Annotated in this window: 61 protein-coding genes, 2 pseudogenes and 1 riboswitch (1 of these 64 only partly in view); of the genes and pseudogenes, 44 read left to right on the top strand and 19 right to left on the bottom strand. The window is 36.8% G+C overall.

The genetic code is table 11. The features are described 5' to 3' along the window. From C9J35_RS06040 to C9J35_RS06025, 4 genes and pseudogenes are all read left to right on the top strand, one after another. On the top strand, positions 1-639 hold the 3' portion of the coding sequence (locus C9J35_RS06040; protein ID WP_054768159.1) for a serine hydrolase. The gene continues 147 nt to the left of window position 1, outside the view; only the last 639 of its 786 coding nucleotides appear in the window; the start codon falls outside the window, past its left edge; it ends in the stop codon at positions 637-639. Then, positions 636-1,454: a C40 family peptidase gene (locus C9J35_RS06035; protein ID WP_107923803.1), complete on the top strand. Its 819-nt coding sequence runs from the start codon at positions 636-638 to the stop codon at positions 1,452-1,454. Before C9J35_RS06040 ends, C9J35_RS06035 begins: the two co-directional genes overlap by 4 nt. 680 nt (positions 1,455-2,134) lie before the next feature. Continuing rightward, positions 2,135-2,539 (top strand): annotated as a pseudogene (locus C9J35_RS06030) (DinB family protein); the annotation flags it as partial. Between the two features lie 212 nt (positions 2,540-2,751). Continuing rightward, the gene (locus tag C9J35_RS06025) at positions 2,752-3,279 is read left to right on the top strand and encodes a hypothetical protein (protein ID WP_107923802.1); all 528 of its coding nucleotides are present in this window, start codon (positions 2,752-2,754) and stop codon (positions 3,277-3,279) included. A 203-nt stretch (positions 3,280-3,482) separates the two neighbouring features. Here C9J35_RS06025 and C9J35_RS06020 read toward each other — a convergent pair whose 3' ends face one another. Continuing rightward, positions 3,483-4,250 carry a glucosaminidase domain-containing protein gene (locus tag C9J35_RS06020; RefSeq protein WP_107923801.1) on the bottom strand — a complete coding sequence of 256 codons (768 nt, stop codon included), beginning with the start codon at positions 4,248-4,250 and terminating at the stop codon, positions 3,483-3,485. A gap of 816 nt (positions 4,251-5,066) precedes the next feature. On the opposite strand from C9J35_RS06020, the gene C9J35_RS06015 reads away from it, so the two are divergent. From C9J35_RS06015 to C9J35_RS06000, 4 genes are all read left to right on the top strand, one after another. Further along, positions 5,067-5,369, top strand: coding sequence for a hypothetical protein (locus tag C9J35_RS06015; RefSeq protein ID WP_054768451.1), 303 nt, complete (start codon positions 5,067-5,069; stop codon positions 5,367-5,369). A 1,253-nt stretch (positions 5,370-6,622) separates the two neighbouring features. Further along, positions 6,623-7,000 carry a GntR family transcriptional regulator gene (locus tag C9J35_RS06010; RefSeq protein WP_107923800.1) on the top strand — a complete coding sequence of 126 codons (378 nt, stop codon included), beginning with the start codon at positions 6,623-6,625 and terminating at the stop codon, positions 6,998-7,000. Further along, positions 7,000-7,869 (top strand): ABC transporter ATP-binding protein, encoded by an 870-nt coding sequence (locus tag C9J35_RS06005; protein WP_107923799.1) that lies wholly within the window; start codon positions 7,000-7,002, stop codon positions 7,867-7,869. The genes C9J35_RS06010 and C9J35_RS06005 overlap by 1 nt, the downstream gene beginning before the upstream one ends. Then, positions 7,862-8,476, top strand: a complete 615-nt coding sequence (locus C9J35_RS06000; RefSeq protein ID WP_107923798.1) for an ABC-2 transporter permease — start codon at positions 7,862-7,864, stop codon at positions 8,474-8,476. The genes C9J35_RS06005 and C9J35_RS06000 overlap by 8 nt, the downstream gene beginning before the upstream one ends. A gap of 287 nt (positions 8,477-8,763) precedes the next feature. Here the strand turns inward: C9J35_RS06000 and C9J35_RS05995 are convergent, their stop codons facing one another. The 3 genes from C9J35_RS05995 to C9J35_RS05990 form a co-directional block, all read right to left on the bottom strand. Next, positions 8,764-9,339 carry a methyltransferase family protein gene (locus tag C9J35_RS05995; protein WP_438941202.1) on the bottom strand — a complete coding sequence of 192 codons (576 nt, stop codon included), beginning with the start codon at positions 9,337-9,339 and terminating at the stop codon, positions 8,764-8,766. A 91-nt stretch (positions 9,340-9,430) separates the two neighbouring features. Beyond that, on the bottom strand, positions 9,431-9,607 hold the full coding sequence (locus C9J35_RS24070; RefSeq protein ID WP_235616208.1) for a GyrI-like domain-containing protein: 177 nt from the start codon (positions 9,605-9,607) through the stop codon (positions 9,431-9,433). Continuing rightward, a complete protein-coding gene (locus C9J35_RS05990; RefSeq protein ID WP_235616207.1) occupies positions 9,595-10,227 on the bottom strand; it encodes a MerR family transcriptional regulator in 633 nt (210 codons plus the stop codon). The genes C9J35_RS24070 and C9J35_RS05990 overlap by 13 nt, the downstream gene beginning before the upstream one ends. A 510-nt stretch (positions 10,228-10,737) precedes the next feature. Between C9J35_RS05990 and C9J35_RS05985 the strand changes: the two genes are divergently transcribed. From C9J35_RS05985 to C9J35_RS05965, 5 genes are all read left to right on the top strand, one after another. Then, a complete protein-coding gene (locus tag C9J35_RS05985) occupies positions 10,738-11,691 on the top strand; it encodes an ABC transporter ATP-binding protein (protein WP_107923797.1) in 954 nt (317 codons plus the stop codon). After that, positions 11,684-13,201, top strand: coding sequence for an ABC transporter permease/substrate-binding protein (locus C9J35_RS05980; protein ID WP_107923796.1), 1,518 nt, complete (start codon positions 11,684-11,686; stop codon positions 13,199-13,201). The genes C9J35_RS05985 and C9J35_RS05980 overlap by 8 nt, the downstream gene beginning before the upstream one ends. Before the next feature lie 326 nt (positions 13,202-13,527). Further along, entirely contained in the window at positions 13,528-14,412 is an 885-nt protein-coding gene (locus tag C9J35_RS05975; RefSeq protein ID WP_107923795.1) for an ABC transporter ATP-binding protein, read from the top strand. A 6-nt stretch (positions 14,413-14,418) separates the two neighbouring features. Then, positions 14,419-15,207, top strand: coding sequence for an ABC transporter permease subunit (locus C9J35_RS05970; RefSeq protein WP_107923794.1), 789 nt, complete (start codon positions 14,419-14,421; stop codon positions 15,205-15,207). 29 nt (positions 15,208-15,236) lie between these two features. After that, positions 15,237-16,034: an ABC transporter permease subunit gene (locus C9J35_RS05965; RefSeq protein WP_107923793.1), complete on the top strand. Its 798-nt coding sequence runs from the start codon at positions 15,237-15,239 to the stop codon at positions 16,032-16,034. A gap of 76 nt (positions 16,035-16,110) precedes the next feature. Here the strand turns inward: C9J35_RS05965 and C9J35_RS23375 are convergent, their stop codons facing one another. Continuing rightward, entirely contained in the window at positions 16,111-16,290 is a 180-nt protein-coding gene (locus tag C9J35_RS23375) for a histone protein (RefSeq protein ID WP_153062943.1), read from the bottom strand. A gap of 364 nt (positions 16,291-16,654) precedes the next feature. Here C9J35_RS23375 and C9J35_RS05955 point away from each other — a divergent pair, with 364 nt between their 5' ends. From C9J35_RS05955 to C9J35_RS05930, 6 genes and pseudogenes are all read left to right on the top strand, one after another. Then, a complete protein-coding gene (locus C9J35_RS05955) occupies positions 16,655-17,074 on the top strand; it encodes an Rrf2 family transcriptional regulator (RefSeq protein ID WP_107923791.1) in 420 nt (139 codons plus the stop codon). A gap of 124 nt (positions 17,075-17,198) precedes the next feature. Continuing rightward, positions 17,199-17,897 carry a class I SAM-dependent methyltransferase gene (locus C9J35_RS05950; protein WP_107923790.1) on the top strand — a complete coding sequence of 233 codons (699 nt, stop codon included), beginning with the start codon at positions 17,199-17,201 and terminating at the stop codon, positions 17,895-17,897. 228 nt (positions 17,898-18,125) lie between these two features. Further along, entirely contained in the window at positions 18,126-18,452 is a 327-nt protein-coding gene (locus tag C9J35_RS05945) for a DMT family transporter (RefSeq protein ID WP_107923789.1), read from the top strand. A gap of 13 nt (positions 18,453-18,465) precedes the next feature. Further along, positions 18,466-18,809: pseudogene (locus C9J35_RS05940) on the top strand (DMT family transporter). A 258-nt stretch (positions 18,810-19,067) separates the two neighbouring features. Then, positions 19,068-19,499: a CotY/CotZ family spore coat protein gene (locus C9J35_RS05935; protein ID WP_107923788.1), complete on the top strand. Its 432-nt coding sequence runs from the start codon at positions 19,068-19,070 to the stop codon at positions 19,497-19,499. 108 nt (positions 19,500-19,607) lie between these two features. After that, positions 19,608-21,776, top strand: a complete 2,169-nt coding sequence (locus C9J35_RS05930; protein WP_107923787.1) for a YheC/YheD family protein — start codon at positions 19,608-19,610, stop codon at positions 21,774-21,776. 189 nt (positions 21,777-21,965) lie between these two features. Here C9J35_RS05930 and C9J35_RS05925 read toward each other — a convergent pair whose 3' ends face one another. After that, positions 21,966-23,171, bottom strand: a complete 1,206-nt coding sequence (locus tag C9J35_RS05925) for an ATP-grasp domain-containing protein (protein ID WP_107923786.1) — start codon at positions 23,169-23,171, stop codon at positions 21,966-21,968. A gap of 145 nt (positions 23,172-23,316) precedes the next feature. On the opposite strand from C9J35_RS05925, the gene C9J35_RS05920 reads away from it, so the two are divergent. Continuing rightward, a complete protein-coding gene (locus C9J35_RS05920; protein ID WP_235616206.1) occupies positions 23,317-24,717 on the top strand; it encodes a Mur ligase family protein in 1,401 nt (466 codons plus the stop codon). A gap of 217 nt (positions 24,718-24,934) precedes the next feature. Then, a complete protein-coding gene (locus C9J35_RS05915; protein WP_107923785.1) occupies positions 24,935-26,320 on the top strand; it encodes a UDP-N-acetylmuramoyl-tripeptide--D-alanyl-D-alanine ligase in 1,386 nt (461 codons plus the stop codon). Positions 26,321-26,472: 152 nt separating this feature from the next. Here the strand turns inward: C9J35_RS05915 and C9J35_RS05910 are convergent, their stop codons facing one another. Beyond that, entirely contained in the window at positions 26,473-27,816 is a 1,344-nt protein-coding gene (locus tag C9J35_RS05910; protein ID WP_107923784.1) for a C40 family peptidase, read from the bottom strand. A gap of 1,004 nt (positions 27,817-28,820) precedes the next feature. Here C9J35_RS05910 and C9J35_RS05905 point away from each other — a divergent pair. Further along, positions 28,821-30,515: a methyl-accepting chemotaxis protein gene (locus tag C9J35_RS05905; protein ID WP_107923783.1), complete on the top strand. Its 1,695-nt coding sequence runs from the start codon at positions 28,821-28,823 to the stop codon at positions 30,513-30,515. A 77-nt stretch (positions 30,516-30,592) separates the two neighbouring features. Here the strand turns inward: C9J35_RS05905 and C9J35_RS05900 are convergent, their stop codons facing one another. From C9J35_RS05900 to C9J35_RS05885, 4 genes are all read right to left on the bottom strand, one after another. Beyond that, entirely contained in the window at positions 30,593-30,958 is a 366-nt protein-coding gene (locus C9J35_RS05900; protein ID WP_054768465.1) for a VOC family protein, read from the bottom strand. Between the two features lie 304 nt (positions 30,959-31,262). Continuing rightward, positions 31,263-31,817 carry a TFIIB-type zinc ribbon-containing protein gene (locus C9J35_RS05895; protein ID WP_107923782.1) on the bottom strand — a complete coding sequence of 185 codons (555 nt, stop codon included), beginning with the start codon at positions 31,815-31,817 and terminating at the stop codon, positions 31,263-31,265. A gap of 115 nt (positions 31,818-31,932) precedes the next feature. Further along, positions 31,933-32,304: a hypothetical protein gene (locus C9J35_RS05890; protein ID WP_054768452.1), complete on the bottom strand. Its 372-nt coding sequence runs from the start codon at positions 32,302-32,304 to the stop codon at positions 31,933-31,935. Between the two features lie 671 nt (positions 32,305-32,975). Continuing rightward, on the bottom strand, positions 32,976-33,251 hold the full coding sequence (locus C9J35_RS05885) for a YesK family protein (RefSeq protein ID WP_054768453.1): 276 nt from the start codon (positions 33,249-33,251) through the stop codon (positions 32,976-32,978). A gap of 260 nt (positions 33,252-33,511) precedes the next feature. On the opposite strand from C9J35_RS05885, the gene C9J35_RS24840 reads away from it, so the two are divergent. Both C9J35_RS24840 and C9J35_RS24835 read left to right on the top strand, forming a co-directional pair. After that, positions 33,512-33,808, top strand: coding sequence for a phage integrase SAM-like domain-containing protein (locus C9J35_RS24840; protein WP_107923781.1), 297 nt, complete (start codon positions 33,512-33,514; stop codon positions 33,806-33,808). Between the two features lie 118 nt (positions 33,809-33,926). Beyond that, positions 33,927-34,205, top strand: a complete 279-nt coding sequence (locus C9J35_RS24835) for a tyrosine-type recombinase/integrase (protein ID WP_107923780.1) — start codon at positions 33,927-33,929, stop codon at positions 34,203-34,205. 153 nt (positions 34,206-34,358) lie between these two features. On the opposite strand, the gene C9J35_RS24830 is transcribed toward C9J35_RS24835, so the two are convergent. Next, positions 34,359-34,487, bottom strand: a complete 129-nt coding sequence (locus tag C9J35_RS24830; RefSeq protein WP_369122288.1) for a hypothetical protein — start codon at positions 34,485-34,487, stop codon at positions 34,359-34,361. Positions 34,488-34,529: 42 nt separating this feature from the next. On the opposite strand from C9J35_RS24830, the gene C9J35_RS05870 reads away from it, so the two are divergent. The 9 genes from C9J35_RS05870 to C9J35_RS05840 all read left to right on the top strand — a co-directional run bounded on the left by C9J35_RS05870 (position 34,530) and on the right by C9J35_RS05840 (position 41,431). Then, positions 34,530-34,769 carry a M23 family metallopeptidase gene (locus tag C9J35_RS05870; RefSeq protein ID WP_425312815.1) on the top strand — a complete coding sequence of 80 codons (240 nt, stop codon included), beginning with the start codon at positions 34,530-34,532 and terminating at the stop codon, positions 34,767-34,769. Positions 34,770-34,883: 114 nt separating this feature from the next. Then, positions 34,884-35,039 (top strand): hypothetical protein, encoded by a 156-nt coding sequence (locus tag C9J35_RS23520; protein ID WP_167395928.1) that lies wholly within the window; start codon positions 34,884-34,886, stop codon positions 35,037-35,039. A gap of 97 nt (positions 35,040-35,136) precedes the next feature. Next, on the top strand, positions 35,137-35,796 hold the full coding sequence (locus C9J35_RS05865; protein ID WP_054768454.1) for a hypothetical protein: 660 nt from the start codon (positions 35,137-35,139) through the stop codon (positions 35,794-35,796). A 133-nt stretch (positions 35,797-35,929) separates the two neighbouring features. Then, positions 35,930-36,187 (top strand): hypothetical protein, encoded by a 258-nt coding sequence (locus C9J35_RS05860; RefSeq protein WP_054768455.1) that lies wholly within the window; start codon positions 35,930-35,932, stop codon positions 36,185-36,187. A 696-nt stretch (positions 36,188-36,883) separates the two neighbouring features. After that, on the top strand, positions 36,884-37,066 hold the full coding sequence (locus C9J35_RS05855) for a hypothetical protein (protein WP_054768457.1): 183 nt from the start codon (positions 36,884-36,886) through the stop codon (positions 37,064-37,066). 239 nt (positions 37,067-37,305) lie between these two features. Then, positions 37,306-38,670 carry a PepSY-associated TM helix domain-containing protein gene (locus tag C9J35_RS05850; RefSeq protein ID WP_107923778.1) on the top strand — a complete coding sequence of 455 codons (1,365 nt, stop codon included), beginning with the start codon at positions 37,306-37,308 and terminating at the stop codon, positions 38,668-38,670. A 147-nt stretch (positions 38,671-38,817) separates the two neighbouring features. After that, positions 38,818-38,958: a hypothetical protein gene (locus tag C9J35_RS23515; RefSeq protein WP_167395927.1), complete on the top strand. Its 141-nt coding sequence runs from the start codon at positions 38,818-38,820 to the stop codon at positions 38,956-38,958. Between the two features lie 645 nt (positions 38,959-39,603). Then, a complete protein-coding gene (locus C9J35_RS05845; RefSeq protein ID WP_054768458.1) occupies positions 39,604-40,317 on the top strand; it encodes an ankyrin repeat domain-containing protein in 714 nt (237 codons plus the stop codon). 28 nt (positions 40,318-40,345) lie between these two features. Beyond that, positions 40,346-41,431: a hypothetical protein gene (locus tag C9J35_RS05840; RefSeq protein ID WP_107923777.1), complete on the top strand. Its 1,086-nt coding sequence runs from the start codon at positions 40,346-40,348 to the stop codon at positions 41,429-41,431. 157 nt (positions 41,432-41,588) lie between these two features. Here the strand turns inward: C9J35_RS05840 and C9J35_RS05835 are convergent, their stop codons facing one another. Then, a complete protein-coding gene (locus C9J35_RS05835) occupies positions 41,589-42,455 on the bottom strand; it encodes a LysR family transcriptional regulator (protein ID WP_107923776.1) in 867 nt (288 codons plus the stop codon). A gap of 150 nt (positions 42,456-42,605) precedes the next feature. On the opposite strand from C9J35_RS05835, the gene C9J35_RS05830 reads away from it, so the two are divergent. Both C9J35_RS05830 and C9J35_RS05825 read left to right on the top strand, forming a co-directional pair. Continuing rightward, positions 42,606-43,559, top strand: a complete 954-nt coding sequence (locus tag C9J35_RS05830) for a DMT family transporter (protein WP_420798417.1) — start codon at positions 42,606-42,608, stop codon at positions 43,557-43,559. Positions 43,560-43,585: 26 nt separating this feature from the next. Beyond that, a complete protein-coding gene (locus C9J35_RS05825; RefSeq protein ID WP_107923775.1) occupies positions 43,586-43,729 on the top strand; it encodes a YrzO family protein in 144 nt (47 codons plus the stop codon). A 149-nt stretch (positions 43,730-43,878) separates the two neighbouring features. Here C9J35_RS05825 and C9J35_RS05820 read toward each other — a convergent pair whose 3' ends face one another. The 3 genes from C9J35_RS05820 to C9J35_RS05810 are packed head-to-tail and all read right to left on the bottom strand — an operon-like array spanning position 43,879 to position 46,743. Then, positions 43,879-44,484 (bottom strand): response regulator transcription factor, encoded by a 606-nt coding sequence (locus tag C9J35_RS05820; protein WP_107923774.1) that lies wholly within the window; start codon positions 44,482-44,484, stop codon positions 43,879-43,881. Beyond that, on the bottom strand, positions 44,481-45,596 hold the full coding sequence (locus tag C9J35_RS05815) for a sensor histidine kinase (protein WP_327322898.1): 1,116 nt from the start codon (positions 45,594-45,596) through the stop codon (positions 44,481-44,483). Before C9J35_RS05815 ends, C9J35_RS05820 begins: the two co-directional genes overlap by 4 nt. A 13-nt stretch (positions 45,597-45,609) precedes the next feature. Further along, complete coding sequence (locus C9J35_RS05810; protein WP_438941200.1) at positions 45,610-46,743, bottom strand: DUF418 domain-containing protein; 1,134 nt, start codon at positions 46,741-46,743, stop codon at positions 45,610-45,612. Positions 46,744-47,503: 760 nt separating this feature from the next. Next, a riboswitch (PreQ1 riboswitch) is annotated at positions 47,504-47,550 on the top strand. 123 nt (positions 47,551-47,673) lie between these two features. On the opposite strand from C9J35_RS05810, the gene queF reads away from it, so the two are divergent. From queF to C9J35_RS05780, 5 genes are all read left to right on the top strand, one after another. Beyond that, positions 47,674-48,174, top strand: coding sequence for a preQ(1) synthase (queF, locus tag C9J35_RS05805; RefSeq protein WP_107923772.1), 501 nt, complete (start codon positions 47,674-47,676; stop codon positions 48,172-48,174). Positions 48,175-48,444: 270 nt separating this feature from the next. Then, positions 48,445-49,104: a 7-cyano-7-deazaguanine synthase QueC gene (queC, locus tag C9J35_RS05795; protein WP_107923770.1), complete on the top strand. Its 660-nt coding sequence runs from the start codon at positions 48,445-48,447 to the stop codon at positions 49,102-49,104. 3 nt (positions 49,105-49,107) lie between these two features. Continuing rightward, positions 49,108-49,581 carry a 6-carboxytetrahydropterin synthase QueD gene (gene queD, locus C9J35_RS05790; protein ID WP_107923769.1) on the top strand — a complete coding sequence of 158 codons (474 nt, stop codon included), beginning with the start codon at positions 49,108-49,110 and terminating at the stop codon, positions 49,579-49,581. Then, positions 49,574-50,302: a 7-carboxy-7-deazaguanine synthase QueE gene (gene queE / locus C9J35_RS05785; protein ID WP_054768460.1), complete on the top strand. Its 729-nt coding sequence runs from the start codon at positions 49,574-49,576 to the stop codon at positions 50,300-50,302. The genes queD and queE overlap by 8 nt, the downstream gene beginning before the upstream one ends. Before the next feature lie 47 nt (positions 50,303-50,349). Further along, the gene (locus C9J35_RS05780; protein WP_054768461.1) at positions 50,350-50,889 is read left to right on the top strand and encodes a VUT family protein; all 540 of its coding nucleotides are present in this window, start codon (positions 50,350-50,352) and stop codon (positions 50,887-50,889) included. A 292-nt stretch (positions 50,890-51,181) separates the two neighbouring features. On the opposite strand, the gene C9J35_RS05775 is transcribed toward C9J35_RS05780, so the two are convergent. Both C9J35_RS05775 and C9J35_RS23920 read right to left on the bottom strand, forming a co-directional pair. Continuing rightward, a complete protein-coding gene (locus tag C9J35_RS05775) occupies positions 51,182-52,789 on the bottom strand; it encodes a glycosyl hydrolase family 18 protein (RefSeq protein WP_107923768.1) in 1,608 nt (535 codons plus the stop codon). A 220-nt stretch (positions 52,790-53,009) separates the two neighbouring features. Further along, the gene (locus C9J35_RS23920; RefSeq protein ID WP_201262046.1) at positions 53,010-53,669 is read right to left on the bottom strand and encodes a hypothetical protein; all 660 of its coding nucleotides are present in this window, start codon (positions 53,667-53,669) and stop codon (positions 53,010-53,012) included. Positions 53,670-54,112: 443 nt separating this feature from the next. On the opposite strand from C9J35_RS23920, the gene C9J35_RS05765 reads away from it, so the two are divergent. From C9J35_RS05765 to C9J35_RS05755, 3 genes are all read left to right on the top strand, one after another. Continuing rightward, positions 54,113-54,730 carry an NUDIX hydrolase gene (locus C9J35_RS05765; protein ID WP_107923767.1) on the top strand — a complete coding sequence of 206 codons (618 nt, stop codon included), beginning with the start codon at positions 54,113-54,115 and terminating at the stop codon, positions 54,728-54,730. 104 nt (positions 54,731-54,834) lie between these two features. Beyond that, positions 54,835-55,152, top strand: a complete 318-nt coding sequence (locus C9J35_RS05760; RefSeq protein WP_107923766.1) for a DUF5713 family protein — start codon at positions 54,835-54,837, stop codon at positions 55,150-55,152. A 184-nt stretch (positions 55,153-55,336) separates the two neighbouring features. Then, the gene (locus C9J35_RS05755; protein WP_153062942.1) at positions 55,337-55,837 is read left to right on the top strand and encodes a hypothetical protein; all 501 of its coding nucleotides are present in this window, start codon (positions 55,337-55,339) and stop codon (positions 55,835-55,837) included. A 258-nt stretch (positions 55,838-56,095) separates the two neighbouring features. Here the strand turns inward: C9J35_RS05755 and C9J35_RS05750 are convergent, their stop codons facing one another. Then, on the bottom strand, positions 56,096-56,803 hold the full coding sequence (locus C9J35_RS05750) for a class I SAM-dependent methyltransferase (RefSeq protein ID WP_235616205.1): 708 nt from the start codon (positions 56,801-56,803) through the stop codon (positions 56,096-56,098). Between the two features lie 293 nt (positions 56,804-57,096). Between C9J35_RS05750 and C9J35_RS05745 the strand changes: the two genes are divergently transcribed. Further along, positions 57,097-57,339 carry a hypothetical protein gene (locus C9J35_RS05745; protein ID WP_107923763.1) on the top strand — a complete coding sequence of 81 codons (243 nt, stop codon included), beginning with the start codon at positions 57,097-57,099 and terminating at the stop codon, positions 57,337-57,339. Positions 57,340-57,671 lie beyond the last annotated feature (332 nt).

Below are 57,671 nucleotides of genomic sequence, written 5' to 3'. Positions count from 1 at the left end.
TTGGCGGTGTTACATCATGTACAAACCAATAAAGTAGCGTTGCATCAAGTGTTGACGATATCTCCTAAAGACTGGGTCGATTTTAGTGGTATCAGTGAACAACAATTGCAAGCGGCTAGCATCTATGAGTTATTGGTGTGGATGATTATTACGAGCGATAATACAGCAACCAATGTACTGATTGATTTTATGGGGATGAATGTGCTCAATCGTTATTTTCGTGAAATCGGGCTTACGCACACCATCTTACAGCGCAAGATGATGGACTTTGAACGCTTGGCAAATGGCGTGGATAATGTGACGACTGCTCGGGATATGACCCATATTTTTACGCATATGTATCACCAAGATTTATTAATGCCGTCGTACAGTGCACTGGCAATTGATATCTTGAGTCGCCAGCGTGTACACGAATCACTCCGTCGTTATCTAATAGATGATGTGACGATCGCCCATAAAACAGGGGGGCTTGAGACAGTCGACCATGATGTAGGCATTGTTTACAGTGACGCAAAAGATTATCTGATAGGCGTTTTTATCACAGAGGTCACGAATAATCAGGATGCAAGGCAACTAATTGGTCGCATTTCAAAGGTTGTTTATGAGTACCTGATACAACAGAAAGGGGCGCTAAAATGAATGCCATTGTCACATCGATGATAGCTAATCTGTACGCTGAACCGAATGGAACGTCTGAGCTGATTGATGAGTTGTTATATGGAATGCCTGTGCAAATCATTGAAGAGTTAGATGACTACTGGCTACATGTACAAACAACCTATCAGTATCAGGGCTACTGCAGAAAAGTGAATTTACTGCGGGATAATGTGAAAACGAGTGCTTGGCGTCTTGAAGCAACACATGTCATTAGCCAAAGCTTTGCAGATATATTACAACATCCTCGCATTCAAAGCTCGAAATTAATAACACTTGTGAAAGGTTCAATCGTGCGTGATTTACAAGACGAAGCACTAGACTCACAATGGGCTAGCATCCAATTAGCAACAGGAGAACGGGGCTATTTACGCAAAAAATGGCTGACTGAAAAGATTGCGGACAATAGTCTATCAGAGCAAGAGTTTCGGGAAAACGTAGTACAAACAGCACTTAGCTATGTAACAACACCCTATCGTTGGGGTGGGAAATCGCCGCTGGGTATTGATTGCTCGGGGCTATGTTCGATGGCATATATGCTAAATGGGGTATTGATTTTCCGAGACGCCAAAATTGTTGAGGGTTTTCCAATCAAGGAGATCGCACTTGCGCAAATGCAAAAAGGTGATTTATTGTACTTCCCAGGCCATGTCGCACTGTATATTGGAGACAGTCTATATGTGCACGCTTCCCTGGACGGTAATGAAGTCAATATAAATAGCCTAAACGCACAACATCCGCTTTATCGAGAAGACTTAGCAACGACCATCACAGCAGTGGGGAGTTTTTTTGCAGATTAAAAGGCAAACACCGTGCATCTACCAATTTTTCGAAGTGTTGTATAAGATGACAACTGATTTTTAATCGTTAGATTAAGACCTTTGAGTTTCCATAGCAGACTGAGTAGGCCATTCCTAGAGATGATTGTGTGATCAACCATAAAAAGATAGTAGCTATAAGCCGAGGGTTCATCCAAGGACAATATAAAAGGCAGCCATTTTTACTAAACAAATAAAAAGGGCAACCTCATCTAACAAAGGGATGGTTGTCCTTTTCACTGAAGTTATTCGCACGCGCGTCAATTGCCATCACGGTCAAATTCTAACGGATATGCAGGATGACCATGCTTTACGCCACTAGAATACACTTTTTGCCAGTTCAGCGTAATTTTTAACGTTTTTGGAGTAGTTGGTGGTGTAACAACAGCCGGAACTTTAAGTTGAATAACATTGCTGTTATCTTCAAAAGCTTCACATGCTCAGTAGGTCGTTAGCAGTATCCTGTTTTGTTTCAATTTTTTTACATAGAAACTATACCAGAAGCAAGAAATACTCCTGTTTTGATACATAAAAAAATGAAAAAGGAATCTATCTTTTAGTGTCGAAGATATTTTAAAACTAGAAAATAGAAAGGAGCTATATCAATGAAAGACAGACATAAGAGATTATTCAATCAATGACAGAGTTACCGGAATACTACCCTAAGTTTATTAGAGGATATAACTGAACAAGATGCTGAAATCATCCCTGCTAGGTTCAATAATAATATCCGTTGGAACATGAGTCATCTTTATCTCGATCAATATTTATGGATAGAAACACAAACGAAAGAAAAAACAAATGTACCTGCTGAATTTAATGATTGGTTTGGTTTCGGCACAGCTCCTAAGGACTTCACTACTGACACACCATCTTATGAAGAGTTGAAAATACTTTTGACCAATCAAATTGAAAACATCCGAGAGAAGTTTGGAAACATATTAGAAGTGGAATATGCTCCTACCGATTTGGGGATGAATACGATTAAACAAGTATTAATTCGAACAATTTTTCATGAAGGAACCCATTTTCAAAACATTGTAAATTTGAAAAAGTTTATTAAATAAACATAATCACAAACCGAGCGAACGAGGTAAGATAGCATCGTGAGTTTTGCGGATAGCCGCAGCAAAGGTGTTAATTTTTACCACGAAATTTTAAGAACATACAAAGAAGCAAGATGTCATCTCAATAGATTCAAAAAATAGGTAAATAATAGAGAATCAACTTCTGATTTGTTTATGCTATAATTAGGAATAAAAAATTGGGGGTAATGTATTTGGATCAAGACTTAAAAGAATTATTACGTTCAGTTTTAAAAGAAGAATTAGGGCCAGTAAATCAGCGTTTGGATGGAATGGACAAGCGATTTGATGGCATGGAACAACGTTTGGATGGAATGGACAAGCGATTTGATGGCATGGAACAGCGTTTGGATGGAATGGACAAGCGATTTGATGGCATGGAACAACGTTTGGATGGAATGGACAAGCGATTTGATGGCATGGAACAACGTTTGGATGGAATGGACAAGCGATTTGATGGCATGGAACAACGTTTGGATGGAATGGACAAGCGATTTGACGGCATAGAACATCGTTTGGATGGAATCGATCAACGATTAGACAAAATTGAGGATGAGGTTCAAGAGGTGAAACTTGGACTAGATAAGCTACAAAAAAATATTGTTGAAAATTTAGGGCAATTCACAGAAAAAATTGCAAACCAAGTAGAAGATAGAACGGGTGCTTTAAACAAGCGTGTTTTTGAAGTAGAGACAGTGATTCAACGATTGACGAGTCAATAATAGCAATCTTTTACTAGCTTTATGGAGGAAGAATCTCTTTAAAGCCTTTTTTATGTACGCTAGTGTGTTTCTTAACAGGACTCCCTTAAATGACATTATTGGATGTATGGCTTAGCTATTTTCTTCTCAGAGCCTTTAAAAAAATAAAAAATCTCCAAGCTACAAAGGGGTCTTCACAGTCCCAAGTGTGCATGGAGATTTTTTTAATATTGATAGATATTGAGTTGTTGACCTGCTTCTAATCGATCAGATCTAAGCTGATTCCATTGCTTGAGGGATGTCACCTTAACGTTATGGGCCTCTGCGATATGCATGAGTGAGTCGCCATCATCAACCGTAATCGTTTTTTTGTTTTTGACAGGACTATCATATTGTTGTAAGTCGTATTTGGCAATAAGCAAGTTTAGCTTTTCATTGTATTTTGAATCTGTCGCATAGGAGCCTGTTAAAAATTTTGTTGCGTCTGTATAGGACTTGGTCTGGCTCTTAAAGACACCTGTATAAAAATCCTTGTTCCATGACACACCATTACGCAGTAATTTTACATAATCTTTCATAGAGTCTTCATAGGAAGGGTACTTGCGGAACTCAGCCATCACGGTGGACATCTTACCAGAACCATCATCTTCAGAGGTTACAAGTGTGACAGAGTCGTTTTGAAACTGACCCTTCATACCAAATAAATTATTATTAGGAGCTGAACCTAGACCACTTTGTCCATTTTGGCTCTCTAAAATAGCCTGCGCAATCATAACAGAGGCGTATAAATCATTTTCTGCACCAAGCTTACGGGCAGTTTCTGCAATAGAGCCGATGAATTCCTCTGTACTTGGCCCTTCTTCAACATATTCGGGCTCATTTGTCTGTTTATTATACATAGAATCAAATAATTGTATAATCATGAAAATCGATATACCGATAACAGCTAGTAATATAAGTATACCTTTCATCAAGTTTTTTAATAATTTCATTGTTGATGATGTTGGTAGAAGACAACATCTCCCTCCTTCCTTTACAAATGAGTACATACTAAGATGCTATATTTCTAATTATGGCAGAGCCACAACATAAAATAAAGCCAAGTATATTTTTCGATAGAGTCCGTAATTAATAGAACGAATTTACAACCAAATAGTTCCTGAATTTGCATACTTGTATATATTATTTCCGCCGATTTTGCTAAGGGATGGACCTATTCTGATTATCACGGACGGCGAATGCGATCGCTTGTCGAATTAAAAGAGAGCATCCTTTGTGATGCCACAAGGCGCAAAGCCACCATTTGTACCAAAAGGTGAGGTATTTAGGATGAAAAAATGAAGTAGAAGACCAATTGTAAAATGGGACAGTCTAGTAAAAATAATTAGATAAATAACAAAAAGCCTCCTCGTTTTCCGCAGTTACGATAAACTGCCTCAACGCTTAGTGTCTGCGCCGCTTTGCTTGGCGTTTTCATAGATTGACGTTGCACTTTCGCTCCAAAAAATAGTTACACCTTTCGCTCCATTTTTCTCGTAAATAACATGAGCAGGAGTCTCATAGATTCTTTGCACTACTAGTAAAGCCCAGAAACGTTGTTACATCAACATTTTTGGGCTTTGCTTATGGTAATGTTTACCCGTGAATGAACAGACAACAATTAATAATTTTGTAAGAAATGAGTAAGAAAAAAGAGATGATCGATTCGTACAATTAACTTACATCGCTAAAAGGGGAATTAAATGTTTATAAAAGCACTGCCCTTTAGAGCGCTTATTACTTAAATTTAATGAACGGAGACAGAATTCATGCTAAGGCTGCTGAAGTTAAGACGGAAAAAACATCCTGTACCTAAATATTTTATCGGAGGATTCATTGGTATCGTAGCAATTTGCTTTGTTGCTGGTCTTATAGAGGGGCGTTTTAAAGTTGACAGCGTTCTGATGTTTACAGATTATTTAGGGTTCATGTCATTAATGCATATTTTTATTAAACTCATACTTATCATTTTTATAGCTGTCAGTTTATTTCGTTTAATAATGGAGGACTACAACAATCCATACGGACTGCCAATACTTAACATACTGAGTATGGCTTTTATGACCGTGTAGTAAATTGTGAATAGGGAAGAGGACAGATAAACGCTAGGGATGCGTAATCATTATGTCCGATGACAATTTGTTCACCTCTTATCGTGGTGGCAATTGCCTGTTCTTATAACCCAGAAATTGCATTGGTGACCTGCATCCCACATCAGAGTAGTAGGCGTGGCAATTGCGTCCTTAGTCATTGACACTCTTGAGAGCGAGGATGGTGAGAAACCTGTAGAAATTCCAACTTTGTGCAGAACTATAACTCAAAAATCACAAAGTATGATTGAGTCGTTTAACTTAAAATATCAAGCATAAGGAGACAAATTGAGCATGCAATTAGAAAGTATTTTTTACTTCCCATCATTAAATGAAACGTTTTTTATTATTATTAACACGGTATCCATTACGATTGGATTATGCCTGATCGTTTATGGACTTATAAAGCAAAAAAAGCATAAAAAAGTACATTAGCAACATGTTGTATGGTTTTAGGCTCGTTAACGATAATTACGCATATAATCCAAATCGTTGCAAAATTACTTTAAAAGAGGAGAGAATGACATGCGCCACTTTGTTAAAAAAATAGATAAATCAATTGATAAAGTAAATAAATTTTTTTGTTGTATCCATTCAGCGCCCTGATCCTAGTCAAAAGACAATACGAATAGGTTCAACGCTCTGCACAGTGTTAGGAATAATAGTATTGATTTTCGGTTTTATTGGTGGTGTCTTCATCGTATTGTCTAATATAGGTAATTTACTGTCGGAGAAAAAATGAAAGTCATGTTGTTGTGTTCTTCGGCTGGTAACCGCAGATGTACATGCCTCCTGTGTCAAAAAGTAAGATATATAGAATGTAATAAAAAAATACATTCAAAAGGTTTCGGGATTGCTCAGTATTCCTGAAACCTTTTGATTTTTTCTGTTGTTTTTGTTCAAAACGAGGCCCTAAGTAATCTTGTGGACTGCTTGTTAAATCATCATCATGTCAAAATGTTCGCGTTTATTTTGTAAGTTTTTCGATATCATCACACAACAATTTTTGATGCCATATAAAGAGTAAAGTTAGACTGCTATGGGAAAACGAGCTTGCCCTGCTTGAAGCGAGTGAAGAAGGAGGCTTGCTAGTTCGTCCGCAGAAAGCGAGTGGCTTTTTTCAGAACGTGCTTATTATGACGCTGTCTTCGGTAAAATTTAAGGTTGCAAAATAATTAGATTGTGTATATATTGTATATAAAGTATATACACAATATTTAAGAAGAGGTATTTGCATGCAAATTATTATTTCCAACAGTTCAAAAGAGCCAATTTATGAACAAATTTATGCTCAAATTAAAAAGTTAATCATCACGGGTGAATTACAAGAAGGTCAATCACTGCCTTCTATGCGCCAACTTGCAAAAGACCTAGAAATTAGCGTGATTACAACAAAACGTGCCTATGAAGAACTTGAGAAAAACGGCTTTATTTATTCCATTGTTGGAAAAGGTTCGTTTATCTCTGAACAAAATATGGAGATGGTGAAGGAAAGAAAAATGAAAGCAATCGAAGAAAAGCTAGTAGCGGCCATTCAAAATAGTAAAGAAATGGGTATTAGCTTGGCTGAACTAAAGGAAATGCTCACATTATTATATATGGAGGATGAATGATGGAAAATGTTATTGAATTACAGCATATTAATAAATCATTTAACGGATTTCAGGTGAAGGATCTCTCTATTGCCGTTAAAAAAGGTTATGTGACTGGATTTATCGGGGGAAATGGTGCTGGTAAATCGACAACAATCAAATTAATTATGAATTTATTACAGCAAGATAGCGGCTCTATTTCGATTTTTGGCATGAATTATATGCAACATGAGAAAGAAATAAAGCAACGTATTGGTTTTGTCTATGATGAAAACATTTTTTATGAAAATTTAACATTAAAGGAAATGAAAAAGATTATTCAGCCCGCTTATAAAAATTGGGATGATAAGGCATTTCAGTATTTTGTTGACCAGTTTGAACTGCCGCTGAATAAAAAGATGAAGACATTGTCAAAAGGCATGAAGATGAAAGCCTCGCTCACTTTTGCACTAGCACATCATGCAGAGTTAATCATTATGGATGAGCCGACATCTGGTCTGGACCCGATATTTAGACGAGAATTACTAAATATTTTACATGATTTAATGCAAAACGGTGATAAAACCATTTTCTTCTCGACGCACATTACAACGGATTTAGATCGCATCGCCGATTACATTACCTTTATTCAAAATGGCAAACATATGTTTACGAAGGAATTTTATAAAATTGAAGAGGAGTATGCCATTGTAAAAGGAACACTGGATTTATTGGATCGTGAAACGGAACAAGAGTTTATTGCTATCCGGAAAACGAACAGTGGTTTTGAAGCATTAACAGCTCATAAAAACCGTGTGGCAAACTTATTTGGAGATACTGTTATTTTGGAAAATCCAACGCTTGAAGATATTATGTATTATTCGAAAAAAGGAGGGGAACTGTATGTATAGCCTTATACGAAAGGATTTTTTATTACAAAAGCATATAGTTTTGCTGTACATAGCGATATTACTACTGTTTTCATTATTTGTGGAGGCATCTGTGTATGTAGGATTTATTTTTAGTCTATCATTTATCATGAGTGCCTGTTCTTTGGATGAAAAAGATAATATCAACATTTTGCTCAATTCGCTCCCGTACACGCGCAAGGAAATTGTCGCTTCAAAATATATCGGAGCATTATTATTTACATTGTTATTTGTTATCGTTATGTATGTTGGGGATTTCCTCGTAAATGGAAACAATGGGTTATTGTTATTGAAAGAAGTGATGCTTATTTTAGGCCTTGTGATGATTACTACATCTTTCCTACTGCCATTTTTATATAAATTTAAAATGCAATACTTACATATGGCGATGGTTGGAGTAGTGGTCATCTATTTGCTAACAATAAGTTTTTTCATTAAAAATTTACATGATGTAATCAGAGCATTGACACTAAAAATCCTGGCTTTACAAGAAATACAGCTATATTTCTTTGCAATGCTGATAATTGTTATTTTATATATTGGCTCGTGGTTACTATCCATTCGTATTTATGAGAGAAAAGTGTTTTAAAAAATATAGGCGTATGATCTTGGGTATTAGCATGCCGAAATAATCAATCTTTTTAGAGTGAAAAATAATTGCCCAGTTCATTTTAACTGGGCATCCATTGATGTCCACCTCGGTGGACGCTTCCCTCGAGCAGCCTGACTCCTTGTCGCAATCTCCACCTGGGCACGCTGTTGTCGCAGTGCCTCATTCCAATCAATACCTGTACGTTTTCAAATGATGGAGCATCCACAATATGATCAATCTGAATGCTTTTCGTCGTTGCAAAAGGATCTTATATGGAGAAAGATTCACCAGATAAACGGAATTAATTTTTTGGTTTTCTTTTTGTATGCTGTAAACTGCTCTCCATATTTGTTTTGTAAATAGTCATCGGATTTTGGAATATAGCCAAAAATAAATACAAAGATTAAACCTAATGGAATAAGCAAACTATACATATTATTAGATATGAGCGCTAAACCTAGCACCCAAATGCAATCTCCAAGATAATTAATATGAATCGCATGTTTAAATAAGCCACCTGTATACAACTTTCCTTTATTTGCAGGATTGTCTTTAAAAGGTTTTCTAAGCAATTCTGAAACAGTATTTAATATACTGCCTCCTAAAAATAATACCCAGCCTATAATAAGTAAAGTCAAGTTTGCCTTGGGGTTACCAATAATCATTAAAATAGGGAAACCTAAATAATAAATGCCAAAAGCTGCACTGTTCATGATGGCCTCTTGCCAGCTAATACCTCTAGGTAGCCAGATAAACATCATAGCTGTTAATCTTAAAGTTGTAATAAGTAATGCGATAAAAAGTCCGATTGATATGGCTGATTTTTGATTAGCAATGAATAGTAGATAATAGGCAATGATTAATTATATAATTTCGGCAAGAAAAATCATGATTTTTTCTTGTATAGTTGGTTTGTGTAAACCGTACAAATTGGTATGCTCCTTCGTGTATTTATTTTATTGGGAAAAAAATTTCTATGATATTAGTATCCTTTGGTGTTGTATGAGGGTCCGTTTGATAAACTTCAAAAGGAGCACCATTCAGTTTATAATGATTTTCTTTAATCCATGCATGTAATTTTGTATGAACAGAAGGTAATTCATCATAAGAACCAATTAGCGTAGCCATTGCACAAAGACCAGGGTTAAACACTTTTGTTGCCTTGTGTTTGCTACAATAGGAATAGCCATTTCGACGTCATAATTTTCTGGTACATATTCTGCACTATGAAAAATAGCAAGCGGTTTAGCCGCAGGTGTTAATTTTTCAAAAACTACTTTACTCAACAATTCATTAAAGTGTATTAAGAAGTTAGCGATATTAAGTTGTTTTCTCTGAGCTAAAATATTGAATGGTAAATGATCGACGAGTTTGATGTCAATCTGCTGTAAATAACTCATGATATTTTTCTCTTCTTCTAGTAGTTGAATATCAAGCTCTAATTTCTTTAATAGAGAAGAATAAAAAATTATCTGTTGTGAAAGATTTTCTTGTTTGGCTTTCATTTTAGCCAGAAAAAGACTGACATCCTGCCCATTAGTTAACATTATCTTGATTTCTTCGAGAGAAAATAAATAAGTTTTTAAGCGTGTTATCAATAAAGCTGTTTCCAGTTGTGAAATATTATAGTAACGATATCCGCTTTTAGCATCTGTGTAAGCAGGCTTTAGAAGGCCTATTTCATCATAGTAGCGAATTGTTTTCAAAGTGAGATGAGATATTTTTGAGAACTCACCAATTGAAAGCATAACAATCACCTCCTGTTGTGAAGTACTTTCAATATAATGTCTCCTGTAAGGGGAAGGTCAATCATTACAGATAAAGATTTTCTTTAATTATTTCTAAATACGTCATAGCTATTAAATTGAATTGTAAAATGTAACGAAGCTCGCATACACCTACGGGTTAAGACGAATGATGACTGTAAAATCCACTCTGACAATTAATGCTGTCAGGATGGATTTTTATTTGTCATCATGACCTATATCCGTCATAAATGTTTCAACTTCATGTCGTTTGTGAATTAATAGAAGGGGGAGTAGCGTTTTTTAAGAATTGTACATCCATGCATAAAATATGCTATTTCTTGTGCTAGAGCTGGAACACTAGACGTATATGACATTATAGTGTTGGTAAAATGGGAGGATAGTTATGAACTACTTAATAACTGTAGCAGAGCAGGCATCAAAAATGACGATTCTGAATTATGAAAAACAATATTTCTCTAATAGGAACGTCGAAAATAAGGAGCAAAGCTAGTGATAACATTTGATAATGTCTCGAAAAAATATGATAACGACCAAGTTGCGGTAAATGCGATTAATCTAGAGATCAAGAAGGGGGAATTTTTTGTCATTATAGGACCTAGTGGATGTGGAAAAACGACCTTACTCAAAATGATTAATCGTCTAATCCATTTAACTGAAGGGACTATACGTATAAATGGAAAAAGAATAAGTGACTATAACATCCTTGAGCTACGATGGAATATCGGCTATGTGTTACAACAAATCGCACTTTTTCCCCATATGACAATTGAAGACAATATAGCCGTTGTGCCAGAATTAAAGAAATGGAGTCATCCACAGATTCAAAAACGGGTGCGAGCGTTATTGGAAATGGTTGGACTTGAACCAGACAAGTATAGCCAACGAAAACCTAATGAACTCTCCGGTGGAGAACAGCAAAGAGTGGGTGTTGTGCGTGCATTAGCAGCCGACCCCGAAATTATTTTAATGGATGAGCCATTCAGTGCGCTTGACCCTATTAGTCGTACAAAATTACAAGATGACCTCCTTGAGCTTCAACGTGCTATTCAAAAAACCATTGTTTTTGTGTCACATGATATGCAAGAAGCCTTGAAATTAGGGGATAGAATTTGTGTGATGAAGGATGGACAGATTGTGCAAATCGGTTCCCCACAAGAAATTTTACAACAGCCAAGCAATGATTTTGTCAAAGAATTTATTGGGGTGAAAGAGCACGCGTTCAATGTTTTTGATATCCATCAAATCATCGAACCAATTGCTAATGATGATGTTGCCCATACAGTTTCATCTAAAGATTCGTTACAAAGCTTACTTCATCAGTTAGCTCAACATGAATGGTTAGCGGTTGAAGAAGATGGTGACATAATAGGTGGTATAACAAGACAAGCAATGCTTCAATTTTTAGCTAAAGATGCTTCACAAAGAGGTGAGGTAAATGGCTAATTTTTTAGGGGTTTTTAGCGAACGAAAAGGACAGCTCGTAGCATCATTATTCGAGCATATTCAAATTTCATTTATTGCACTTTTTTTGGCCGTAGTCATTGCTATTCCTTTAGGGATTTATTTAACGAATAAAAAGAAAATTGCAGAAAGTATTATCGGAATCAGTGCTGTTTTGCAAACGATTCCTTCACTAGCACTATTAGGTTTATTAATTCCGTTATTTGGTATTGGTAAACTTCCTGCCATCATGGCCCTTGTTGTGTACGCCCTGTTGCCAATTTTAAGAAATACATTTACGGGCATAAACGAGGTGGATACATCTTTAAAAGAAGCAGCGATGGCGATGGGCATGAATACGCGACAAAGATTAGTAAAGGTAGAACTTCCTCTCGCCATGCCAGTGATAATGGCGGGTATAAGGACAGCCATGGTATTAATAGTAGGAACAGCAACCCTTGCGGCATTAATTGGGGCTGGGGGATTAGGCGATATTATTTTACTTGGTATTGACCGTAATAATACAGCACTCATCATCTTAGGGGCGGTCCCTGCCGCAGTTTTAGCCTTAGTATTTGATGTGCTCCTCAAAAAACTGCAAGCACTGTCCTTTAAAAAAACACTCACGGCATTAAGTGCTATAAGTGTTGCGGCCTTGCTGATGATGCTTTTACCATTAGCAAACTTTAATGACAAGGGAGAAATCGTGATTGCAGGCAAACTAGGCTCAGAGCCTGAAATTCTGATCAATATGTATAAATTACTGATTGAAAATGAAACCGACTTACATGTGCAATTGAAGCCTGGTCTCGGTAAGACTTCTTTTGTCTTCAATGCACTCAAAGCGGGGAGTATCGATATTTACCCTGAATTTACGGGGACGGCTATTTCTGAATTTTTAAAAGAAGAAGCGGTCAATAACAACCAAGAGGATGTATATAACCAAGCGCAAGAAGGCATGATGGAAAAATTCGATATGGTCCTACTAAATCCCATGCAATACAACAACACGTATGCACTGGCCGTTTCAAAAAAACTGGCTGAAACTTATGATTTACAAACTATTTCGGACATCAAGGCACTGCAAACGTCCATTAAAGCTGGGTTTACACTAGAATTTAATGATCGAGAAGATGGTTATTTAGGCATTCAGGAGCGCTATGGCATCACGATTTCTAATATTACGACGATGGAACCGAAGCTTAGATATCAAGCTATAAAAACAGGTGATATCGATTTACTAGATGCATATTCAACAGATAGTGAAATACGTCAATATGACTTAACGGTGTTAGCAGATGATCAACAGCTATTTCCCCCCTACCAAGGGGCACCATTGTTGAGAAAAGAGACATTAGAAAAATACCCTGAAATTGAAAACGCCTTAAGTAAACTTGCCAATCAAATCACGGATGATGAAATGCGTGAAATGAATTATCAAGTAAACGTAGAAGGCAGAAATATAGCAGACGTAGCACAAACATATTTAGAGAAAGCAGGTTTGTTGAAATAGAATGTCGAAAGATTTTTTAAAATAAATAGTGATATATCATAAAATCGTTTAAGTGTGGCTTGACTATACTTTAACGATTTTTTGTATAGCCTTAAAAAAAGCTTGTATAGGCAGAGATTCCACTGCGATAATACACAGTAAGAAGACATAACCTGATAAGACAGGGGAGGTATTTACAAAAAGCTATTTCAAACATGTTGGTTCACTGCAAGGTTTTCAGTTGAACATCTCTCTACATAAAGGCGGTTTCACACCATCAAAAAATCGGTACCACTTCACACGAAATTGTAAGTTGTAGATTTTTTAACTTTAAAGGAGGCGCCACCATGAATATTATTGAAATTAATCATTTGACGAAAACGTATGGCCATGCAAGAGGGATTGTAGATGTTAGTTTTCAAGTGAAAGAGGGAGAGATTTTTGGATTTATAGGTCCAAATGGAGCCGGAAAATCGACGACCATCCGTACTTTATTGGCATTGATTCATCCGACAAGTGGAAGTGCTAAAATATTTGGTAAGGATTGTATCGACTTTGCACCGGACATTGCGAAAGAAATAGGTTATTTACCTTCAGAGGTTTTCTATTATGACAATATGAAGGTTAGCGATTTACTAAAATACGCCGCTAGCTTTTATAAAAAAGATTGTCGTACAAGAATGAAAGAATTAGTGGAAATCATGGAGCTGGACACTACGAAAAAAATTGATGACCTATCCTTAGGGAATAAAAAGAAGGTAGGCATTGTTCAAGGACTACTCCACGAGCCAAAACTAATTATCCTGGATGAGCCAACGAGTGGTTTAGATCCGTTAATGCAACAAAGATTCTTTGATTTGTTAATAGAAGAAAACAAAAAAGGAGCCACGATATTATTTTCGTCTCATATTTTAGGAGAGGTTCAACGATTATGTGATCGAGTGGCCATTATTAAAGAAGGTAAAATTGTAACGGTGGAAAAGATAAGTAATTTACGAGAAAACAATTATAAAAAGATAAAAATAGAAGCGGACAATGCTAGCGACAATGCTTTTGTATCTATAGCAGGTGTCAATAACCTCAATGTCGATGGCAATTTGATCAGCTTTATTTTTAAAGGCGATATTAATACGGTGATGACAAAAATAGCTGACATGGAAATCACAAATATTTGGATAGAAGAGCCGGACCTTGAAGAAATTTTTATGCACTACTATGAGAGTGAGGACTAAAAGGCGATGAATATTTTTATGCATGAGATAAAGGCCTATCGAAAATCAACGTTTGTTTGGACATTATCTTTAATCGCCATTGTCGTATTATTTATGTCGATGTTTCCTGCCATCTCAAGAGATATAATAGAATTTCAAAAATTATTAGAAGGTTTTCCAGAACCGGTAAGAAAAGCACTCGGTCTTGAAGTTGAAAATTTCGGCACCATATTAGGTTTCTATTCCTATATGTTTGTATATATAACCCTTTGTGGAGCCATTCAAGCAATGCACATAGGTACATCGATTGTCTCGAAGGAAGTACGGGATAAAACAGCTGATTTTCTTTTAACGAAACCTGTTTCGCGCACGAAAATTTTAACAGCTAAGCTACTGGCCGCACTTACGACTATCGTCATGACAAATATAGTGTTTTTTATCGGCACTACAATCATGATTGCTCAGGTGCAGACGCAATCCTATAGTACGAAAAACTTTATATTAATTTCTCTTACATTATTTTTCTTGCAGGTGATTTTTTTAACGTTAGGCATTATTGTATCCATTATTTTTCCAACGATTAAGTCCGTGCTAACCGTCTCTCTTGGTACAGTCTTTAGTTTTTTTATCATCGGGTTACTCGTCTCAACTACTGGCGATGGCGGTAAACGCTATTTATCGCCATTCAAATATTTTGATCAAGCTTATATCATCGAAAACGCTAGCTATGAAACCTCCTTTGTACTCGTAGGAATGGGCATTGTCATTATTTCTTTGGGTACTAGTTATATCATCTATATGAAAAAGGATATATAAACTGTTAAGTGGAAGAGGGGGGATATGTTTTGAACATTTTTATGCGGGAAATGAAAGCTTATCGGAAATCCTTATTCATTTGGAGTGTGGGGATACTCTTTTTAATTGGTGCTAGTATGGCTAAATACGCAGGGTTATCCACGACAGGTCAATCGATGAATGAAATATTGACTGCAATGCCAAAGTCCCTACAGGCCATTATGGGAACGGGAGCGCTTGATATTTCTAAGGTAAGCGGTTATTTTGGTGTACTGTATATTTATTTATTATTAATGGCGACCATGCACGCTGCAATGTTGGGGGCTACGATTATTGCAAAAGAAGAACGAGATAAAACAGCCGAGTTCTTGTTTGTGAAGCCTGTTTCAAGAACCAGCATTATTTGTGCTAAATTGTCCGTCGCTGTAGTTAATATAGTGATGTTAAATATCGTTGCAGGGATTTCGTCCTTGTATTTGGTTGGAACATACAGCGAAGGCGAATCAGTAAAAGCCGATATCATCCTAGCGATGTCAGCAATGTTGATTTTACAGTTACTTTTTTTGACCATTGGTTCTGCAATCGCAGCGATCAGTAAAAAGCCCAAATTAGCCGTAGCAATATCGACGGGTATCCTTTTGATGACGTATATATTATCGATTGCCATTGATTTGAACAAAAAGTTGACATTGTTAAAATACCTCACCCCATTTAAATATTTTGAAGCTAAAATTGTCATGAATGGCGGCGGGTTAGAGCGTAAATTTATCATATTATCGTTAAGTATAGTAATCATATTTTCATTGATAACGTTTGTATTTTATAGAAAGAAAGACTTGCAGGTATAACGAAACGTTATTCATCCATACAAAAGGTAGCTAGAGAAAAACCATGCGGTCTACTCCAGCTACTTTATTATTGTTATTAGGCTGCTTTCTTACTGTTTTTCTTTTTTGCTTTCTTGTTAGCGGCTTTCTTTTCGATCTTCTTCTCGGCTTTTTTCTTTGCTAACTTTTTCTCGAGTTTCTTTTTCTCAGCTTTTTTCTTCGCTTTCTTTTCTAGTAGCGCTTCCTCAATTTTGTTTTTCTTAATTTTCTTGGTCATGTTACATGCACTCCTTAACCATATTGACGTTCCTTGTAAAAGGATGTCTATATACAAGGTTATATTAAACATAAATGGAATGCAAATATATTTAATGTAATTTATTTACAATTCGCTCGTTCAATCATAAAAATAATAGTTTAGTAGTGGTTGTTCACCACGTTTTTCCATACAAGTTTTATTTCGCACGTACAGTAATTGACTTTTTATAGTGTAAATTATAAAATAAGAGAACTGTTCAGCTATAGTTTCTCACAACGAGCTGGATAAAGTCGACAATAGCAAGAGGTTGTATGAGTATGAGTTATTTTTATATTAATTGTGGGTATTAAAGATCTATAATATATTTATGAGGAGAACGCGAATGAAGTATTCCAAAGCCACAAATTATGCTTTACACACAATGGTTTATTTAACTTTAACGCCAAAGGGAAAAACTGTTGGCGTAGATCAATTAGCGAAAATCCAATCGCTCTCGCCCACATATCTTTCAAAGATTTTAACAAAACTTGTTAAAGCAGGTCTCATTCAATCAACACCTGGTGTGAACGGAGGATATAGTATAGTCAGACAGGCTAGTGATATTTCTTTTTTAGATGTTATTCAAGCTATTGAAGGCAAATCAACATTCTTCAATTGTTCATTGGAGCATGAAGATACTTCACAGGGCGAATGCTTAATTGAAAAAGTGATGATTCAATCTGAAGAAAAGATGAAAGACGAATTAAACAACACATTTATTATTGATATTGCAAGACAGATAGAAGCATCAAATCAATCATAAAGTAGTGATTAAAATTTTTTTAAGGCAATTATAGATATTAACAGTCTATAAAGGATTTAATTGCAAGTTAGTATGTAGACGCTAACAGGTATTCGACAATATCGATGAATAGAGGAGATTAACAATGGATCATGCACTGACATACAATTCCGAAAAGGCACTTGCGTACGAAAAAAACACGCGCATTTCAATTCCTACGTACGATGCTTTATTTGCCATGATTAAATCATACTTTCGGGCTCAATTGGGCGATAAAGAAGCATCACTGCTTGTGATTGGCGCTGGGGGCGGAAATGAACTTTCTGCATGGGGACCTTCTAACCCGAACTGGACATTTACAGGGGTGGACCCTTCTGAGGAGATGCTTCAGATTGCTAACAAAAAATCACTTCAATTAGGGTTGGAAAGGCGTGTTAGACTTATTCATGGAACAATTGACGATCTTCCACCCCAAGACTTCAAATTCGACGCTGTAAGTTGTATTTTGGTACTTCATTTTATTGATGATATTCAAGTAAAGCTGACATTACTGAAGAAGATTAAAAACCATTTGAAGCCGGGAAAACCGTTTGTTGTCGTTAGTGCTTACGGAGACCGCGATAGTGACGAACTTCACAACAACATAAAAGTATGGCAAAGCTTTTTTCTTGATGCCGGCTACGAAAAATCTAAAACGGAAGATATGGCTAAAGTCATTATGAATATTTCTTTCATTTCTGAAAATCAAATCGAACAACTGTTAACAGAAGCTGGATTTACCAACGTCACTCGATTTTATGCTACTGGCTTTTTTGCGGGCTGGATTTGCCATGCGCAAGAATAACAACCAGTAAGCAAGAATAGCGCGCAAGTCACACATAATTAGTTGTTTGCCATGGCAATATGCGCTGCACCACATGTTGATTTTCAGCCATCCATTGTGTAGCTACTACGATTCATGATGGATGACTTGAATTATTGAGAGTGATAAAATTTTGCAGCTTTTTCAAAAAGGTAACAGAAAAAGCTGTGCACGATTCGTGCAAATGACAAGAAAGGACGACGAATTCTCATGAGTGCCTTTGGTTATCTATTAATTTCAATTGTTTCTGAAGTTTTTGCGAGTTCAATGTTGAAACTGACAAATGGCTTTAAACGATTACTGCCGACAATCGGAGTAGTTGTTGGTTACGGTACCGCTTTTTATTTCTTATCCTTAACACTCCAATCATTAGCAATTGGCACTGCTTACGCTATTTGGGCTGGATTAGGTACAGCCCTAACTGCGATTGTAGGTGTGCTGTTTTATAAAGAGTATTTCAGTGTTAAAAAGCTTGCAGGAATCGCTATGATCATTGCAGGCGTCGTAGTACTTAATCTTGCTGGTGGTGGACATTAAGGAGGATTTTAGCGTGAAAGGTTATGTATTTTTAGCAATATCCATTGTTAGTGAAGTATTCGCGACAATGATGCTCAAGCTTTCGGATGGCTTTACAATAATCGGTCCAAGCCTGGCAGTTGCGTGGGTTACGGTATTTCATTTTATTGCTTGTCGCTCTGTTTAAAAACCTTGCCTTTAAGCTTGGCTTATGCTATTTGGTCGGGCATTGGTACGGCGTTAACAGTGGTAGTGGGCATTGTGATATGGGGCGATATTTTTAATCTATACTCTGCGATTGGTATTTCGCTGATTATAGGCGGTGTCGTCCTTTTGAATCATGGCAATCAACATGAGACAACCCCAAGTTCATCATGAAATAAATTTATACAGCAAGATAAAACGTCCATTATTTTGGACGTTTTTTTATTGAATGTGTGGAAATCTAATGTTTCCTACAACCTAGCAACAGTGGATGCCTGTACGTTAAGAGGCATTTTTTTGTCGTTCCTTTTGCAAAACATGTCGTCATATTCCTTCGCCCTACATATTATAACGAGAAAGGTTAAATATAATTCTGTCTTCGGTCAAGTGTTTACAAATTGCTGAAATGGACTAGGGAGGAGCTGGAAAGGGTTGAGCATTGAAAAAGGAAGAAAGCATTTTGTATGTGAAGCGTTAAGCGATATAAAAGCACTCCAGGATGTGATAACGAATTTTCATTCTAAATATTATGGTCAATTACTGATGAAAATAGTTGGTAGTGATACCATTCCATTATTTTTAATAACGAACAACGGTGCTCACTTAAGATTATTAGATACGGGGAAGCAATTTGAAACAGAGTATTTTCGTATAGAATCTATCGATAAAGAGCGCTGTCGTGGCACTATTTCGTTGTTACGGGCCTATGATTATGAAGGGAATGAGACGGATTCAAATGCAGATGTTGTGAGGTTAGAGAGAACATCTACTGAAAAATCCATTGATTTAAGTAGTATATCTGCCATTCAGCTATTAAACCCAGACTTATTAAAAAGAAAGATCATTATTGAGCCTAAATGGTAAGGTCTCGTTAAAACTACTAAAATAATTTGGAAACTAGAGCATCTGTCTACATGCTAGTGCATTGGCTGAATTTAATAAAGAGAGAATCTAAAGGAAGGAAGGTTATGCATGACGATTATTGGAATGTTGCATCATCGACTAGATCCTAAAACGGTTATCAAGTCATATGCATATGCAGCAGTTGCAAGAGCCGAAGGGGCTCAATTTTTTTACTTTACCCCTAAAAGTGTAAACTTTGACAACCGTACCATTAAGGGGAAAGTATATGAAGAGGGGCAGTGGCACGAGCGTGTAATGCCCTTTCCGGATGTTATTTATAATGCAGGAAGTCCTGAAAAACTCTCAGTATCTAAAGCTATCATAGAAAAATTGAAAAAGGAAATCCCGTTTACAACACATTCTATAGGGAATAAATGGAATGTGATGGAGCGTCTAAAAGCGGCAAAAGAATTTGCGCATTATTTGATTCCGTCCGAAATGGTGGGGAATGTGGAAAAATTCCATAACTTTATTGCCCATTATAAAAGGGCTGTGTTTAAACCGATTGATGGACGAAAAGGAAAGGGCATCTATTTTATTACGAAAATCGGTAATGCCTTTGAAGTGAGGGTAAACAGTGAAAAAAGAAATTATACGTTGGCTCAATTAAATGAATTATTAAAGGAGCAGCTTGCTTCAGGGACGTTTATTATGCAGCCCTACATTAAATCTATGACAAAATCGGGGCAAGTTTATGATTTCCGTCTCCATGTGCAAAAAAACGGAGAGGGTAAGTGGGTGGTAACGACCGTCTATCCACGAATAGCCCCAAACGGCTCCATTATACCCAATATAAACAGCGGTGGTTTTACGAACTATTTAGATCCTTTTTTGGAGCAGGAATTTAAAGATGAAGCTTATAATATTCGGCGCACATTGGAACATTTTGCCATGTCCTTGGCACATCATTTAGATGACATACAAATGGAGAAATTTGGAGAGGTCATTGACGAAATAGGCATAGATGTCGGATTAGATGAACAACAAAAGATTTGGATGTATGAAGTAAACTGGCGTCCAGGATGCCCGCCTGCATTTTATTTAGAATTAGACGTTGTCGTACATTCGATTCGCTATGCCATGTATCTTGCACAAAACCACAATGTCATTAAACAAGAAATAATGGAACGAAAATACAAAAATTTAGACACAGCACTAGGCTTACCGATTATCGCGATTACCGGAAGTGCTGGCAAGACAACATCGAAGGCATTTCTTGCCTCTATTCTCTCAACAAAATGGAAAGTATTTGAGTCAAAAGATTATTGGAACACCACAGAGCATACAAAAAAACATGCGCAAGAGATAGATTCATCGCATGAAGCAGTTGTGCTTGAATATGGCATGGCATATCCGGGCATTATCACAAATCACTGTAGCATCATCCAACCGAATATAAGTATCGTCACAAATATCGGTCTGGCGCATGTTGGGAACTTTGATGGGGATGTTCGGAAAGTGGCAATGGCAAAATCAGAATTAATCCATGGCATGAACCAAAAAGGCTTGCTTATTTTAAATAAGGATGACGATAATTCTAAGTATTTATCGACACAGCAATTCCAAGGTGAAATACTGACTGTTGGTATCCATACGGATGCTACCTATCAGGCATATGATATTCAATATAAGGAAAGTGGCATGAGCTTTAAGATGAATCTCCAAGGGCAAGAAATAGCCTTATATATTCCAATCTTAGGGGAACACCATGTATATAATGCACTTAATGCTATTGCTGTTGCCGATTATTTAGGAGTTAGTCCACTGGAAATTAAAGCGGGTCTAAACTTTAAAAAGCCACCAAGAAGGTTAACCCTGTATAATTGCCGTGATCAAATTACAGTTATTGATGATACTGTTCACTCACATCCACAAGGCGTACGAGCTGCGATTGATGTACTTACCAACATCGCTAAAAATCGAAAAATTGCTATCATTGGCCAGATGCGAGAACTAGGGGATTTACGCGAGCAAGAATATCGTAAAGTGGGCGAGTACATTTGTGAGCAAGAAATTGACATTTTAATAACCTATGGATTTCGCACAGAAGAGATGGGGGCAGCAGCGCTAGCAAAAGGGATGAATAAAGCGAATATTTATCATTATACGAATAAAGATGAGTTGCATAAGCTATTAGAAAAAATCGTGAAACCGCATGATACTATTTTAGTAAAGGGCGCTAGTAAAACAAATATGTTTGAAACGGTTAAATTTTTAGATCAAACATATCAAGCATAACTTTAAAAACCCGAGTAACTGCCTAAGTGAGTGGCAATTATTCGGGATATTTGTTTTGTTTCACAAAGTGCATTGGTTTTTTGAAAAACAGCTAATAGAGTACTGGTGATTAGTAGATTTTACAGAGGGACTAGGAAGGGGCTGAGAACATTTTTTACAGTTGATTTTGGTTATTGACTACGTTGGTATTTATAGTGCTTTTAGAAGAAATTTAATTTCCTTTGCAGCGGTAGTCGCGTTGTTTTGAGCTTCCGCTAATGTGGCACCCTCTGCAATGACATAGGCATAGCGATGTCCCATCGATAAAGGTGGGGTTAGAATTGTGCCTTTTCTAGGCTTCACATATACTTCCACTACATTTGTGGCGTTAGTTGCTCTTGTTTTTCCGATGACTCTCTCTAAAATGCCTCTACTGTCGATAATAACGTATTTTGTAAAGATGAATTTTTTATGCCTTGGATTGACATTAGGATGTTCACCCAAAAATAGTTTGAGTGTTTCTTCCACTAAGCTAAATCCAAATGCAGCGAGAAGCATATTATTCATAGCTCCACCTGAAATTCGAGGGTTGATTTCAATGAGCTTCCAGCCATTTTTGGTTAAACGAAGCTCTAAATGCAGTGTGCCATTTTCAATATTAAATGCTTTGACGATGGAATGGAGCACCTCTTCAATCCCTGTTTGAATATCATTCGGAACTTCTGCGAGCACACCATAACCGGTAATAATAAAACGTTTACCTTGCGTAATCTCTTGTTCGATAATGCCGATAATATGCGCTTGCCGCTTATACACGAATGCCTCTACTAAATATTGAGGACCTTCTATATATTCTTCAATCATCATTGTTTCACCGGGATTTTTACTTCGGAGAAAACGCAGGTGCTTATCTAGTTGGCTTTCATCTTCCGCTAACAGTACATCTTTAGAGCCTGTTGATTTTGGAGATTTCACAATTAGTGGATAGACCATTTTTTTAGTAAGTGATTCATGGGGTTTTATTAGGAAAAACTCTGGCGAATATGGTTGATCCTTTAAGAAATTCCTGGTTTTCTCTTTATCTTCCATCATTTCAATGGCTTCAGACGACGTATAATTGTCACAAAATTCATCACATAAAATAGAAGCAATATGGACATAAGGGTCTACAAAACTAACAATCGTTTTAATGTCTAAGCCAATTTTAGATAAATCGTAAATTTTATCTTTCATTTCTTCTATATCTGACGTATCAATAAAAATCATTTTATGAATATCTGGATAGGCTTTTCTCTGCTGTAATTGCTTTTCATTATTTGTGAAAAGTACAGTCAAGTAGCCCAATTTCTCTGCTGCTCTTATGGCTTCACGACTTGACCCGGATTTGTTTGTACCGATAAATATAATGGCTTTCAGTTATATCACTCCCTTAATTGGTACTTGGATTCTTAATCTACATTTTATATATATGCATACAAATAGTTTTCTTCTAGTTATGTATCATGTCTACATCCAAGCAACTTTTATCGCCGTACATATACTAGAGAAGAAAGGAGTGTGAATGGATATGAAGCCTCTTTCGGTGAAGAATTTAACAGCGATTACTACAGGGGAATTGGTGCAAGGGTCAGATGAAGTACTTATCCAGTACGGCGCATATCGACTAAAACAAGTAAAAAAACCGAATACGGCCCTTTTTACAAATAAACGTATTGTTAATTGGAAAACACTTGAGTCACTTGTGCCTCTTGTGATTGTAACGAATCGGTCATATAGCCAAGATGAAATTCCTAGGCATGTAATCATCATTAAAGTAATGAATACTGATGAGGCCTATTGGAAATTTGTACATTTTTACCGTAGCCAATTTGATATCCCGATTATAGCCATTACGGGTACTTCTGGAAAAACAACGACAAAGGAAATGATCAAACATATACTTTCTGCCGGAAAAAAAGTGACGGCGACTACGTTAAGTAGTAATTCCAGAACAGCCTCTTTGCAGTATTTACTTCGCATTGACGATGAAACCGAGGCAGCGGTTTTTGAAACAGCTGTTGGTTCGCCGGGGGATGTAACGAATGCAGGAAAATACTTCAAGCCGACAATTGGCATTATTACGAATATAGGAGCCCATCATTTAAACTACTGTAAAACTCTAGAAGGTTATATCCAGGCGAAAGGTGAAATGGTGGATATTATCGACCCTACTGGTTCATTAATTTTGAATGCTGAGGATGTTAACACACAAAAAATTGATTTGTCGAAATTCCAAGGATGCATTATTAAGATTGGCAAGGATGCATCCTGTGATTTTAGAGCGAGTAATATTCGCTACGGTCAAAATGGCATGCACTTTACGGTTCATCATAACTGGTTGGCCTATGAAATATTCGTCCCTGGATTTGGTGAGCATCAAGTATATAACGCACTTGCTGCATTAGCAGCTGTTAGTGAGCTAGGTGTGCCGATTCCAGTAGCCGCCAGACAATTGTATACATTTAGACAATTAAATAAGCAACTACAGAAATTTGAAGGCATTAATCATTCCATATTATTGGATGATACATGGAGTATTACAACTACTTCCTTAGAAGCCGCACTAAATGTATTAAATTCGCTAGGGGAAGGCAAGAAAAAGATAGCGGTAATCGGCACGATTACGGATCTAGGATCTTGGGGTTATATCATTCACGAGCAAGCAGGAGAGCTCATATATCGCATTGGCGTAGATGTGCTCATTACCATAGGAGAACATGCACGTATTATGGCAGATCAGGCAGTGAGGTTAGGATTTAGGGCACCTGTTTATACGTTTAAAAATACTACGCTCGTCTATGATCTATTGCATGACATCGTGGACGAAAATACCATTTTGCTCATTAAAGGAGATATGTATAGTAAGCAAATATCTAAATTGGCAACAGAATTAAAGGTAAAGTCATCATTTCGGTCTGAATAGGAGGCGCTCAAGGTGAGTGACCTACACGTTTAACGTGATAAAAACTGTGCCACACGTGAGTAGTCGATAATATTGTATATTATTCTACTAGAAAGGAGCGCTCCAATAGAAGATAAAGAATGATAGAAAATGCTAGCCATTTGGAAGGATTGGTCGTGCACTACCCAATCGTCCAGAAATCACATTTCATACTATTATGAGAGGGGGCGGAGTTAACTTGCAAAATATAAGTGTGAAAGATATAAGGAACTTACTGCAAGCAGAACTATTGAATGGTTCGGAAAAATGGTTTGTGCAACATGCGATTTATTATCATCGGCATGATTTAACACAAAGCAATACACTTATGTTTGTGAATAAAAGCGATGCAATCAACTGGAAGGAAATAGACAAAAAGGGGCCATCCCTTGTCATTTCAGATAAGACTTCATCAGAGCTGAAAAACGCACTTGCGAATACGACTGTACTACAGGTGAAAAGTATTGTGCAGGCCTATTGGAAGTTTATCGAATATTACAGAAGTCTTTTCCAAATTCCTGTTGTAGCCTTAACAGGAACATGTGGGAAAACAACAACAAAAGAAATGATTAAGCATATCGCAAGTAAGGACTGGAATGTGCAGGCATCTGTGAGCAGTAAAAATGAGCCACGTCAATCCTTACCATATCTGACTGGCATTGATGACTCAACACAAGCAGCTGTTTTCGAGCTAGGTTTGGGGAATACAGGTAATATTAAACATCAATGCATGATTTACCAACCTACGATAGGCATTATCACAAATATTGGTGTGCATCATTTAGATGGCTGTAAAAACCTTGAAGGTTATATCAAGGCGAAATCCGAAATCGTAGAAGGATTAACAGAAGGGGGTACGTTAATCATCAATGGTGATGATGAAAATACCAAAAAGGTCCCTTTGCAGGATTTTAAAGGCAAGATTATTACGATAGGCATACAGCAACAGGCAGATTACAGAGCATCTAAAATTCAATTTACAAAAACAGGCATGAGATTTGAACTGCAAATGTTCGATAAAAAGTATAGTATTTTTGTTCCTGGATACGGCGAACACCAAGTATACAATGCACTAGCGGCCATAGCGGCTGTAAAAGAAATGGGCATGACTATCAATAATGCCATTTCTCGTTTACGAACGTTTAAGCCGATGGCAAGACACCTAGAGTTTTCAACAGGGATTGGTGACTGTACCATTGTAGATGATACATGGACAAATAACCCTACTTCTGTTGAGGCAGCCTTGAAGGTTTTAGATACGATTGGAAAAGAGAAAAAAGTAATCCTAGTACTCGGGGATATTAAGCGATTAGGCAATTTCGAAGAAAAGTATCATCGTGAGATCGGCTCGATGGTGGCTCAAAGAAATATTCATACCCTTATTACCATTGGCAAAAGAGCGGAAGATATAGCGAAGCAAGCGAAGAAAGATGGAACAAATGCAGATGTTCATATTTTTACTGATGTTACAGGAGTTTTAGATGTACTCAAGCCAAAACTTGACCGTGATACGATTGTGCTGATAAAGGGTCCGATGTCTAGTAGATCCATGATTGAATTTGCCAATAACTTAAAAGATATATAATAAGGTAGGGAAAGGGGGTGCCTCAAAGTCATTTGAGACACCCCCTTTCTGTATGGAAGTTAAGCAAAGAATAACAATGTGTGATATTTTCAGCGTATACTACTACCTAGCTGACTCGATCCATTTATGGGACATAGCTAAAGTAATTTACACTATAATACACGGCGAGCAGAAACATAGTTTTGTTTTGCCCATGTAGAATTCAGACTTTGTTTCACTATATTATTAGAAGTCATGCTAATATATTGATTGCCGCCAAGATAAATCCCTGTTTGTGTAATTTGCTGACCACCATTATTTGTGGAGAAGAACAGTAGATCACCTTTTTGTAGCTGAGTTTTTTGCACGCTTTTCCCAGCTAACGCTTGTTTACTTGCTAGTTTATCTTTTAAATCAATACCATGCTTTTTAAAGACATAATAGGTAAACCCTGCACTTGTAAATGTCAGTGAGCTTTCATTATACGAATAACCAAATTTTGCTTTACCCGTCATACTAGAAGCAGTAGCGATGATTTTATCAGCAGAAGCTGATGGTGCGTTGGCAATCGGCGTTGAGTTTCCAGAAAAAACGCGTTTTGCAGTAATATAGTGCTCAGCATAATAGTCAACAAATAACACTCTTGTCATAACACCGTCTGAATTTGGAATGATGATACGGTGATCCCCAGCGTAGATAGCTACAAGTGAAGGCGTTTGAGAGCCCTTTATACTATTAAAGAATACTAAATCACCTTTCTTTAAATTGGCACGAGAAACTGTTGTTCCTACTTTCATTTGTTCCTTTAAGGTTGTTGTACCAAGATTCACGCCACTTTTACGATAGACAAAGTCTACAAACCCTGGAGCTGTAAAGCGTAGATTTGATTCATTATTTGTTGAGCTCATTGTCACTTTATTTTTATAATTTAAGGCGTTTTCAACAATTTTATCGCCCTTCGTTGCAGGATTAGCTGACAGTAGAGTAGGTAAGACTCTTCGTGCTGATACATAATTTTCTGTATAATACGGCTTGCTATTTAAATCAGAAATAACGATATTTTGCTTAGTATCAGCCATGTGAATCATTTTATTGTCGCCAATATACATGCCTACATGATCCGGATCTGTTCCGGTTTTTTTACTCTTAAAGAAAAGTAAATCCCCTTTTTGTAATTGATTTCGTGCAACATATGTCCCTTGCTGAATCATATAATTTTCATTATATGTCCCAAGGTCCACACCATTCTTCTCGAAAATATACATTAAAAATGAAGCACACGAAAATTTGTAAGGATATGTAGACTTGTATTCTGTATTGCTGTAAGTAGCCTTACCAATTAAGCCTTTCCCTGTTTGAATGAGTTGGTCCGCTTTCGTTGCAACGGCTTGAGCGTTATTTTGTGCATTTGTAGTTGCGGCCTCTACTTCTATTGGGTGCATGGCTGCTGGAATCATGCCCAATGAACTAAAACCTAATGTGAGTGCCAATGTAGTTGTTAAAAAATGTTTTTTCATGCTGTATGTTACCTCCTGAATACTAGCGATTGGAATAATTCTGCTGGCTAGTGATTGGCATAATCGTAGCATGAAAAAGTATAGGTTCTTCTAGGTAAATGTTTCCACGCATCGTCTCAATAAGGCTTTAAAGCTTGATATAAAAGGCTTTGTCCTTGGAGTTTACAGTTTCATTACAATTGTTTCAGTTTATGTAAAACTTGCAGAAATGGGCGTCAATTTGTGCACCACGACTAGCATTTGTGCCAATTTTTTATGCATTGAAACTGTACTTTACCAAGGTTTATAGCCTTTCGAATTAACTAGGTCTTGCCTAGCATTGTAAGACAATTACATGAACTTTATTACAGCATCAAATACCGAAGCTTCGTGTATAAGATGTGGCACGATTCTATCATTTCCACCTCGATTAAATCGACAGAAGGTGTTTGAAGCAGGGACGCCCCTTTTGTCAGGATTTGTTTTGGCGCTACATGCGATTGACCTTTAGTTCAATCAACAGGTGCAGTCGGGGCTCGCCGATCGCTTCGTGATGATTGTTGCAATTACCTGAAGAATCACCATTTTTGCCTCATAACCTCTATTTTCGATAACATACTTCAACAACATGACAAGCCTACTGGTGAAGGTTACTTTATTCTTGATATTCAAAAAATAGCAGAATAGTTGCCATAGCTTGCTTTACATATGACAAAGTCGTGACATTATGCTCATCAATCATTGCTTCCACACAAACACAAAATTATCAAAATTATTTTAAGTCATGACATAAAAATAACTTTCTAATTTATCGTTTACTAATAAATGCATATTTTTCGTGAATTATTGTGATAAGAATCACCAATTAAATACATAATTCGAGTCATGGGTTAAATAGGTAATATATGATATATTTAGGTTGATTTAACAGATAATATAACAACATAACCACTAAAAAAGTAGGTGATATATACGAACAATTGCTTTTAATTTGTATTTTTTCACTATAAGAGGGGGCTAGTAGTATGTTGCAGAAACTAAGGTTCAAAACGATCAGAGCAAAAATTTTAAGTGGATTTTTTATTATCGTATTTTTTATTGCATGTTTTAACACCTATAGCTATTTTGCAAACAAACGAGTCATTACTGCGAGTGAAAACATTGTGCATAAAGAATTACAGCTACTAACAGCAAATGAAAAGCTTGCCTCAACAATAAGTGTCAGAACAACTGCTGCTAAGAGCTATGTCCTAACCGGTAATCAACAGTATAAAAAAGAATTTGACGATTATATAAAAATTGCAGAAGAAAATAATGCCATTTTAACCGAATACTCGACAGATACAAGCTTAGCCACTACTGTGGAGAAGGCAAGAGAGTGGCGGAATTATGTGCAAACGAAAGTATTTGATGAGTACGATAAAGGGAATATCGAAATGGCCATTGAAAACCTAAATTCAATTGATACTCTAGCAGCCGAAATACGACAAAGCTATGAAGGACTTGCCTTGGCAAGGGAAGATGCCATTAATAAACTGGGTGAAGAAATGATTGCTCAATCCAAATTCACGATGCGCTTAGGTGTATTCATAGGTTTATTGACAACGATACTTGCAATTGTAACCGCTGACTTTTCGGAGCGCATGATTGCCAATCCGATAAAAGTCGTAATTGAAAAAATATCGAGGATGGCCGAGGGTGATATTAGTCAGCCGGCATTACCAGTAAGGATGCAGGATGAAATTGGCTTACTTGTACAATCTACAAATACCATGAATAGTAAGCTTCATGAAATACTAGGATCGATACACGTAGTGTCAGAAAACGTGGCTTCCAGTAGTGAGGAACTAGCGCAGTCCTCTCTTGAAGTAAAAACGGGTGCACAGCAAATCGCACTGACGATGCAAGAGTTAGCGGGTGGTTCTGAATCTCAAGCTCAAAATGCGAGTGACTTAGCGCAAATGATTGACACTTTTAAAGTGAATGTGCAACAGGCAAATACACAAGGTGTAAATTTACAAGGACATTCAAAGGAAGTATTAGAGCTTACTGCAAATGGTCAACAATTGATGGATGCATCTACTCAGCAAATGTTTGCCATCGATCGAATTATCTATGAGGCTGTGACAAATGTGGAGGATTTAAATCGCCAATCGCAAGAAATTTCAACATTAATATCAGTGATTGACGATATTGCCAATCAAACCAATTTATTGGCGTTGAATGCTGCTATCGAAGCGGCTAGAGCAGGGGAACAGGGCAAAGGCTTTGCCGTTGTGGCCGATGAAGTCCGTAAACTTGCAGAACAAGTGTCCTTCTCAGTAACGGATATTTCGTCGATAGTGACACGTATTCAAAGTGAAACAGTAGGTGTAACAGCATCGCTTCAAAAGGGATATCAAGAGGTAAAAAATGGTACAGAGCAAATTACGAATACGAGTACAACCTTTGAAAATATAGCTTCTGCCATGGATAATATGTTTACAAGTATTCAAGGCATTACCGAAAATCTGCAAGATATTTCAACAACTACTGACCATATCAACCGATCCATTGATGATATTGCGGCCATTTCGCAAGAGTCAGCAGCGGGTGTTGAAGAAACGACAGCAACCATCGATCAAACAGTTGGAACAATGGACGAAATCGCGAAAAGCACTGAGCAATTAGCAATATTAGCAGAAAGTTTAAATAAAGAGGTACAGCAATTTAAATTATAATTGGAAGCAGCCGTCAATGATTGATGGCTGCTTTTGGCGATCGCTTCCTTGCGCTACAAAAACTACAGTACTGGCATTTAAAGTGCTTGAATGATTTCTACTCGATTGCCAAAAGGATCTCTAAACTCAAAACGTTCAAAATGAGGAATGGGCACCGAATCTAGTATGACGATGTGTTGTTGTTCCGTCAATCTTTTTTTTTTATAGCACACATCGTCTACTTGATATGCGATATGGGCTTTTGTTGTGAGTCTATCAAAACCATCCTCTGTTCCGACATGCACCTCTATACCACCAACTTGTAACCAGAATCCGCCACGACCTTTGAGCGAATCTGGTTTTTCAATTTCTTTTAACCCTAATACAGTGCTATAAAAATGTTTAGCTTCCTCCTCTGCGCCTTTTGGAATCGTAATTTGTGCGTGATGTAAGCCAATAATCATGTATATCTCTCCTTTATCTTGGAACAGTTTCTTTTCCTTATCCACTTCTACTAATGTCCAAAGACTCCTCTTTTTGAAGCTGATTTTAGGAACTGACGGATAGAACCGGCAAAGTGACGGTTACGGTTGCTAATTGTACAGGCAATGCCTAGCAACAAAAGCCAGTCAGCTAAGTTGGCTTAGATAACGGAATATTGTAGCAGTAAATAGACCAAGCTAGCATATCAAATTGCTGTCTTGGTCCAAATTTTAAAAAAGTTTTTTTCTAGAGTATTGTATTGTAAAAAATGATTTATGGATAACGCTATTCATACTTCTTTTTTGTAATCAATCCGAATTCATATATAGCAATTAACTCTCCATAATAAAACTCTAAAAGTACCCTGGAATTTTCTTCTACACCGTTTTCTCCTTTATAATTACGTTTGTCTCTATCCGAGTTCAATGGAGCACCTCCTACGATATTTATTACGGTTTCTTCATTCATTCCTATTTCAAGCTTTTGAAATTCTTCTGGCGTAATGGTTGAGATCTGTTTTGTCGGCTTCTCTTCTTCTGAAAAAATCAATACCATAGATTGTCCAAATATCCATACTCCTAATATACTAATCAAAATTAATGCTAATTTTTTTGGCCATTTTGATGGGGCAACCTCTCTATAATAATAGGTTCTATTTTCTGAATAATTATATTCCTCGATAATTTTTTTGCCTTTACTATATTTTTCTTCATAATCTTCTTCATTTTTTGTGTAATCTTCCGATACTGACCCACAATATTCACATACGTATATATTCTTGTCTTCCTTATAAACTTTTTTATATGAATTTGTGGCCAAACAGTTAGGGCAATTTTTCATAATTTCCCCTCCTTAACTTTTGATGAACTATTTTCCATTTTAAGAAATTTAATTATGTATGTACATAACAAAAATGCCCAAGTACTCAATTAATGAGCCTGGGCTTTTATTATTTTTACTTAGGTTCTTTCTTAGATGCAATAGCTAAAATATCAGGTTCTGAAGTGCCGATTGAAACTAAAATGTCATCTTTCTTAAAACGACCCGACCAGCGTCCTATATCTTTTTCATCTTTTTCTTTTTCCCATCCATTAATCATTAAGATCATTTTATAATCAAATGGAATTCCTTTATTAGAAGCTTTAGACCATTTGTAACTGATATTACTAAAGGCTTTACCTTCATCCTCATATTTTATTATCGCATCTTTAGGGACCATAAACTCGTTTAATATTTCTTCTTTTTCATATCTTGAATCAATAATAAAGTAAGATATTCCTACAATCGCTACTAATACAATTGCAACTATTGCTACTATTTTTTTCACTTCAATCTCTCCTACAAACTAATTTTTCACTATTTACCATTTTAAGTGTATATGTGGAAAAAGTACATAACTAAATCAATACTTTGCATAGCTTTAATCAGTTGTTCTTTCATCATTCCACATTCCCTCGACAAGAACGTTTGTTTGCATTTATATGAACTAATGTTTTTATTCTGATACATACATCATGTTAACTAATTGGTAGAGACGATAACCGCTATGAATGGAATCTGGGTTTTCTTGTCGGTGTTGTAGTATTCAATCCAGTTATCTAAGGTAGGCCTATTAATGTATTGTGGAGGGCCACGTCCAGTCAACCAATTATAGAAAGGCATAGGACGCTCTAAATTTTGAGTTTCTTTTATAGACGATGGGGTTTTGTTGTATATTATATCTGTGGAGGACAAGGAATATAAAAGCTTTCAACAAATGTAAATAAGCCTGTTGATAAAAAGAAGAAGCCGCTTAAAGGTCCACGCATAGTTGGGTATATTGTGCGTAGATAAACAGGCACAGAGGAATTATTTCCACAGGCTGCTTGATTGGACTTAAAGCTATGTGAGCTAAAGAGGCGATTGAGGGTGAATAACAAAAGGACTTGCATATATGAAGTTTAATCATAAACACAAGTCCTAATCTTATTGAACTGAATAACCCAATTGTGGTATAAATTACACACTTATATTTTTACTAGAAATGCCAATTATAGTGCCTAGCCATGTTCCTAATAGAACGCTAATCGCAACCAATCCTAGTCCCATACCTTCCCATCCACCAACAACAAATATGCTGTATAAGACAAAGCCGAAACAAATTAAGCTCAATACTAACGAAACTGTATATAAAGTTTTTCGTGATACCTTACGAGATAAGAAGTAAACCCCAACAATAAATATAGCCCCCAGAAGTAATATGGGTGTCCATCCTTCTAGCATAAATGCATTCATTTTTTTCAACTCCTTAATCACTTTGTCTTATTATCTGGTTGTTAGTTGAACAAATGAACAATCAGTATTTTGTTAAAGTGTAACATAATTACAATTTTGGTGCGAGATGAATATATATAGACAATATTGATTGTTACAGCAGGGTGAAACAATTTAATCCCATCTGTTATAAAAGGTGTTTTCTAACGATTAAGTCCTAGCTATTCAAAAATATACTATTGATTCTTACTTATTTCAATTTGACTTTATAAGGTTACAGCATATTCTTCAAGGAGTTTCAAACGTGGCTGAGGGAAAATGATATACTAGACATCTCAGACGTCTCTACGATTACGATAAAATCTTATTTAGTGTACTGTAAGAAGGAACGAGGAAATAATCCAAACACAATCAATAATAAGTTAAAGAATCTACGAGCGCTATTCAATCACTTAGTTGAGAATGAATACATATCAAAGAATCCATGTTATAAGGTGTCAAGCAGAAGACAGATAATAAGATTGAGGTATTCACAAACTTGCATATTAAACAGATGCTACGATACTATAGACGATTAAAACGAAAAGACCATGAATATACAGCATATAGAAACTCAGCAATCATTATAACTTTGCTTAGAACTGGGATTAGAATCGGGGAACTACGAAATGGTTCGATGTTACTTATACACAGTTAATCATATATGGCAAAAATCGTACTCAAGAAACTGTTCTATTGACTGATAGAGTTAAATCAGAATTGGATGATTTGAGACTGTATTGCAGTCGGTACTTTACTGAGATGCCAGATTATATATTTGCTAATAGAAACGGTTCTCAGATGTCCTACGAAGCTACAAAGAGCATATTCAAACGTCTACAGGATGTTATGCAATTTACAGATGTACGATTATCAGCACATACATTTATACATACTTATGCAAACAGATATATTATGAATGGTGGAGACAGTTAGGTTCTTCTAATAGCATCCTCATATAAACCTCTGGATTAACTTTTATAGAACCATCTGAATTTACGTTGGTTGCTACCTTTAATTGGACGAATGTTTTCGTTATCATCTATCTTTGCATTCGTATTCATTAGACACCATCCTGTGTATTTCTGATTAGTAATGAATGATAATGAGTGTCAAGGTAAGAATTGCGAATTGCGTATTGCGTATTAAAGCGATTGCTGAATCTAGTGTAGATTTACCTGCTTTACGTGGGATAATTAATAGAAGCTCACGTATCATTCGATATCCAGTTTCTTTATGAACCATACCGAACGTAGCGCCATGTATTGGCTACTAGAAGACATATTAGAAGAACATATTAAGTCAAAAAAGGTTGGTCAACGAGTTAAACAAGGTCAAAAGATTGGTATGATGGGGAGTACTGGTCGTAGTACGGGGACACACTTACATTTCGAAATACACAATGACTCTTGGGTTAGCGGTCAGAAATATACTGTAGACCCTATGAAATGGATTCAATTAAATACTTGTGTTCCACTTGGTACTGTAGATTACCTCTAAGAAATTAGGATATAGCGTAGAGTCAAATCCTAAAGCGTACCGTATTCATACAAGCGCTTATTCATCTAAGGCAGTTTTGCTGTATCAGAAAGTAAGAAACTCGTTGCAGAGAGAATGCTACGATATGCAGAGGTCTTTGGCAACGATAAAGATGGTTACAGAATCCAATCTGGAAAGTACAGTACACAGAAAGAAGCAGAAGCAGTAGCGATTACATTACTTGAATCTAAGCGTACTAATTATTGCTCTATTATAGGAAGTAAAAATTAATTTAAAAAGATTGTGTGATTCTATTGCGTGGTCAGTGTAGTATATGAATTAGCAAGACGAATAAAACAAATAAAAACAGAAAAGAGGAAGAATTTTTATGAGCATCAAAAAGAAAGTTTTAGCAAGTGTATTAGCTTTAGGAGTTGCAACAACAGGTGGTTTTATGTTTGGAAGTATGAATAGTGAATCAGCAGACGCAGAAGCGTTATACCCATTCAATCCATCTCATCCATCATTTCCACAACACTCAGTTTATAGTGATATGCTGAAACCATATTATGATGCGAGTTCTACTATAGTAGCTTCAACGATGTTTTATAACCATGAAAGAACTTTAGCAGTTCAACAAGCAACAGGTGATAACAACTTGCTAGAATTTAGCGAATTAGTTAGGGAAGATGTAGTACAAGCCAGAGATGTATACACTAATGATTTTTCTTTGCCAGAATTAGTAGACGGTGAACAATATGTGATTGTAGAGGATTACAGTAAGCCAACAAATAAAAGGATTGTAGCAATTATTAAAGACCCATTCTCACCTGAATTGAACATCAACTTCGACACAGCTAAATTTGTAGGCACAGTTAATGGTATGTATAAGTTTGCAAGCGTAGAAACAGGAAAAGAATATAGTTTTTATACAAGCGTTTTCCAAAATGCTAGTTTATGGGAAATTCCTAAAAATGGTGATACATTCAAACTTGAATTTAGATATGCCAATCAAGAGAGTTTAAAAAGTGCTGTATTAGTATACTAAACCTACAGAACCAGAAATTACCGCAAGTAAATAAGCTTTAACAATATCAAACAAAAAACTAAAATCAGAACAGGAGAATTTATTATGAAAAAATTATTATTAGCAGGTGCATTAGCATTAGGTTAGGTTTCAAATGAGCTACAGCAGAGGCAAGCAATCTATCGGACAACACAATCAAAGACAAACTCGCGTTGAGGTCACTTATCAAGCTCTGACTTCAAATGGCGTTGAAGTATTCACAGAGGTAGGCGGACAGGAGATTCCAGTATTTTTAGACTTCATAGAAGTAGGTCGCTTTAATGAAGATGCATTATTTGAAAAAGGTGCTCGTTACACGTTAGTATTCAGCGACAAGGAAATGAACAACCTAATCAATATCATCAAACATTAATAACTAGGGTTACTCTTAATTGAGTAGCTCTTTTTTTGTGTATAGTTCATCTTCAGTGAGGAACCACAGAGACTGTTGACCTCCAAGGGTATCAACATTGTTTAGAACCTTTTCGTCATTATCTATATTTTCTAATGTGGTGTAACCATTAGTTACCTCACATACTCGCAAAGTTCTCTCCAAGGGTGTCGCGTTTTACGATATCCTTATCATTTTTGACCTGAGGTAAGGATTGTTTCCCTCAGAGGTCGAAACATTGCTTCGAACCTTTTCACGATTTTGGCCTGATAGGAATAATGTTCCCATCAACTTTTCCTCAGCATCCACATTGTTTAACATCTTAGTTTTGACATTAAGTACAGAACCCTTTACAATAAATATTAACAATTAAAGAAGTTAGGTTTCTGTACCTTCTTATATACGGCTAAAACATTGATATAATAGTATTCTTATAGTCATATGATAATACTCAAAAACCTTAAAAAACCTACGAGGATAGGGGGTGTTGAGTGTGACTAGAGAAATTCTTCTGCATGCTCATAGTACGATGATCGTCAAAAGGGTAGCTTCTATGACTAATAGAAAGCTTTTACCAGCATGGCAGTCGGCGTATTATGTCGTGTATTTGTCATAGTAAACATCTTTCTAAAGAGGGAAAGATGTTTTTTTTATGCTAAAAATGAAGGAGGGTTACACATGAATCCACAGGTAATCGAGTATTATGAAAGTCTCTTTAAAAATGAAATTATGCAAAAGCAGTTTGATGGTGCAAGAAAAACTTTAAAGGAATTGGCTGAACAGTTTGTAAGGCAAGATGAAGCACATCATACAGACATTCATGCAGCCTACAGCAATGTCAGAAAAGAAGTAATCGGATAAAATAAGTAAGCTACTTAAAGCTTTCCTTTGGTGGAGCATTAAGTAGCTTTTTAAGGTAAAAAATGAAATCTGTTGTTACTACACTCAACTTAGATGATGAACGTCACTAAAGAAAGATTGATGAAAGACAGTTTACTGTCAAATAAAACTTCATTAAAAGTTTTCTAGGACTTCATTCATATTTCACTTTTTCAATATATAATAAATCTGCTCTTATTATAATAGATCGGAGAATTTGAATGAAAAACACGCTTTATGCTAGCTTTTGGCGAATGCACTTTTATGCAGCATTATTTATGACACCACTTCTTTTAACATTGACACTAAGTGGCATCGGGTATTTATTCTATACAGATGTGGAAAATCAGTTATATGATGATTATTTCTTTGGAGATAGTAAAAAAACAGAAGTATTATCGATTGATGAAGGGATTAAAGAAGCAGAAGCGGCATTTGCAGGCTTCAAAACTGATAAAATTATAGTATTAGAAGAACCTTATAATACGCGTTTAACAATGACAAATGAAGAAGGCGCACAGCGATATTTGTTTTTAGATCACAACAATCAAATTGTGGGTCATCAAGATGCGCAATACACATTTGGTAATATCCTTAGAAACTTGCACAGTTCCTTGTTCATCGGGGGAACCGTTGTGAATTATCTCGTAGAATTAGCGGCGTGTTGGGCCATTTTTCTACTACTGTCAGGTTTATATATGACCTTTAAAGGAAAAGTTTTAAAGAAAGCGAAACAGCCAAACAAACGACAAAAAAATAAAAGATGGCATGCTCTTGTTGGGACAATCGTGACCATCCCGATGATTGTCATTATTTTCACAGGTCTACCATGGTCTGCGTTGATGGGTAATCTCATTTATAATGCGTCACAAGAACATCCTTCATTCGGCACGCCGTTATTACAACAGCAACCGCCTACTTCGGATATGAGTGAAATACCTTGGGCGACACGTCAACAAGAGCCCCCTGTGTCTGACAATGGACATGCTGGACATCATGGAATGGGAGCGACAATGAATAACGTGACCAATCCGAATCAATTAGCTGTAGAAAGTCTTCAACAACAAATAGATGCCATGGACATTGCAAAACCCTATTCGATTATTTATCCTACAAGTGAAACCGGTGTATTTACAGTTGCCAAATCGAGCAACACAGGTGTAACTGGACTTGATGTGAGTCCTAATGAAGAAGCTACCATGTATTTCGATCAATATAGCGGTGAATTTATGGCCAAGGTTGGCTATGAGGATTATGGGATTTTAGCAAAATGGTTTACATGGGGAATCCCCTTACATGAAGGACACTTATTTGGTTGGCCAAATAAATTGTTAAATTTAATCGTCTGTGTTGCATTTTTGGCCGTTATTTTCTGGGGGTTCCGTACGTGGTTGCTTCGAAAGAAAAATGGCGTCCTGTCTGCACCGCCTCAAATATCGCAGAAGGTTTCCATACCTTTTATCGTGTTCATGATTGTATTAGGTCTATTGATGCCGTTATTTGGTCTTTCTTTAATCGCAGTCATTTTGATAGAATGGATCAGAATTATGGCCAATAAACGCTTATCGAGTAAAGAATTAAACTAAAAAATGAGCGATACTGTCATCCTTGAAGAGGGATAATGACAGTGTCGCTTTCTTTCCAGTTGGGCAGAAATTGAGAACAAAATTTTTGTAGCACAGCACATCGCACCACTTACTATTCAAACAGTGGCTGCTATTGATGATAAATCGTTGCAAGTTACGTTAGATAAAGACCCAGGTATGGAGTTATTTACAGGACGCAATGTTGCGTTACAAGCTGAAGATGGGAAAGTCTCCAAGCTCAATATCGTTATGCTGCTCGTAAAGGAGCTATCGGTATCTTTGATGTAAAGGATGTTTCTTTGGAATCAGGCGTAACATATAAGGTAGTACCGGTAAATAATTGGGCAACTTCCACAAATGTATTTTTTCTAGCAAAATAAAATTTTAATAAAGGCTGGACAAAAGAGAAAAAGTGTTAGATTGACTGATGTCGATCTAACACTTTTTTGCTGTGAACGTTGATGTCCACTACGGCGGACGCTTTCCGGGGGCGTGTCCTGAGCCTGTAGTCTCAGGCGTCACGCTAATCCCCCAGGAGTCGCCGCCTTTGCTACCATCAACTAGTGCTCTCTTCTAAATTTTATTGATGCCAAAAGGAAGAACGTCTAAATTTTTCTTTATTTTAGATAGCAACAATTTAATAATACCTTTGCTGCTCTTTCTTAAAATTTAAAGTTTTGTCCTAGCCTCTATTCTAATCTGTCGAAGGGCTTATACCTTAAAAATTTTTTGCGAAAATTTTAACCTTATTTAAGAATTTGTTTTAGGGAATTTAGCATTACGGACTAAAATAATAGGAGAGCTACAAAAGTTTTAATGATAGAGGCGTGATTAGCACAACATCATCATCTAGAACTAAATCAAGTAAAGTCTATTTAGGTGTGTAGATAAAATGAACGACTAGGACAAGACGTAAAAAAAGGAGACTATGCAATGGGGAAGTGGATGAGGGGAAGTATCATAGGATTGACATTTTTGCTTCAAGGATGTTCCTCCTATCATGAAGCAGAATTACTAAAACTACAAAAGGACAGTGAAATAATGAGCGTTGAATTAAATGAACAGTTGCTTCAAGCAGCGGCACAAGGTGAAGTCAGTATAATACAAGATTTACTTAGCAAAGATATAGATATTAATGTGCAAGATGCTAACAAACGAACGGCAGTTATGCTTGCAACGTATAACAATGACGTTGAGATGGCAACAATGCTTATTGAAGCCGGTGCAGATGTTAATATTCAGGATGATAGGCAAAATAATCCTTTTCTCTATGCAGGTGCCGAGGGCTATCTTGAAATTTTGAAGCTAACAATAACAGCTGGTGCAGATCCTTCCATCACAAATCGCTATGGTGGTACGGCTTTAATACCCGCCTCTGAACATGGTTATATAGACGTTATTCAAGAATTACTAACAACTACAGAAGTAGATGTAAACCATGTGAATAACCTTGGATGGACAGCTTTAATGGAAGCAATTATTTTAAATGATGGCCGTCAAACACAGCAACAAGTAGTTCAGTTGTTGATAGATTATGGAGCAGATGTCAATATACCTGATAACAAAAACATTTCACCATTACAGCATGCGCAAGCGAAGGATTTCCATGAAATCCTGCAATTATTAAAGCAAGCTGGGGCAAAATAAAAAATTGATGAGAAAAAGGAGTCGTAGAATGAACAACAAGATGAAATTTATTACACCACTACTTTTAGGCGCAACGCTAACATTAACAGGATGTAACTTTCTAAATAAGCAAGCAGAACCAAAGCAAGAGCAAGCGCAACAGGAAGCATCACAACAAGCAAAAGAGGTTGCGCAAATTATGGAAATACAAGCGCTAAATGCTATAACATTACAAGTAACATTTTCTGAACCACTACCAGAAGAAGCTGTTAAAGTAGAAAACTTAGATGCTATCCAAAAAGATTATACATTCAATCATAATTTAGGTATTGTCAATGTACCTCGCTTAAAAATAGGTTCAAAAAGCACATATATTTTCCCAGTGACAGTCCAACAACCTGACACGACATATACGTTAAGCTATAAAGGTGGAGAAGCACAGATTTTTGAGGGCAGCGATGAAAAAATTAATGTCAGTCAAACAAAACAGGTCGCAAATGATACCTTTGAAATCGAATCATTTAAAGAACAAGGTGTAACCGATTATTCCAACATTATTGAAGCCTATAAAGATGCGAGAGGCGATCAATCTTTCCTAGTAAATGATGAAAATAAAGATGAAAGTGGCAAGCAATATCAAGTCATCTCCTCTTTAAGAGACCGTGTGGTGACATTGACCGCAGAGGATGGAGAAGAAATGCAAGCGAGTTACGTTTTGTTTACACAAGCTGCTGATCGCAGACAAGCACCAAAATTCCGCTTACCCGAAGGACGGACATTAAGGCCAGGTATGCAGTATACTGTGACGTCTGATTGGGCAACCGTGAATAACCCAACTTTTACAGCAACAGAAATCGCGCCATTGACAATCAAAGTGGTGGAACCAATTGATGATAAATCATTGCAAGTTACGTTAGATAGAGACCCAGGTATGGAATTATTTGCTGGACGCAGTGTAGAATTACAAGGGGATGATGGAGAAAAAATCCAAGCGCAATATCGCTATTCTTCACGAAAAGGCGCTGTCGGTATCTTTGATGTAAAAGAAGGCACTTTAAAGTCTGGCGGCACTTATCAAGTAGCACCACTCAACAACTGGGCTACTGCAGCTAATATAACGTTAAAAGCAAAGTAAAACGATGACCTAAAATATTGAAAAACCAGCATCGACATATGGACTGTCCCTCCTTGTTAGACACGTTAGAATAATTGGGGAACAGTTCAACATGTTGAGCTGGTTTTTGTCTGTTGAATTGGTTCAGCCAAAATCCAGTTACATGGAAGTGTTTTTCTTATAACATAGTGATATCTCGATGCTCTGCAATGGTTTGTAAAAAGTAACGCATTGAATTGGTCATATAGGCATCTTTTCGCCGTATAAATACAGTTGAATTGCTGCCATATTTTTTAGGAATCGGATGACAATATACCTTACTTGTTGTGGCAAGTTGATTGACAGCAGATTGCGGTACGAGTGTAATGCCGAGGCCAAGGGCAACACTGTTTATGATAGTCTCGAGTATGTTAAATTCCATAATCCTTTTTGGCAGTAAACCTTCATCTTTAAGCCAGTGTTCTAGCTTAGAACGATAACCACAACCTTTATTAGAAACAAGGATGGGTGTTGTTAAAAAATCATCTTTATGAAAAGTTTTGTTTTGCGTCACAAGAACGAGTTTTTCCATACAGACATCGTATTGTTCTAAATGTGGATGTTTGATAGGACCTGATATAAAAGCACCATCTAATTGGTGATCGGTTACTTCTTTTATGAGTTCTTCAGTCAAACCCGCTTGTAATGATAAATCGACATTGGGGTAGTCCTTATAGTAAGCCGCTAGTATGGTTGGTAAGATACTCACGATTTCAACTGTACCAATTTTTAATGTGCCAACAGGCGTATGACTATCTAGAAATACTTGTTGTAATTCTTCAACATCCAATAGAATTTTGTTAACGTAAGTAAGCATTTTTCTACCATCTTCATTCAATATCATGCCTTTTTTATGACGATAAAAAAGCTGTGTGTTGAGCTCGTTCTCTAAATGCTTAATACGTGCTGTGACGTTGGATTGGACATAGTTTAATTCCTTTGCTGCACTGCTGACGCTTCCTAGCGTGGCAACGCATTTGAAAATTTGTAAGTCTCGTAGTTCCACTGTGTAATCCTCCTTGATAAACTATCATTATAAATGATAGTTTATATCACTTTCAATCATTTTACGTGATGCTATTTCTTTTTTATAATTCTCATTGTGAAATAGATAGAGAATACATAGAAGCGAGGAATAGCAGTGAACAAGAGTAAAATGATACTAGGTGCGATTGCCTGTTTAATTGCAAGTATTTCATGGGGCGCAATGTTCCCAGTTGCAGATCATGCGCTAGAATATATCGATCCATTTTATTTTTCAACCATTCGATATGGAGCGGTATCGATTGCATTGATTATTTTATTATGGATAAAGGAAGGTAAGAAAGCATTTCAATTAGAAGGGAAAGGGAAACTGCTAATCTTTTTCGGGGTGATGGCATTTACTGTCTACAATGTGCTTGTTTTCTTAGGGCAGATGCTAATGGGCAAATCTGGTGTTATGGTAGCGTCTATAATGGAGGCACTGATGCCAATGATTTCGATTGCTATTCTATGGGGATATAAAAACGTCAAGCCCAAAAAGTATATGATGATAAGCATGGTCATTGCATTTGTTGGCGCTATGTTTGTAATTACAAAAGGCGATATGGCTTTCTTTCTGACATTGAAAAATAATATAATGCCGCTCGCATTTATATTAATGGGAGTTGTGGGATGGGTTATCTATACGATGGGCGGGCACTCATTTCCTGAATGGTCGACACTCCGTTATTCAACATTGACTTGTGTATTTGGTACAGCCGTAACAGCAATATTAACGATGATAGGGACAATGCTAGGATATGTGTCAGTACCAAGTATGGGAACAATCGCAGTTGTTAAATACGATTTATTGTTTATGATGGTTTTACCGGGAATTGTCGCGCTACTTTGTTGGAACTATGGTGTGAAAATTTTGTCCTCCATTAATGGCATCTTATTTATCAACTTCGTGCCGATTACTACATTAGTCATTATGATGGTACAAGGGTATGCTATAACCATTTTTGATATTGTAGGAACATTGCTCGTTATTACAGCTCTTATCCGAAATAATATATGCCAGCGTCAAGAAGTAAATAAGGATATACAATTTATACAAGAGAGACAATTGCGCAGTGCTGGCTGATAGTACATGTTTTGGAGGAGCTTTTAATGTTAACTAGTTTATCGTTTTTCTTTGCTGCTGGCATTGCCTGCGAACTTGTAGCCATCAATCGGAATGGCCGTAGAAAGATCAAACAACAAGAAGAGATGATTCTACTTTTAAGAGATTTACTACAGCAAAAAGAGAAATAAATAAAATTAAAATAGCGAATTTCAAGAAGTCTATAGACGACAACAAAATAGGTGCACAATAAAAATGAACTACACCCAACAATAGGGTAGTTCATTTTTTTAGTTGCTTACTTTTCAATACATTATGTAGCGCTTATCATTTATGATCTTTAAAGCCAGCCTTTGTCATTGGCAATTTGAACGGCTTGCTGTCTGGATTCTACATGCAGTTTCTGAATAGAGGTTGATAAATAATTGCGAATCGTTCCTTTTGTTAAAAATAATTTTTTGCTGATCTCACCGGTTGTGAATCCTTCTTTAACAAGCTGGAGCACAGCTATTTCTCGTTCATTTAGAGGATTTTGCTCTTTCATAAATAACGTAGCGGCTAAATCTCTACTCACGACCTTTTCGCCATTCATTACTTTGCGTATTGTTTCGATTAAATAATCAATCGGTTCATCCTTCAATAAATAACCATGGACCTCACAATCCATTGCCTTCTGTAAATACCCTGGACGAGCGAAAGTTGTGACGATCATCACTTTGCAAGGTAGTTTTGCATTTTTAATTTTTTCGGCAAGTTCTAGTCCTGTCAAATTCGGCATTTCGATGTCCAAAATACAAACATCAGGCACATCGCTCTGTATGCATTGCCATGCTTTTTGACCATCAGAAACTTCTGCAATTACTTCAATGTCATTCTCGAATGACAGCAATGAAGTTAAGGCGCCACGCAACATTTGTTGGTCTTCGGCTAATAATATGCGTATCATTTAAGGGGCTCCTTTCGATAGTGTTGGAAAGGTAATTTTAACGACACAATGGTTCCGCCATTAGTAAAATTATCAATCGTTGCAGTGCCTTGCAGGATTGACATTCGTTCCTGTATAGATGATAGGCCATTGCCAAGGCCTTGATTTTCTAAACCTATACCGTCATCGATTATGTTTAGCGTATAGATAGGGTCGAAATAGTCGATTTCTACAATACAGGACTTTGCTTGACTATGTTTGAGGATATTTGTTGTAGCTTCTCGAACACATAAGGCAAGCATGGTTTCTTCTACACTTGATAATAGTATTTTGGGACAATTGTTCGATATGTTAATGGCGATATCAGCTGATAGCAGCAGTTTTTCACAGTGTAAAAGTTCACTTTCTAATGAAACGAAGTTCATATCAGACACTAACTCTCTTACTTGTTTAAGTGCTGTTCGCGTTGTTGCTAAAATATCTTGCAATTCGCCTTTTACTCGGGATGGATCTTTATCTACTAATTTAGTTGTCAGCTCCGTTTTTAATTTAATCATTGTGAGGGTGTGGCCAATCGTATCGTGGAGATCTCTCGCGATACGTTGTCGTTCGTGCTGTTTTACCAGTTGCGTATTGACCGTTGCTAACTCAACTTTTAAGTTTTTTGCCTTCTCTATATAGTAAATCAGCACGGGGAAGACAAGTTGAATTAGCATAATAGGAAGTATAATCGGGTCGTCTATTTTGAATAGCTCGCCTGTTTCAACCCATAAAACAACGATAAACATCAAGGCAATGGCTAGCATTGCCGAAGCAATATGCCATTTGACTTGTGCTCTCCCGATTAAATCTGCGAACGTAAATCCGAAAAATAGCATGATAGAACCTTCGTAAATTCCAATTATTGCAACGCTAAAGAGTCCTGTTAATGTTGCCAGATGAAGGCGCCAATCTCTATACCATAAGGCAACATAAAATGCTATTAAGAATGTTATGAGGACAATTATTTTTGCTATGACAGGTAAATTCGAGTTCGAGCTTAATACTATAAATATCAAAATAATAATGGATACTACATCGATAATTAAATATTGTTTTGCTTGCTCTTTAGGATAAATTTTTATACATGACACCAACCCTTGTTGATTATTTATGTGCAACGGCTTGCACAGCATGTTTTCGAAGCCATTCCAAAGGTCCATAATGAAAATGTTTTAGACAAATATGCGCAATGAAGAGTTGGAAAAGGGACAGAGTCATCCAAACGACAATAATTTCGAAGCTAGAAAGCTTTCCACCTAAACCAAAGCCCCAACCATAGAAAATAATAGACGACAGTACATTTTGTAAAACATAGCAACTTAAAGACATTTTACCAACTTCTCCAAATCGTTGCCATAGCCAATCTGCTTTCTTATACTCTAACATTTTACCTAAAACGCCAATATATCCAATTGATAGCAGCGGTGCAAATAAATAGCGAACAGGGAAATCAAATGCTCCTCCAGGAATGAAAATAAGAAGATTCAACGGTACACCGATATAAACCCCAATAGCAAATAACTTTCTACGCATGTGACGTCCATGTTCATTTTGAGAAAATACGCCAGTTCGCATTAACTTTACGCCCATTAAAAATAAGAAAATATTCATGGGAATAATAAAAATGGCTTCCGTTCTAAAAAACCAAAAATTCGTTAAACGATGGTGGATTTGTTCAAACCAAGTACCATGTTGATACATACTGACGATCAAATCGTTGCCAGGTAAAGACATATTTGCGCCTAGTAAGGCACTTACTAAAATTAGCAGAATGATAAGTGCATGAAATCCACCAACTAGATATAAAGCGCGATGAATGGCTTTATCGCCAGCCTTTACAATAAAGGCAACGATGATGGCTGTCACAGCGTAACTCATCAAAATATCATATTCCATGACCAATGTGAAATGGATAAAACCTTCTACAAACAAGAACAAAATAGTCCAAATATAGACACCTGGCCATGCATAACCTTTTCGAATGAATTGCTGGTATTTCAATTCTAGACCAACTCCGAACATAATGGTTAACAGTCCTAAAAGCTTTCCATTTACGAAAAATAATACGAGCATTCGTAGAAAATCATCGAATGACCACCAACCTGAATAGTTACTTGTTGTAATGTAAGTTAAGTCTCCGAGATAAGCAAAAATCCAAATATTTGTACCCAATGTACCCAATACCGCAAAGCCTCGTAAAATGTCGATTAGCGGTAACCTTTGATGAGCTTGCATCATTCCTATCACTCTTTCTATGTTTTCTTAAGTAAAATGATAAAGTGCAACAGAGAAAAAAACTATTCACAGCAGTCAAAAGTTCTTTATGACAGGTGTCATAAGAACTTTTGTGCGCCCAGCACGGACGTAATCTATAGGGTGTAAGTCCCGAACTGCGAAGACAGAATGGCTGGTTAGCCAAGTACAAGGGTGTCCGTGTTGATGTGGAATCTGTTGGAAATGGACGGTAAATCTCCTGTCAGAGGAACTAGAAGGGGAGTTATGAATGGATAGCAACATAAAATCTTTCTGTCGACGGCCATATCGAGTAAAAGAAGCAGATGAAGAGAAAGAGTACGTTCTTACCTGGTGAAAGGAAAAACAAAGTACACTTTGTAACCTGCTTAGTGATAAACGATTGGGATAGGATATGGAGAACGTATCATACGTAAGTGAGGTTTTTCTTTTTAAAAAAATATTAATCGTTTAAAGCTCTGTACGGCTAAAATATAGGACGGTATAGGCGGCATGAGACACCTGCGGGATAAGCGAGACAGACGAGACCCTGCACAAAGCGAAGCATAGGAGGTGGCTCGCCGTCGCCCGCGGAAAGCGAAAGCCAGAGCGCTAAATCAAAAAAGGTAAATACTTTTTCAGTGCCCTCGTATAACAGTGGTTTTTTCGAAAAAGCATTTATCGGAAGACTTTATTTAAAAATTTTCATTTGACGTTTTCCACCATATTCTATATTATGATTAAAGAAAAGAATGCCCGGACTAGAACGGGAGAGGTTCATAGCTGATACCCTCTATAAAAAACTATGGAAACATGACAATATGCCATGTCCATATCGGACGTGGCTTTTTTATGTTTTTACTTATGTTTTAATAGAATGATTGGTGATGCCTCTCTTGAAAAGTGTTGGGAAACATTTTACGAGGAGGTTTTTTTATGTCTGGCCGAAGCCATGAAGAAGGACTGAAGGATTTAACATTATTAGGTAATCAAGGTACGCAATATGCATACGAATATGCACCCGAAGTATTGGAGGCAGTAGACAATCTTCATGCCAATCGAGATTATTTCGTCAAGTTTAATTGTCCAGAGTTCACTAGTTTATGTCCACTTACAAATCAGCCTGATTTTGCGACGATGTACATCTCATATATCCCGGATAAAAAAATTGTGGAAAGTAAGTCACTGAAATTATATTTATTTAGTTTTAGAAATCATGGCGATTTCCATGAAGATTGCGTCAATATCATTATGAACGATTTAATTAAATTACTTGATCCAAGATATATCGAAGTGTGGGGAAAATTTACACCACGTGGAGGGATTTCGATTGATCCATGGTGTAACTATGGGAAACCAGAAACTAAATACGAAGAAATAGCGAATTATCGTTTAATGAATCACGATCTAAATCCAGAAAAAATTGATAATCGATAAAGTGAAACTTCAATCAGTGGGGGTTTTCTTCATTCCCCACTGATTGTTAGTTGAACCAATCGGGCTTTTACTGTCAGTTGATCGCCCACTTAGTGTACTCGTTCTCATCTTTCCACTTGAGGTGGGCGTTTTACTGACCGTTAATGCGGGATAAATTTTGAAAATCTTATCAATGAAGGAAGAGGTTTTAGCTACCCTCTTAAAAAAACTAAGAAGAAACAGCATTTTTCTTAGGGTGCTGTTTTTTTCGTTAAAAGGGAGTTTTTATAGATGAAGCAGGAAAAAGCAATTGTTGTGTTTAGTGGAGGTCAGGACAGTACCACTTGTTTGTTCTGGGCACAAGAACGTTTTGAAGAGGTTGAGGCGGTGACTTTTGATTACGGTCAAAGGCATCTTCTGGAAATTGAATGTGCAAAGGAGATAGCAGCGGAACTTGGTGTCACGCATCACATTCTTGATATGTCACTCCTGAATCAGCTTGCTCCTAATGCATTGACACGACAAGACATCGAAGTAGAGGACGGAGAAGATGGCGGGCTTCCATCGACTTTTGTGCCTGGCCGGAATTTGCTCTTTCTTTCATTTGCGGGCGTTTTGGCGAGCCAAGTTGGAGCCAAGCATATCGTAACTGGTGTTTGTGAAACGGATTTTAGCGGATATCCGGATTGCCGGGATATTTTTATAAAATCTTTGAATGTAACGTTAAATTTATCTATGGACGATTCCTTTGTGATTGATACACCGTTAATGTGGCTGAATAAGGCACAGACATGGGCGCTTGCTGATCAGCTTGGGGCACTTGAGTTCGTTCGGCAAAGAACGTTAACTTGTTATAACGGTGTAATAGCAGATGGTTGTGGTGAATGTCCGGCGTGTAAACTGCGAAAAAAAGGACTGGATGACTATTTAAGCTTCAGAAAGGAGTCTTAAGACATGCATCATTTTAAAATTGTCGAGAAGCTCCAAAAAATAGATGAAGATATTCAAAGGAATCAATTGAACTATCATACAAAACGCGTTCTCGTGAGCAAGGAATTTACCTTCGATGCAGCCCATCATTTACATGATTATGAGGGGAAATGCAAAAATCTGCATGGTCATACGTATCGTGCTGTACTAGGGTTAAGTGGGTATACAGATGAACGCGGTTTGATGATTGACTTTGGAGATATAAAAGAAATTTGGCAACAAAAAATAGACATTTATTTGGATCATCGTTATTTAAATGAAACGCTTCCACCGATGAATACAACCGCAGAGAACATTGTAGTCTGGATTTACGAAAAGTTAGCAAAAGCCCTGCTTGATGAACAACGATATAACGGAGCGCGTGTAGAATTTATCAAGCTGTATGAGACGCCGACAAGCTATGCTGAAGTGCGACGGGAGTGGATGGAAGTTGAGTAAGGTACCTGTTATCGAGATTTTCGGACCGACCATTCAAGGCGAGGGTATGGTAGTTGGACAGAAGACGATGTTTGTGCGGACTGCTGGCTGTGACTATTCCTGTTCCTGGTGTGATTCATCGTTTACATGGGATGGCAGCGGAAAGCATTTGATTGTCCAAATGACAGCAGATGAGATTTGGTCTGAGTTGAAACGACTCGGGGGCAGTGGTTTTTCTTTTGTCACGATTTCGGGTGGCAATCCTGCACTCTTTCGAAATTTGGAAGCGCTCATTGCTATTTTAAAAGAAAACGACATAAAGGTTGGAGTAGAGACACAGGGAAGCAGATGGCAACAATGGCTATATGATATCGATGAACTGACGATTTCACCCAAGCCTCCTAGTTCCGGAATGACCTCAGACTATACAGTACTATCTGATATCCTCGGAAAACTTCAAAATCGAAACAGCAATCAGCATATATCCCTCAAAATAGTCGTTTTTAATGAAGAGGATTATGCTTATGCTAAGCAAATTCACCTTCGATATCCGACGATTCCCTTTTATTTACAAGTCGGTAATGATGATATTACGACGACTGATAATGCGCAGCTGATTAGCCATTTATTGGAGAAGTACCAAGCGCTAATTGACAGGGTGATTGCAGATGAGGAAGTAAGAGATGTCAAAGTACTACCACAGTTGCATGCCCTTGTTTGGGGAAATAAAAGAGGTGTATAGTTTTGCAACTGCAAAATTTTCTTTAAATTTACTTGAGGAGTACCATCATGAGAATATTATTTTATTTATTATCTATTGTCATTGCTAATGTAGTAACGGCAGCATTTGCGCCATTACAGTTTGGCATGTTTATCGTTCCAATGGGGACGCTGTTGATTGGGGCGACCTTCATTTTCCGGGATCTTGTGCAAAATAAATATGGTAGAGCAAAGACGTATTTGTTTATTATGACAGCTCTTATTTTATCCGCAGTGATTTCATTCATACTCGGGGATACACTATTGATTGTGGTAGCATCGGCACTTTCATTTGTTGTCGCTGAAACAGCTGATACAGAAATCTATACCCGATTGAAACTACCAATGGCTTGGCGTGTGTTCTACAGCGGAATTGTTGGTGGATTTCTGGATTCCGCGATTTTCGTAGTCATTGGCTTGAGTCCACTTGGAGCCAATATCCTGCCTTGGGAAGCAGTACCAGCCGCCATTTTGGGACAAATTATTGTGAAGACGACGATTCAAATGTTCGGTGCACTGATTTTAAATCAAGTTCATGTAATTCAGCAAAAACGCCTTACCTTAGAATGATATTTGGCTCTTTAAAATATGTACTTGACCGTACATGTCACTAAGAGCAGTAGCTTTTTTGCGGCATGAGCTGTGTTAATGCAGTCGGCTTGCCTGTACTTAGTATCAATATAAAAATTTGTAGAGCCCGAAGGAAATACCGTCGCGTTTAGGACGAACAAGATGAGGGATTACGACAAAGGGGAAAGGTAGTTAAAAACAGGGCTGATTCTACACGTTTTGTAGATCAAGCCCTGTTTTGCCTATACCTTATTTATCAACACTTTCTTGGAGGAGGGGGATGTTAATTATGTTATTTTGAATATTTTTCTAAATCTCCACTCGCACGATTAACCATCGCTGCCATTTGTGCTCTTTTAACAAAATCATTCGGATAAAATCCGCCGTCTTCTTTACCGTTGATAATTCCCTGACTACTTAGTTTTAAAATTTCTAAGTACGCCCAATGTCCCTTTTGTACATCATAAAAAGGTAAGTCATTCGTATTATCTAATGGGTAATCTAGTATTCTCGATAATATTGCTGATAATTGAGCTCTTGTAATTCGAGAATTCGGTTCAAAGACGTTTGGTTTCGGTCCATTAACAATATTATACTTATGTGCTAGTTCAATAGCCTGTTTTGCCCAATGGTCAGTTGGAACATCTGTAAAGTAATTAGGTACTGTTTCGTTTTTGTCTTTTAAACCAATCGCGTTTGTAAGGATAGTAACAGCTTGTGCCCTTGTTAGATCACCATTAGGGCCAAAAATGTACTCATTTTTCCCACTTATCCATCCCTTTCTATAAAGAGACATAATATCATTTTCAGCCCAATGATTTTCTGCATCTATAAAATTATGTTGTCCATTCGCCCAAGACATATAAAATTTCCATATCCCGTTATCTGCTTGTGTTAAATCCCAACTACCAGTTCCTCTTAAATTGTATTTCTCTACTAATCTTAATTTATATTTTAAAGATAAATCATTTTCATACCAAATAGTATAATTGCCCGTTGAAAGTTTTTTACCACCAATATAAGTTGGCAAATCGTTTTCTCTCACAGTGAATTTAGCATAAGCTGATTTTGAGGTATCATCAAAATATAGTGTTCCGTTATGATTATTAACTATGCTTTTTACAGATTTATTCGCTACACCATATCCACCTAATTCCTCGTCATCATTCCAAATTCGCCCGTAAAATGGTAAACCTAAAACTACTTTCTTGGAATCAACACCTTGATTTAATAAAGATATAATAGAATTTTCAACAAATGATAAACTAGCGACAGGACCTACTGGACCACCATTCCAACTTTCATCATAGGCCATTAACATTAGGTAATCACTATATTCACTTAGTTTTAAATAATCATAAGAACCATGCCATCCTACCGTCCATCCATGTGGATTTGCAGCAACTGCTATAGATATTGTTTTATCATTCGGCATTTTTTCATTTAATAGTCTAATGAAATCTGTAAATACTTCCTTATCGGTATAGTTTAAATTCTCAATATCAATATCTATGCCATCCAAGTTATTTTTTACTACAGAATCTACTAATTGAGTAGATAAAACTTCTCTATTTTTCATAGCCATTTGAGCTAAATTTCTATCCCAGTTGTTCGTAATATATGGAACGACTTTTAATTTTCTTTTGTGTAACTCTGCTATTAAATTTTTATCAATTGAAGATTTTAAACTACCGTCAGCGTTTAACTCATAGAATCCTGGCGTAGCTGTATTTAACGCACCTAAAGTCATATCTATATTTTCTAAATAGGAGCTAGCAGTTCCACCATATAAATAAGACATATGTATGTCATTTACTGAGGCATCAACACTAAATGGAGAGGCTAATAATGTAGTTAACAGAGCGGGGATTAGAACATATTTTTTAAATTTGTTATTCATACTATTTATTATTCATACCTTCCTATAAAATAGATTTTAACTACTTAATTATCTATTATTTGAATCCACTATATCAATTATAAAAATATGGGTTAATTGAGTTATTTAGGTTCATCAAAAATGCAATAATAAAATGATCCCTCTGCAATTTTCAGTGGGATCATTTATTATTGTCAAATGTGATTCATCACAGATTCATAGTAAATGAGTATTTTTTAAATTAATTACAAGAATACGCTAATATAGCGGAAGATGGGAATGAAGCAAACGTGAAGTTTGGCCATATAATTCCTGTAGTATTCCCAGTTACACTTGCTGAGAAAACAAACATTAAAAAGAGCTGACCATTTCGTAAGAGCACAATGGTCCATCTACCATCACAGCCAGCTGCAAATGCTGTTGGGCCTTGTGATTGTAACATACTTTGCGCCTGTGAAGGATTTTGACTTAGAAATTGAAATCTACTAATCATTTGTTGAGACGGTGCTGGTGGGTTCATTTGCCCCCCTTGACCAGGTCTAGGTGTTCCACCCGGCATCCCGCCTGGGAAACCACCTGGCGTACCGCCTGGGAATCCGCCTGGGAAACCACCTGGCATCCCACCTGGGAAACCACCTGGCATTCCACCTGGGAAACCACCCGGCATCCCACCTGGGAAACCACCCGGCATTCCGCCTGGGAAACCACCTGGCATTCCGCCTGGGAAACCACCTGGCATTCCGCCTGGGAAACCACCTGGCATTCCGCCTGGGAAACCACCTGGCATCCCACCTGGGAAACCGCCTGGCATTCCGCCTGGCATCCCTCCTGGCATTCCGCCTGGGAAACCACTTGGCATTCCTGGTATACCGCCCGGAAATCCTCCTGGGAAATTAACCATTTTATCGCTCCTTCTTTTTTTAATATAAAGTAGGTTATGATAACGCATCTACCGAGGAATGGTTAAATGACCCAAGAAATCAAAGTAAGGACTATTATTTGGTTTTTTTAAGGATTGTCAGTGGAAATTTCGAGGGTCGAAATGTATGGAAAACGTTCCTGTTAGTAAACCAAATTATGCTAAGTAAGAAGTAGGTACAGTTATTTCAGTAAGGTGGCCCAGAGCAAATAATTTTTTAAAAAGCTCAGGTATTGAAGTAAAGCATTACAATTCTACTGTGGATGTCTTTTCGTTAAAGACGATTAGGAGCTAGTGCGTTGTCTGTTTGGGCTATCCATTTCTTGGCGTACATAAGCTTAAAAAATTATGAAAGCATTCTTTATCCATCAAACTAATAGTGATACGATAAAAACGAATATAAATATTGAAGTGAGGGGAATTTTATGTTCCTAGATAAACTGAAGAAAGAGTTAAATCAAAATCAATCCCTATTTATAGGAGAGGAAACAGCTTATCGTTCAGCGATTTTGATTCCATTAGTGCTGGTGAATGAAGAATGGCATATCCTTTTCGAAGTACGGTCATTCACCATGAGAAAACAGCCAGGTGATATTAGTTTTCCTGGTGGTCGAATCGACGCAACAGATGCATCCCCAATGGCAGCAGCTGTACGAGAAACAACTGAAGAATTAGGTGTTGATCCAAAAACGATTACTATTGTAGGGCAATTAAGCCCTTATATTGCTTCTTCCTCATTTGTTATCTACCCATTTGTAGCAACTATTGATACTAACCAAATTATGCATTCTTACAACAAAGAAGAGGTTGAGGAGGTATTTACGGTACCACTTCAATGGCTATTGAAGTATGAGCCTTATATGCACTTAGTATCTGTGGAACCAGTGCCTTCACTAGACTTTCCGTTTGATAAAATCGTCAACGGTACACAATATCAATGGAGGACGCGTACCATGGAGGAATGGTTTTTTGATTATGACAAGTATACAATTTGGGGTTTAACAGCTAGGATATTAAAGCATTTTATAGAAAAAATAAAATAACTACAGGATTCACAAGATTCTTTGAATAACACATAATGTAATATGTTACTCTATTAATTGAGCCATAAATTTTGGTGAAAAAACCTAATTTAGGAGGGTTTTCTATGACGAAAGAAATGAATTACTTAGTGGACATGTATAGAGATTTGTATTTCCCTGATTTTTTAGTAGATAAGATGAAAGCAACAATCGAGGTATTTGCTCATTATCTTGAACATGGTGCATATACGGAAGAAACAGTTCAACAAAAATTAGATGAGATGACCGATAAACTGAATGAGCTTGCGGAAGAATTTGAAGAAAACGGTAGCCAAATTGAAACAGTTGCCAGAGAATCCATTGCAGATACGGTTTTTTTAGTTTTAAAGGCTTATAACATAGATATTGATATAGAAGAAGCAATTAGAAATAGAGATTGGTAAAATAGATAATATAAAATCGCTAAAGTATTTATCCTATACTTTAGCGATTATTTATATTCATAGGGAGGTTCCTTTATGGCGAAATTTATAGATCCACCATTCTTTTTCTTTTGATTTTTATAGCTTTACGTCAAGAGGAAATACCGTATTAGTGCAATGTCCTAAATGTACGAAATGTGCGCACATGAAAAGAATGGACAATACCTATATTGTACAATGCGAAAGTTGTACTTTCCGTAACACGAAAGATATGCACTATTTAGTAAAAACCTTTGCGCAAGGCCAATGCAACGCCTGTCAACGACATGTCAATATTCCACTGGAAGAAAAAGAACGTCAATATCGTAAGCTCAATAAGGAATGCCCTTATTGTACAAAACTTGTCCAATGTCATATCAAAATTAATCCAACACAAGTTTACTATCCGAAGGTGTCAAATGCACAAGGGACAGATCCAGTATTTTTACTAGACTACTACCTTTTAACAAGCTTAGGGCCAAATCAACCCATCTGGGCGTTAAACGCTAGTCATCTAGAGTATTTAATAGACTATGTGACAGATAAACTCCGAACTAAAAACTTTACAGGTAAAACAGCATCACATGCACTACCTGGCTATATAAAATTAGCAAAAAATAGAGAGGCTGTCCTACGTAAATTAAAACAATTAGAAAAGAAATTATAGGGAAGGTGTAAATAACGTAGACAACCTGTCAAAAAAAACAGCAAAACAGTGAACGCTGGGCATACTATTAGAACGGACATAAATGAAGATTGTAATGTTTGGGGAAGCGTTGCCTGATGATTATGGAAAAAAACCTGAGCAGGTTTCTAGATGGATCGCTGAACACGAGCAAAATGCTCCGATAAACCAAAGATAACCTCGTAGATTTTTAACAATGCTAACGAGGTCTGCATTAAATAGTCACTTCATGTCTACTCATTATTTAGTACATGTATAAATTCTATAGTCCAAAACCTCTTTATACTTCAAGTTCATGTCATAATGCGTTTCCATTAGCTCGTAAAGTTCAGGTTCTATATTCTTTGAGTAGTGATATTCAGGTATCGAAGAGATGGATTTGTTTTTTTGTATACGAATATTTGTAAAACCAGCTTGTTCAAATAAAGCAATCCAATCCTTTTTCATAAAGCAGGAATCAAATCCATAAAATTGTTTGATTTCCTCTTCAATCTTTGCGCCGAGCTGTTGGTTAATGGTAAATTCAATGGCAATGAAGCGACCACCTTGCTTTAATAAACGAAAGATTTCTTTAATGGCACTAGCTTTATGGACAAAAGAAAGCACGGATTCAGAAATAACAAAATCAAATGTATTTGCCGGTAACAAAGTTTGTTCGATGGAACCTTGCCTGATAGTTACTGGCAGACGTTTTTTTTTCATTCTCTCTGTAGCCTTAGCTACCATAATTGAATTGATATCGATGCCCGTTACTTTTGCTCCATATTTGTGCGCTATATAGGCAGCAGTTTGGCCTGTACCACACCCTACATCTAAAATATGAGACGTTGTGCTAATGTTCTCAGATTTAAAAATTTCCTTTGTTAAATTAATACCACCAGGATGTGCACCCCCAACACCAAATCTGGACAAAAAGTCTAGATATTTGGATTTTGCAATTACAACCACCTTCTTTATTTTTCTTATTTCTATCATATGAAATGAAAAATAGTATGGTTCCTGCAAACGATAAAGTTGACATGAAAAAAGAACCTTTGCAGGCGTAAGCGTCGCTTCAAATATTGCCTATCATGGAGCCATTATATGCTCTCTAGGGCAACATACAAGTGACATAAATCACTAGAATTTAATATTTTTTAGGCCACATAACGATATTCTTTATCAGTACTTCTCCGAATGTCTAATCCATAAAAAAATACAAACATATACTATCTTAACGCAATTTGATAGGGGGTGAATCAATGCCATTTTATCCGCCCAATCCTAGAAGGAGACCACTCCCACAAAGATATAGACAAGGTTTTGGCTCTTCTTATCAAGGTAGACAGGAGCAACCTTTCTTTTACCCTATGCAACAACCGCAGGCTTTTAAATTTGGAAATTTACCAGATAGTCTAAATGCAATAATGGGCCATGCGGGAACAATAACAAACGGGGTTAATATGTTAAGGCAAATGGGGTCATTGTTAAGTTTATTTAAATAGTTTAGCTTGCTGGAAAACGAATATCATTAGGCATATCAATGGAAATATAGTTGATGTGCCTTTTTTATGAACCAAAATAATAGGGAGCAAGCAGCTAACGAGTAAGTGATGTGCGTAAAAAATGCATGTGACGATTGCTATAAATTTGTCAACGTTCAGAGCTGTAAAGTCTTGCTAATAGCCAGACTGTCAATAAACTCAATAGTATCTAGATGAACCGGTGGAGTCATCTGTGGCATTTTATGTGTCTAAAAATATGAACGGGCTTTTACGGATACGAGCTAACGAACGTATAAAACTCTTCTATACTGGAGGATAGAAAAAACAGCAGT

The organism is Lysinibacillus parviboronicapiens (assembly GCF_003049575.1).
In the GTDB taxonomy this organism is placed as follows: domain Bacteria; phylum Bacillota; class Bacilli; order Bacillales_A; family Planococcaceae; genus Lysinibacillus; species Lysinibacillus parviboronicapiens.
Note: the sequence above shows the minus strand (reverse complement) of the source record. Positions and strands in the feature narration are given on the sequence as shown.

Coding starts and splice junctions, on each gene's coding strand:
- C9J35_RS06035 (WP_107923803.1), top strand. CDS start 636: ATGAATGCCATTGTCACATCGATGATAGCTAATCTGTACGCTGAACCG.
- C9J35_RS06020 (WP_107923801.1), bottom strand. CDS start 4,250: ATGAAATTATTAAAAAACTTGATGAAAGGTATACTTATATTACTAGCT.
- C9J35_RS06015 (WP_054768451.1), top strand. CDS start 5,067: ATGCTAAGGCTGCTGAAGTTAAGACGGAAAAAACATCCTGTACCTAAA.
- C9J35_RS06010 (WP_107923800.1), top strand. CDS start 6,623: ATGCAAATTATTATTTCCAACAGTTCAAAAGAGCCAATTTATGAACAA.
- C9J35_RS06005 (WP_107923799.1), top strand. CDS start 7,000: ATGGAAAATGTTATTGAATTACAGCATATTAATAAATCATTTAACGGA.
- C9J35_RS06000 (WP_107923798.1), top strand. CDS start 7,862: ATGTATAGCCTTATACGAAAGGATTTTTTATTACAAAAGCATATAGTT.
- C9J35_RS24070 (WP_235616208.1), bottom strand. CDS start 9,607: ATGGCTACGCTAATTGGTTCTTATGATGAATTACCTTCTGTTCATACA.
- C9J35_RS05990 (WP_235616207.1), bottom strand. CDS start 10,227: ATGCTTTCAATTGGTGAGTTCTCAAAAATATCTCATCTCACTTTGAAA.
- C9J35_RS05980 (WP_107923796.1), top strand. CDS start 11,684: ATGGCTAATTTTTTAGGGGTTTTTAGCGAACGAAAAGGACAGCTCGTA.
- C9J35_RS05975 (WP_107923795.1), top strand. CDS start 13,528: ATGAATATTATTGAAATTAATCATTTGACGAAAACGTATGGCCATGCA.
- C9J35_RS05970 (WP_107923794.1), top strand. CDS start 14,419: ATGAATATTTTTATGCATGAGATAAAGGCCTATCGAAAATCAACGTTT.
- C9J35_RS23375 (WP_153062943.1), bottom strand. CDS start 16,290: ATGACCAAGAAAATTAAGAAAAACAAAATTGAGGAAGCGCTACTAGAA.
- C9J35_RS05955 (WP_107923791.1), top strand. CDS start 16,655: ATGAAGTATTCCAAAGCCACAAATTATGCTTTACACACAATGGTTTAT.
- C9J35_RS05950 (WP_107923790.1), top strand. CDS start 17,199: ATGGATCATGCACTGACATACAATTCCGAAAAGGCACTTGCGTACGAA.
- C9J35_RS05945 (WP_107923789.1), top strand. CDS start 18,126: ATGAGTGCCTTTGGTTATCTATTAATTTCAATTGTTTCTGAAGTTTTT.
- C9J35_RS05930 (WP_107923787.1), top strand. CDS start 19,608: ATGACGATTATTGGAATGTTGCATCATCGACTAGATCCTAAAACGGTT.
- C9J35_RS05920 (WP_235616206.1), top strand. CDS start 23,317: ATGGATATGAAGCCTCTTTCGGTGAAGAATTTAACAGCGATTACTACA.
- C9J35_RS05910 (WP_107923784.1), bottom strand. CDS start 27,816: ATGAAAAAACATTTTTTAACAACTACATTGGCACTCACATTAGGTTTT.
- C9J35_RS05905 (WP_107923783.1), top strand. CDS start 28,821: ATGTTGCAGAAACTAAGGTTCAAAACGATCAGAGCAAAAATTTTAAGT.
- C9J35_RS05900 (WP_054768465.1), bottom strand. CDS start 30,958: ATGATTATTGGCTTACATCACGCACAAATTACGATTCCAAAAGGCGCA.
- C9J35_RS05895 (WP_107923782.1), bottom strand. CDS start 31,817: ATGAAAAATTGCCCTAACTGTTTGGCCACAAATTCATATAAAAAAGTT.
- C9J35_RS05885 (WP_054768453.1), bottom strand. CDS start 33,251: ATGAATGCATTTATGCTAGAAGGATGGACACCCATATTACTTCTGGGG.
- C9J35_RS24830 (WP_369122288.1), bottom strand. CDS start 34,487: ATGATACGTGAGCTTCTATTAATTATCCCACGTAAAGCAGGTAAATCT.
- C9J35_RS05870 (WP_425312815.1), top strand. CDS start 34,530: ATGTATTGGCTACTAGAAGACATATTAGAAGAACATATTAAGTCAAAA.
- C9J35_RS23520 (WP_167395928.1), top strand. CDS start 34,884: ATGCTACGATATGCAGAGGTCTTTGGCAACGATAAAGATGGTTACAGA.
- C9J35_RS05865 (WP_054768454.1), top strand. CDS start 35,137: ATGAGCATCAAAAAGAAAGTTTTAGCAAGTGTATTAGCTTTAGGAGTT.
- C9J35_RS05860 (WP_054768455.1), top strand. CDS start 35,930: ATGAGCTACAGCAGAGGCAAGCAATCTATCGGACAACACAATCAAAGA.
- C9J35_RS05855 (WP_054768457.1), top strand. CDS start 36,884: ATGAATCCACAGGTAATCGAGTATTATGAAAGTCTCTTTAAAAATGAA.
- C9J35_RS05850 (WP_107923778.1), top strand. CDS start 37,306: ATGAAAAACACGCTTTATGCTAGCTTTTGGCGAATGCACTTTTATGCA.
- C9J35_RS05845 (WP_054768458.1), top strand. CDS start 39,604: ATGGGGAAGTGGATGAGGGGAAGTATCATAGGATTGACATTTTTGCTT.
- C9J35_RS05840 (WP_107923777.1), top strand. CDS start 40,346: ATGAACAACAAGATGAAATTTATTACACCACTACTTTTAGGCGCAACG.
- C9J35_RS05830 (WP_420798417.1), top strand. CDS start 42,606: ATGATACTAGGTGCGATTGCCTGTTTAATTGCAAGTATTTCATGGGGC.
- C9J35_RS05825 (WP_107923775.1), top strand. CDS start 43,586: ATGTTAACTAGTTTATCGTTTTTCTTTGCTGCTGGCATTGCCTGCGAA.
- C9J35_RS05820 (WP_107923774.1), bottom strand. CDS start 44,484: ATGATACGCATATTATTAGCCGAAGACCAACAAATGTTGCGTGGCGCC.
- C9J35_RS05810 (WP_438941200.1), bottom strand. CDS start 46,743: ATGATGCAAGCTCATCAAAGGTTACCGCTAATCGACATTTTACGAGGC.
- queF (WP_107923772.1), top strand. CDS start 47,674: ATGTCTGGCCGAAGCCATGAAGAAGGACTGAAGGATTTAACATTATTA.
- queC (WP_107923770.1), top strand. CDS start 48,445: ATGAAGCAGGAAAAAGCAATTGTTGTGTTTAGTGGAGGTCAGGACAGT.
- queD (WP_107923769.1), top strand. CDS start 49,108: ATGCATCATTTTAAAATTGTCGAGAAGCTCCAAAAAATAGATGAAGAT.
- C9J35_RS05780 (WP_054768461.1), top strand. CDS start 50,350: ATGAGAATATTATTTTATTTATTATCTATTGTCATTGCTAATGTAGTA.
- C9J35_RS05775 (WP_107923768.1), bottom strand. CDS start 52,789: ATGAATAACAAATTTAAAAAATATGTTCTAATCCCCGCTCTGTTAACT.
- C9J35_RS23920 (WP_201262046.1), bottom strand. CDS start 53,669: ATGGTTAATTTCCCAGGAGGATTTCCGGGCGGTATACCAGGAATGCCA.
- C9J35_RS05765 (WP_107923767.1), top strand. CDS start 54,113: ATGTTCCTAGATAAACTGAAGAAAGAGTTAAATCAAAATCAATCCCTA.
- C9J35_RS05760 (WP_107923766.1), top strand. CDS start 54,835: ATGACGAAAGAAATGAATTACTTAGTGGACATGTATAGAGATTTGTAT.
- C9J35_RS05755 (WP_153062942.1), top strand. CDS start 55,337: ATGAAAAGAATGGACAATACCTATATTGTACAATGCGAAAGTTGTACT.
- C9J35_RS05745 (WP_107923763.1), top strand. CDS start 57,097: ATGCCATTTTATCCGCCCAATCCTAGAAGGAGACCACTCCCACAAAGA.